Below are 54,699 nucleotides of genomic sequence, written 5' to 3' on the forward strand. Positions count from 1 at the left end.
ATGCTCCTTTTCGGGATTTCCGGGTAGGGGTGGCATGCTTAGGGACACATTGGCACTCGCCACACCTGAGTGCCAATGTATGAAAAATGGCTATCCTGATCGGTCTCTGCAATAGGTTGTTGAACTATATTTAGCTCAAACCTGCTTTTCAGAAATCGCGGCGTAGAAGGCTGTCTTACTTTACCTTTTTCCCACCAATCGCCCGCGCAGGCTTTCCTGCAATGGAGTTGGCTGTGGCGGAGACCTTCGGCTTTTCTTGATTGGGTTTCTTGGGCGCAGGCGAATGATAGAGCTGCCCTTGTGATAGAGCCGTCTGCGTTTTCTGTGACGGTGGGGAAGTTCCCGGCCCTCTTCGCCCCATAAGACATCGGTCGGCGTGATGCGAGCGACGTCTAGACAGGGCGAATTGACGGGTCCGGTACGGTACTGGGAAGACGGCGCGGGCACCGATAGAGATTAGCGGCGGCGAGATGCACCCGGGCTGACGGGCACGGCGTTCCGCCAGGCGTTCAACCCCTTGCAGCGCCGACAGATCCGTTCTCCAAAGCCTTCACTCCAGAAAACAGCATCGCATCTCAGACAAGGACGGTTTCGAGGTACGTCGCCAAAGGCCCTTCCGGGGGCGATGTCCGGAAATGCTACGACGACCGAGGTTTTGTTCGTGATCATATCGAATCCGCGCTGACTTCCGTGCGCATAGCCGACGTCCCTGTCGGTCGTGGAGGCATGCCCTCGTTTTCAGCAGCATGGATTGACACCATGTCACGTGCGCCTTGTCGCGCCGGGTTCTGGTCCAGGACATCCCTGTCAGACTGGGGCGTTCGGTGCCCCGAATAGAGATGCCGCATATGTGCTGCAGAGACCCCGTCGGCCTCCATCACGAGGCGCACCATCGGATCAGCAAGCATTTCCTCAAGGAAGAAGTCGGACAACGCTCTGCCTGTCAGCTTGTCCCTGGCGCGGGCATAGTCCAGATCGGCAAGGGAAACGGTCAGAGACCGTGTAAGCCCCGGATGCGATGTCCGGGGATGAAGTTTAACCAGGACTGAGGCTTTCCAGGCTGCGGGATCCTGTTGACCCGGGGGTGAAACCAATTCCGTTTCGATCTCGTACTCTCCCGCCGGAAGCGTCTCGTTGAAGCCTGGAACGGTGAACGGGCGGGAAAAAACCGCAACGGTCTTGCTCGTCAGATCTTCCATTCGCGCGTTCCTTTCCCATGGTGCTGTGGGCGGTCCGCGCCACTCACGGAAATGAGGCGCGGAACCGGTGTAGGTCTCAAGATGTCTTGGACTTGGCGGGTGCTTCCTTGCCAGCGGCCTTGGGCTCGGTCTCCTTGGCAGGGGCCGTCGCTGTTTTCGCAGGCTTGGGCTTTAACGCAGCCGCAGCCCTGGCTGTCAGGTCCTTGAAGGACATATCATCGATCCTTTGATTGGCCGGTGCCAACTCCTCGTCCATGACGGACCGGGATGCTTGACGCCAGTACATACTATATAGGGATTGGCGACCCGGTTTACGATGGCGCATCGAAAAAGAACCCAAGGTCGGTCAGGCCAATTCATCCGTCCAGACCTTGAATTCCGTCAAAGTGTTCTGCCCGAATGTCTGGGTCAAAGGGACATCAGCGGCATCGCGGCCCCGCGCGATCAGAATTCTGGCAAACCGCGGCTTATTGTTCCGCGGGTCGAACATGTGCCATTCGCCAAAGAGAAAGACCTCCATCCACGCGGCGAAGTCCCCCGGCGGATGAGGGAGAGGTTCACCGATATCGCTCAGATATCCGGTGCAGTAGCGGGCCGGAATGTTCATGCAACGACACAGCGCGATGGCGAGATGGGCAAAGTCTCGGCAGACACCCTGTTGCTCGGCCATTGCCTGCGATGCGGTGCGCGTCGCTTTCGCCTGCATGTAGTCAAAGCGGACATGTCCGTGCACGAAATCGCAGATCGCCTGCACGCGTGACCATCCGGGGTCCGTGGTCTCGAACAGGCGCCACGCTTCCTCCGAAAGAAGATCGGTATCGCAATACCGGCTCCCCTGCAGGAAAATGAGTGTATTGGATGGCAGATCCTGAACCGCGTGCTGTTGCGCGTCGGGAAAGACGGGATTGGGCTGGCCCGTGTCGCGGAAGATGCCATCTGTTGACAGGCAGAAGTCGCCCTCCGGAGCCAGCATGCGCGTACACCAGTTGCCGAAGCCGTCCCGATAGCTTTCGAGCGGCACGCTTGGCGACGTCACGAGGTAATCGGCACGCTCCAGATCGCCAAAGCGCGAGTAGTGGACGTTCAGCATCGCAATCAGTGGCGTCGGCTGCGGGAAGCTGTAGCGCAGACGGCACCCGATGCTGACGCGCATGCCGGACCCGCCACGACGAGAAAAATCCGCATCACCGTGCAAGGACGCACATCCCGTCAGAGAGCCGGAAGCCTCGATTGCAGCTCCAGCGGTTGCCGGATCGGTCGAGATAGGCGTTCTCCGGCAGATTGATGTCGATGCTACCGCCACCATAGCTGGGCGCCTGAGCATTCTGCGGAATCGGCCCCGTGCCATCCTGCGCAAGCGCGGGGAAGGCGAAGGACGCGATCACACCGGTCATGAATGCCGACTTCGCGATCAGCCTCGCGAGGGGATGCCTCATCGCCGCTTGCTCCTTGGCGGACCAGAGTCCGCCGGTTGCCGCGCGAGTCTTCGATAGTCCAAGAGTGAGCGTTCCGGTCAGCCGTCGAATGGGCGCGGGCGGGTAGCCCCAGGAATTCGATCTCGATGGCATGCCTTCGTTCTCGGCCACCTGGATCGAGAAGTCCTGCGAAACTGTCGGATCAGTGCTCCCGGTCATCGGGGCGACAATTTGTGCAAGGCCGCAGCGGCAAGTGCATGTTCCTTCTGGTGGTAGTCGCCGCGGAACTTGCCATCGACCTGCACCTCCCAGATGCCGTTTCTTTCGCGTACCTGAACCCCACCGCGCTGCGTTGGTCGGTTCATGTAAATACCTTGTCCCCCACTGCCATTCGGCGACACGGGTTGCTTGTCAGTCTTTTCCGGCTCCTTCACTTTGGGTGCGCGCGCCTCTCCGAGGAGCATCACCGCGCGAATGAATTCTTCCGCGTAATCATCCGTTTCGCGGTGGTCATGTTCGTGCCGGGACATACTCATCGGCTCGACGAACCGTTCTCTCAAATGATCGACAAATCGCGGTTCAGTGCGCGCCATGAAAGCGATCAGAGCTTGCAGGATCCGTTCATGGGCCAGCACACGCCGTTCGAGGTCGGTAGCCTCGGGGGAAGCTATCGGCATGACGCGGTTCATCCTTCATCGACCGCGCCTTCCGGGCGCACCGGTGATCCATCGACATCAAGGGCTGCCAGACAAGCTTGCGCGATTTCGCGGTCCGGGGCCTCGGTTCCGGGCATCGTCGCCCAGCCGGATGTCATGAGGGCGTCGCGCCGCTGGTAGGTTGAGGCGGCCCGGATCGTTGCAAGCTTGTCCGCCCGCGCCGGATCTGACCGCGCCATATCGAGGCAAACCGGGACCATTGACGCGACAACGTTGTCGCGGGACATCGCCATCGCCCTGTCGTTCGAGGTGCCGCCGGTCACCCAGCCACCCCAGGAAAATCCGACGATGCCGACAAAGGCGGCGCCGATTAGCGCGCCATAGACGCCGGGTTTGAGCCATTCGGGAGTGTTCATGTTCTATCCTCCTGCGGAGAAAGCGCCGCTTCGCTGTGATTGTTCGTTTCGGACGTGTCCGCGTCCCGGCGCAGCGCCTCCTTAAGGTCGCTCTCGGTCGTCAATCGGAGCTCACTTCGCCCCGCGTGAGCACCCTTGCCGCGCACCGTCATATAAGTCGCCGTCCGTCGATAGGCCTCGAAGCTCAACCCCTGGAGAAGCTCCTCTTCGACGAGAACCTCATAGTCGCCCGCGGGCAAATCGCCCGGGTATCCCGGCAAGGTGAACGGGTTTAAAAACGTCACCATCGATCTGGTCGACCGCATGCTCATCTCTGGTCTCCGCGATGTTGGCAGATTTGTCGCCCGCCACTGTTGACGGCCCCTTGGAGTGGGGGACGGACCAGTCGAACGAGTTACTCTCTTATACCCCGGGACCGTCCGACTGGCGCTGACGCATGTTAGTCCCAGGCACCGAACCGGCTGCGACCTTCCGGGGGCAGTCACCCGCACTGACCTGTGTAAGGGCGGCGAGACCGACCTGCGCGTATCCTTTGGGAAACAGGGATGATCTGCATTCCTGCAACCCTTGAAAGGATTGGCAATGGCCGACCCCAGTGTTCTCAACCCACACCCGCCCGAGTTCGATCGGTTTCTCCATGCCTCCGTCGGCGAGGACCGGAACGGCTATGCCGTGACTGTGCTCTCCACGCTCGCTCGGCTTGGCCTCGATCCATGGAAGGAAACCGCTGAACTGGTCATGCTGGGGCACGACGCCGCGCAGGCACGCTTGGGAACGCTGCTTGCCCGATTTCGGGACGTACCCGCGCTCGCAAGCGATCACGGCAAGGTCGCACGAGACCTGAGCCAGCTGCTTCCTGAAGGCCGGGCGTCAGGTAGCTTGAAGCGAGCTGCCTCGACGGTGACCGGCGACCGCCCGGGGACAAGCGGAGCGATCTGGGCGGTGCTCGCGATTATCTTCCTTCTATTTCAGATGTTCATGGTTGGCGGGTCGGGGTCAGGCGAATGACCGTTTCAATCGAGACCGCGAAGAGACCGGCACATGCGGCACACAAGTCCGGCACGCTATCGCCGCGTGAACAGGGCGTTCTGTGGGACATGGAGGAAGACTTCTGGACCAGTGGCGACGACAGTGCGCGGGCGACGACAGCGACCAACGCGGTGATGATTTTTCCCTATCCGCCCGGCATCCTTCAGGGTGGCCAGATCTGGCCCCATCTTCGCGAAAGGAGCGGCTGGCGTTCCGTCGTCATGGCCGAACGGCGCGTGACGCGATGCGGGGACATCGCGATCCTCACTTACCGGGTCTCGGCGGAGAAGGTCGACGTGCCAGTCTACAAAGCCCTCTGCGCCTCGACCTATCTCGACGACGACGACAAATGGCTGAGGATTTCCCACCAGCAAACTGCGGTGACATGAGAAGCGCAGAAGTAATCGACCTGCCGCAGGCACCGGGACTAACCTACGGCAGTGTGGAAGACCTCTGGCAAAGCCAGGTCAGGCATGTCCGCCGAATATTTGGTGGCAGAGAAGATTTCCGAGTACCTGAGTTGCGCGTCGACGTGCCGATCCCAACAGGGCCGGCATGTCGGCACGCTTCTTATTCTCGGAGCGTCCAGGAAAGGACAATTCCAATGACTCCCGAACAGAACAAGACTGCCGAGAAGATGACCTCCGTGAAGGCCGCGTGGGACAAGGCGCCCGTTGGTCCGAAGAAGGACGCGGCGCTCAAGCACTACGAGGCAGCCGAGAAGGCAAACACGGCGAAGAACGACGCCGAGACTAACAAGGAACTCTATGCGGCGACCCACGCCCTCGCTTGAACGCCATCGTCTGATGTGATACCTGGGGTCGCCTGCCGAGCAACGGAGGGCGGCCCTTCTTATTTCAAGAGCGGCCCGGTCTGATCCAGATAGGCTGCATCAAACTCTGCCAGTTCCACCAACCCGGCATGATCTTCAAAGGACACGCGACCGTCTCGAAAGGTCATCAGCCCTCTTTCGCGCAGCTGTCGCAGGACGCGATTCACATGAATGGCACTTAACCCCAGCACATCGGCCATGTGATACTGGGTCAGTGGGCAATCGTATCCTTCCCTGGATCCCATACCCACCAGTGCCAGCCTCGATCCCAGTTCCAACAGAAAATGTGCCATGCGGGCGTCCGCGTCGCGCCTGCCGATCCCTACAAGGTGTTCGACCACCATTGCCTCGTCCCGCGACGCCGCCCAAAGAATGGCTGTCGCAAGCCGCGGAGTATCCGAGAAGGCCGCCAGAAGGTCGCTCTTCAACACTTCGGCGGCCTCAATTTCCACGATGGGTTCGAAACTGTGGTCCGAGGTGCGCAACAGCACGCTGCGCAAGCCGAGGAAATCCCCGGGCACCTGAAAATCGACAATCTGGCGTGTCCCGTCTGGCTGGAGCTTGTAGGAACAGACCCAACCCGCGGACAGGATATAAGCAGCTTGATCCGACTGCCCCTGATGGACCATATCGCGCCCAGCGACGAAGGAGCGGCGGCGCTGGTGCAGGCGCTCGAGCACATCCAACTCCGCCTTTGACAAAGCGACAAAGGCGGAAAGCTTGCGGGTGAGCGGGCTGTGTTCAGCAGATGTCATGGGGCCTCCCGGCGTGTCGCGACCCAAGAGCAGAAATCGGCTCGGGCACTGCTCTGGATCAGTCCATCATAGAGCACTTCCTGCGAGATGTACGGATGCATCTGAGTCTCACCTTTTCTCAGGCTCACGATGCCAAGGAAGGAAACTCAGATGTCCACCGCAAGCGAACATGCAGGCCAGGCCGCCCTATCGATCTGCGAGGCGCTCCTGCTTGCCATGAACGATCGCGGGTTGCTGCCGGAACACGAGATCGTGGGGGTACTTCGTGACGCCGCGGCGACCCATGTGAACGCCCTTGGCACCGAACTCGAAATGGAAAGGCACCGGGCCGTCGCCGAAATGATCAATGCGATCATCGCTGGCGGGAACTCTGTTCGACGCCCGTGAGTCGCTTCGGCGACGGTCGCGATCCGTATTCTTGGAGCAGAAACCAAACAGGCCTGCTGGAATGTCCGAAATCGATGCCATGGGCGGCATGATGAAAACCGGCTCAATGATGCTGTCCAACGACGCACGACAGAGTTTCTGCTGGCAAGAAACGTCGGTATCAGTCCGACCATTTGAAAGCACAACAAACATGACATTGGAGGAAATCAGATGTCCAAAGGCAACAAGAAGCGTGGAAATCGTGAAGTGAAGAAACTGAAAAAAGTAAAGGAGCAGGTCCCGGCGACGGCTGATTTCGCCAAGGAAAAGACGCGGCTCAATATCGGGAATAAACGGAAGTAAACGCTGATATTCGGCGTACAAACGACCAACCTTAATTGCTTGCCGACTCAGCTTCGCAAAGAAGACGATACTGTGCGATAGAAACGTGAACACCTGTTGTGCACGACGCCCCACAAGTATCTGATATTCCGTCGAAATCGCCAACATCCATCATAGTAAAGAGGCAAAGACCGTCATCAAATGACCGTTTCGTTCCGGTTTTCAGACCTTGGTGCATACTGCAGCATCCGGAACTATGGGCTCTCTGCGGCCATCGGATGCGGTGCAGCGTCTCAGCGACTGACACTGCTCCCGACGTCGAGGACGGCCCACAGCCGACTTTGGACGTGTCGTTCAGTTTCTGCGGTCGCAGCCCGCTTTCCTGCCATTCGCTGCAATGCCGAATTTATTGATAAATGAACTCACCAAAAGCGGACAAACTTGTCGTTCACCTGAATCGCTCAACGATCACTCAAGCAGACCTTCGTCAGGAACGAACAGCCGATACGACGACAGACGGAGCTGGAACAAGAAAACCCGGTGCCCCCATGGTCCGTGCTGCTTGAGTCCGCTTCGCCAGATCTTTGCGGATGGCAGTCCGTGTCGCAGCGGGTTGTCGACGGAGCAGCGACGCGGCGCGCACTGCACCAGCGTCAAAGACATCGAAAAACGCGTCGGGGCTGGGAACAGTCAGTTCAGAGGCAACCTCAATGAGCGTGACGTTGGCAAAGCCCGCGTCCTCAACCAATGGCCTCGCGACAGAGATGTCAGCCAGCACATGCGCATCCGGCCCTTCCGGCAGGGTAATCGACGGATCGGCGAGCCGACCGACAGCATCGAATAGCCAGCCGAATGAACCGTCCGAGCCTTTGCCGTGCCAAATAGAGAACCCGATTGCTCCACCCGGTTTCAGAACTCTGGCTGCCTCTTTCAGGCCGCGGACAGGGTCGGGAAAATGGGGCACCCCGAAGCCGATTGTCACGGCGCCGAAGCTAGCGTCGGGAAAACCTATGTCCATGGCGTTGCCTTGAAGGAACCGCGCCCCGCGAACAGCATCGCGGGCGAGCGAGATCATGGCTTCCGAGAAATCCAGCCCGGTTACCGTCGCACCTCTCTCGACGAGCTCTGCTGCAACCACACCGTGGCCAGTGCATACATCGAGAACCTCAGTATTCGGTCCTGCGTTTATAGCATCCGCCAGCTTTCGGGCGACAAGTCGAGTGGCCATGTCGAAACCATCGGCATAGTTCCTTGCAATTGATGGTGTGCCCCATCCATCGCGCTCTATCTTCTCGAAATCACGCGTGTCGACCATCTATCGCTCCCTCCACGCCTCGACGATACACTCGACACCGTCTGGCGCAAAGACGCATGTAAACCGGATTGGGCTCTTAGCAGAACTGCGTCTGAGCAGCGGGAGCACGGCCCATGGTGGTGGGACGCCTTTCAGAATGCACTTTTCCAGAAGCGTAGTTCTAGAAATCATCAGTTTCCGGGACATTCCCGAGCCTGACAAGGAAGCTCGGTGATCCGACTTCGCCACTGTTTGGGTCTTCACTAATCATATAGGCATCGGCACCGGCGCAATCCTCGGACTGGGCTTCCCGTTCCGCTCTATTCTGAGCTTCTGCTGCCGTGGAATACTGAAATTGCTTGCCAATCTTCAGGCTCGCTTGCCCGTCACGCCCGGGCTTCTGTTCCACATATGTCTGACAGATATAGTGAATTTTTATTGTGCTCTTGTCGGCGTCCGTCATGGGAAATTCCTTCAGGTGTGTGCGGTCGTTCCTGCGGATTGAAAGACGTGGACGAAACGTGGGTTGTCGCGATGCGGCCGCCTTGGTTGAACCCGTCCTATGCCCTAGCGCGGCGGCTTTGTCGGAGTGTTGGCTTCTCGCTCGAGGCGGGCCTTGCGGAGACGGTCGTTCTTGGCTTGTCGCTGCTCTGCCTCTTCTTCGACCATCTTTCGAACGACGCGGGTTGTCTTGTCCAACGGTGTTTCGGCATTGGGAGATTGAGCCTTGAACACGCTTGTTTTTGTTAGTTTCGCCAAAAGATAATTTCCTCTTTGGTTTCTCTTTGTTGGGTCGCAGCGCTGTCGGTCAAACCAATGCCAGGTGTTTCTTTGGGCCATGGGCATCGTTTGCCTGTGACCCAGGCCGGTCATTGTGTAGACTCGTTTGAATGTCAGGCGCGGCCATGGCGCGCATCAATGCGCTATAGTTCATCTGAAACCGCATTTCCGATCCAACGCGGAGCTTCTGCTCTGTCGTGCCAATGACAAGATGATCGCTTGTCGCACCGATTAGTGTACTGCCAGCAGGCATCGAAAGCCCAGCCACATCCATGTCTTGGTTTCCAAGGGCAAGAATGATCCGTGTCGTTTCTGAGGTGGTAGGAACGAGCCGAATTATTGTTGGTGCGTGATCCGCGGTGCCTAAGAGTGGGCCCACTGTCTTGGTGTCGGTTTCGATCACTTCGGCGACAAGCGTGAAGGCGTCTCGAAACAAACCACCAATCTGCTCCTGGGTGACCGGATCGACGCCAAGCAGTATTGCTTCCCCAAGGCGCAGATCGTCGATCCGGCCGGTGGCGCGCGCGCTGAACGCCCAAGGCAAATTTGCAGAGTTGCCGCCAGATACCGTCTCAAGGAACGGGCCACACTGCTCCTCGACTTGATTGGCAAGCGCGGTCAGGGCCTGCATTTTTGTCGCGCTAGGGGCCATGCCGCTCAGACAGGCGAAGTTGGCACCGATGCCTTTCAGCGCCACACCGGGCATGTCCACGACTCGCTGTCCTATATATCCAAGGTCTTGTGGCATGATCCCTTCGCGCAGATCACCCATTTCGACCATCAAGATAATGCCGTGAACCGTGTTGAGTCGATGTGCAGCAGCGGCCAATGCTGCGATCACAGACATCTCTGTGTTGTAGCTCGCCTCACAGACCTGCACGATGTCATCGACCTGGCTCAACATTGGTGTTCTGATCAAGGTGATCGGACAAGTCATGCCAGCCTGGCGCAACCGCTTCACATTGCTCAAACGCGCCTCAGCCAAGCCCTCGGCGCCCCCGTCAAGCATGGCCTGTGCAATGGCTGGATGCCCACACACCGCTTTGGTCACCGCAGTCACGCGAATACCACGCCCTTTCAATCGCTCGACAACGGTTCGTGTGTTGTGGCGCAATTTGCGCAGATCAACTTCTATCCGAGGGCAGCTCACATCGCGGCCTTGGGCGTTCCTTGCTGCAGGCCGGGATAGGCAGCAACAATCATGGCCAGCAAGTGTGCGGCTGGTCGGCTCAACGCGTCTGTCACAGGCAGGCCAAGTTTGTCGGATTGTGCAACAATCGTGTTGGTGATCTCGGCTTCCGACATCCCCTCGTGGTTGAGCGTGATGCCGATGACCTTGGTGTCAGAAAAGGCCTCGATCAAAGCAATCTCGCTTGCTGGGGTGGGCATTGGCATATTGGGAAAATCGCAGCGATGGGCGCGTTTCGGTGCGTGCTGAAGTATGACGGCGTCCGGTTGGCTGCCACGCAGAATGAAGGCCGATGTACAGAACGCCGGATGGCTGAGCGCACCCTGGCCCTCGATCAAAATGACATCGGGTTGCTCCGCCACTGAGGCCGCGACAATCGCACCCTCAAGTTCGCCGCAGCAGAATTGGGGCGGGACGGCATCCATGGCCACGCCATATTTTGCGCCTTGCATCAGGCCCGTCTGACCCGTGCCAACCAGTACAGTCTTGATGCCCTTTGAGTTGAGGGCGCGTGCCAAGACCGTCGCAGTGGTCCGTTTTCCTATGGCGCAGTCGGTCCCCAGAACAGCGATGCGTAGCGCATGGACGTTCGAGACACTGCCATCGAACAAGCGCATGTCTTTGCTGGGTTTGGGTTTGCGTATGTCTCGGATGGTGACCTGTTCGTTTGAAGCCGCTCGTGCGATTTCGGTATCATCGCTCAGATATTCATGCAGACCACTGACAATGTTCATACCGCGCGCGATCGCATCAAGCACGACGCCACGATCGACAGTCGAAAGCCGCCCTGTTGAAGGGGCCATGCCATAGATGAAGGTATCAGGCCTAGGCGTTTCGCGGGCGATCGCAGTGTTCAGGCTTTCGAGGATTGGTACATCGTTGATCACGTCATCAAGAACCAGCCCGGCGTTCTCGCCGCTATGGGTGCTGTCGATGACCGATACAATCCTGTAGGCCTCTGAGTGACGTACAAGGCCGTTGGCCGTCTTGCCGTCAATCTGAGCGAAGTTGCCTTCGCAGTAGACAACCGCTGTTGGGATTTGAGTGAGCGAAGATGGTTGTGTTGGTGTGTCACTGGTCAAGGGCAGAGCTTGCGCTCTTCTCACTGGATGACGAATGGTGTTCGCCGTTTGAAGTTCGGATTTCATATTTTTTCCTTTTGAGGGCAGCAAGCCTTCGCCAGAGACTCTGGAGGTCGAGACATTATGTGGTGGGCCTAGTTCTTGAGAACGCAAAGCCCCTTGGACTTCTGGAAATTCTGGTTGCATTCCCAACGATTTCCCGACCTGTCGAGATGGGCGTTTGCAGGTATATCGATGACATCACAGCCAGAATTTGAGACTTCATATCCCCTCTGGCACTTCCAACCCTCGCCGTAGGCTGCATCGTCAAAATACGCAAACTCTGGGATAACTACCGCCTCGCAGCGATCGTCCTTTGCAAAGAAACCACGTTCACATGTCCAGGGTCGACCATATCCCGCCGTGTTCAAATAGCCGTTGATAGGCACCGCAATGGCAGTGCAAAGGTCATCCACCTTCTCAAATCCACGGTTACACTTCCACCCGGAGCCATAGGTCGCGTCCACCAGATAGGCGTTTTCCGGCACGACGATCTCTTGGCAAGTATCATCCACTTTCAGAAATCCGCGCAGGCAGTGCCAGCGTTCGCCAGAAGGGTCGAGAAACCCACCATCGGGGACAACCACGACAACGCAATCGGTTTGATCAGCCTTGCGATAGCCATGATGGCACTCCCACCCGGAACCATAGGTGCGGTTCGTTTCAAATGCATTTTCCGGTGTCACAACGGTTGCGCAAATACCGCCGGCAAGCCGATACCCGACGTTGCACTGCCAACCGTCGCCATAGCTCTTTGCGCTGGCGTTTTCTGGCATGGTCTGGGCCATGGCGGGCATTGCAAGGAGTAGCAGAACAAAGATTGGGCCCATGAGAACGGCCCAAAGTAGCCGAGCGTCCGCCAACATCGATGTCCCGCAAACTGTCTCTGACGATTGCGGCGGTACTTTCAAATTATGATCCATCCAACTCAAGCCCCGCGAGGCAAGCGTCTGCAAGGTCACGGTCTGGCGTATCTGAACCAGGGTGGGTCGCCCAACCGGTTTCCATCATCGCATTACGACGGCCAAAGCCAGAGAGTTCCTGGAGGTTTGCAAGTTTCTCTGCGCGTGTTGGATCAGCCGCTGACATATTGAGGCAGACCGGAACCATCGCCAAAGTCACTTCTTCATTTGCCATGTTCTGTGCCATGGTTTCGGCGCTGCTGCTTGTTGTCCAGCCACCCCATGTGAAGCCGATGATGGAAACCGCAATCGCGCCGCCCAAAGCACCGTAGAGGCCGGGTTTCGTCCATTCTGGAAAAGTCATTTTGATCCTTTGACGGAGAAAGCGCCGCCGCACTGGTTTTTTCCTCCGACAAAACATTTTGTCAGAGCGGCATCGAGGTCGTTTGATCGAAGGTGCGCAGTCAATGCCTGGGCGCAAATCGCTGGTCCGTCAGGCCGCCAAGACGGAAAAACATGACGCATGGGTGATGCGGTCGTGCGCCATCAGTCGGCAACCGTCCCAAGCGTCAAGTCCCTGTAAAGGCACGCGACAGTCGAATTTTAGTGTTAGATAATTGCAGTTGGCTTTGGCAGGGGATGCACCTTTGCCGAAGAAGACCACAACTTTGTATATTCTATGTAGTCGCCCAGAACCCAATTTACAATGCTGGCTGACTTGACCCCTTTTCAAAACAAAGCCCGCGGTTTCTAGCACTTGACCTCTTTGAGCCGCCTTCAGCGAAACGGAGGGCCATGCGCCCAGACGGTCAGCGAACGCCGAATGCCCCGCTTGATCGGCGTCACCTGATGTAGTGCAAAACTCGGAAACACACTTACAGATCCCTGCGCCCGACTGCCCAAGAGGATGTGAGCACTTGGCCTGATTTCCAGGTCGCCCCCGTCGTAGGTGTCAGGATTGCTCAATTGAAGAACAAGTGTGAGCTTTCTTTTACCGGCAGCGGGACCATGACCGATGTCAGAATGCCAGGCAAAATGGCCCCCTTTTGCCGCGTCATAACTGGCTACTTGGGGGCTTTCCGCAAATTCGCGCACATCGAAATCAAATTGTTGGTTGTTGGAATGACTGACAAGCTCAATCAACCGGGTCATCACCCAGCTGAGGTCTCCGACATCGTCCATCCAAACGAGTTCCGCATTACGCAAATTGTAATCCCGATTGCGGCCCACAAGCAGCCCCTCATCGGCGGGCATTTTGGCGATTGCCGCAACAATGCGATCACATTCCCACGTGGTAAACGCATCGGGCACTGAATGCACCGCCATCATTCCGCCCACCATTTACAAATCCTGGTTCGCATATGTGTCGATGCGAGAAGGGGTTGCATTAATGCACAGCCGGTTTCCCGGATCGATCCGATAGGTCTTTGAATACTTTTATAATTTCTGCGGACTCAGCGCGATCAAGTGCGGCGTTTGCGATCTCTTCTTCCGTCCAAATCCAAGTCTTCGCAGGATCATGAAGCATCGCCCAACTTGCAAACAATCGACTTTGTATCTTGAGATTCAGGAGTTCTTTGACCCCGGCATGGCGATCATCGCGACAAATCCTTGCATAGGCCGCGCGCACTGCATCTTCCGGACCTTCCAATAGTTGAAGGTAGATGTCATGTCGACAAACCAGCGCGCCGGTCACGTCATCCCGCTTATTACAGCGTCTGGCATCGAGCAAAATTCCTGCGAGTGTCGGCTCATCGAACCCAAACGGCTGTGACACATAAACGAGCTGAATGAGGTTTGTGATGGTTTGGCTCCCTGCGGGATTAAGCGAACCATGAACATGCTTTGATAGACACACGATCACATCGCTTCAGATGGCGACCGTAAGACTTCGGCGACGCAGAGTCTCGACTAAAGTAAACAAACTGCCAATTTGGAGAATACCGTCTCAACATAGCGGCTCTTGCGCCATGACCGCGCAGGTTCCCTGTTTGAGTAAATACGGCAAGGAAACAAGGCAGTTTTGTCTGGAGCGTGTGAGTCCGCCGCAAGGCAGCACAAATAATCAAAAGCTTGCCGCATTTTTCGCGCTAAGAACGCAGGCCGCGAGAAACTTGAACTCGCAGGATGGGTTCGATCCGGACATAGGGTGCAGCGCAGTAAGACCGTGATACGGTGCCTTGTTAACGTCGGGTTGACGTTGTGGAGGGCGTGGCGGATCGGAGGATCAGTCATGGAGACACCAAACCTACCAGCCATTCGCGTACTTCGCCCAGCTTGGAACAAGGGTCGCATCGTTGGCCAGAAACGACCGCTGAAGCCCAAACACGTTTGGGCGATCCGAGTTCGACTGGAACTGGCCGAGAACCATCGCGACCTCGCGTTGTTTAACATGGCAATCGACAGCAAGCTTCGCGGGTGTGATCTCGTGAAGATGAAGGTGGTTGACGTCATGGCATCCGGCCAAATCAAGGAACGGGCGTCGGTGCTACAGAGCAAGACACAGAAACCTGTACGGTTTGAGATATCGGAAGGGACTAGAGCGTCAGTTGAGAAATGGATGGAAGACGAATTGATGGTCGGGTCAGAATATCTTTGGCCAGGGCGTTTTCACGAACGACTGCACATTTCTACCCGTCAGTACGCGCGGATTGTGCGCGACTGGGTCACTTCGATTGGCCTTGAAGCGACGGCCTATGGCACCCATTCAATGCGTCGCACCAAGGTTACGCAGATCTATAAAAAGACGGGAAATCTCCGAGCCGTGCAGTTACTGCTTGGTCACACCAAGATGGATAGCACGGTCCGGTATCTCGGCGTCGAGCTTGAAGACGCATTGGCTATCGCGGAAGCCATTGAAATCTAAATTTTTGGGCCGCCTGCAGGCGCGACCCATTGCCGACATTGGTGGGCGTTCAGCGGGCTACAGTGCTGCTTCCCCAAACTGGCCATTGGTCGAGTGCGAATGACCCTTGTGATTTGGACGATCGGCTAGCAAACTGCGCTCGTTCAAGCACCATCCCAGCGTTTCAACATCCAGTACCACTGTTCTGGGTTCGCCATGATCCGCGTAGACAAACTGTCGTTGAAAGCACGCGTCATTTCGATGTTGTTGGTATGGGGGATTGGGGCTTCGAACTCGACGCGGAATGTATTTCCATCACCAATGCGAGTGCCAAATGCAGGGATCATGGGCAGATCGTATTTCAATGCGAGCTGAGCCGCCGAGAGTGATGTGAGCGCGTCATGACCAAGAAATGGTATCGCGACACCTTCTGAATATTTTTCATCCAGCAAGATTGAAATAATGCCGCCATTCCGTAAATGACGCACAAGGGCTCTTGTTCCGACGCGGCCGGTCGCCAAAATAGGCTTCCCGCCTGCCTCGATCCCGGCACGAATGCGACGCTCGTAGTGGCGGTTCTTGTTCGGTCGATACACCGCGCCGCTTTCGAGCCCATGCATTTTGATTACGGCGCGAACAGCTTCCCATTGTCCGAAATGGCCAGAAACAACAATGGCTCCCTTGCCAAGCCTTTGAGCCTCTATCAGGGCAACAAGACCCGGACCGGAGGCACTGAACTTGTGGTGTTGGGTCTGAAATTCAGCATCGTGATAGATCTCGAACAGCGTTCTCCCCATATGCCAGCCCATATCTTGGCCGAGTTTGGCGCGGATGAAGGGCTTCATATCGGGAAAAACCCGTTTGGCTTCGCGATCAAATCGGCCCCTGGCCGGAGGGAACCAACGCATGACGGCTCTGAACGTTGTACCCAATCCACCGGAACGAGAGTCAAAGGAGCGCCATCGCACAGCGGTCAGAGCCGACCACAGTGGGAGGTATCTTGCGTGCTGTAAGACTGATTTCAACGATGCAGAGAGCATTGCTCTCTATGGCCGGTCCCAGCGGCAATACCAACCGAAATCGGTAGTGCGCGTCACACCGGTCTGTTCAAGTTGCAGTTTAGCTGGACGAGCTCTTACTCGTCACTTGTCGAGGCAGCGCAACCCAAACATCGCTTCCAGCGCCTCCAATCTCTCCCGGCCCTTTGCTGCCATTCACCCGGGTCACCGTCAGCTGCGGTGCGGCCCGTCGAACCGGCCATTCGCTGCAAGTGCATGATGGAACCGTTGGCGAACGGGTAATGTGTGGGACAAAGCTGCGTTGGCAAAAGCAAGCTCAATGTCTAGCTTGCTCTGGTCTGTTTTCGCCAAGACCGTCTTTCATGAGAGAGTCCAGCATCGGACAAGCCGCAGTCCCTTCGTCACAATTCGAGGACAGGCTTAGAAGTGCTTCGCGGAGGCGTGTCAGGTTTTCGATCTTGGCGTTGATTTCATCCAGATGATTTTCTGCCAACGTCTTCACCTCACCACAACTTCGATCATCTTGTTCAGTCAGCGACAGGAAGGTCTGGATGATTGAGATTGGGAAACCCAGGTCTCGACATCGCCGCACAAACCTCAATTTCGCAATTTCATCGGGTGAATATAGTCTGCGCCCTCCCGCCGACCGCCCCGGCTTTGGAACGACGCCTTCGCGCTCATAATAGCGGATCGTTTCGATGTTCACGCCGCTTTGTTCTGATGCCTTGCCAATGGTGAACATGTGCTTGCTCCTGTAGCCACTACAGGAACTAAAACCGCAGAATGGACCTGAACGCAAATCAACAAATAGAGACTGAACCCGGTTTAGCCGCGCGGCTGGTCATGCCACTCGCTGCAATTGTCGCATTGTTATCGGCATCTTACCGTGTGTTGCCAATCGGGCTGTCAATCATCAGCCGTGGTGGTGCATGGTACAAGTGATATGGCCCGGCGCGTGCGCAAGGCGTAGGCTATCCGCTATCGTCTGGGCATCCCTCGCCACCACTGCCTTCTTGGTTGCGCTGGAATCGCCATATTGAGAAGCCTCAGCACAACGGTTCATGTGGGATTTGTGGAGATCGACGCGATGAAGAACAAATTACTGGCACTTGGAGTGGGCGGAACGATCCTCGCAACCCTTTGCTGTTTCACGCCGTTGTTGCCGATTGTGCTCTCAGCACTTGGTCTGACGGGCCTGCTTGGCGTTCTCTACAAAGACGCTGTTTTACTGCCGATCTTGGCAGGCTTTCTTATACTGACGGGGTATGCGCTATGGCGACAGAAGAAACAAAAGTAGTCTTTGAATCCACGCTGACCTGTCCGTCATGCGGGCATGTCGAGACGGAAACCATGCCTACCGACGCCTGTCAGTGGTTCTATGAATGCAAGTCCTGCCAGACTGTCCTTAAGCCGCTCGAAGGCGATTGCTGCGTGTACTGTTCATACGCAACGGTGCCTTGTCCCCCGATCCAAGAAGGCAAGATCTGTTGCGCATAGCGGACATTCAACGGCTCGCAGAAAATTGGTACGAGCGTGCTGCGAGGCCGCATCGAGGGTGGCGTAGCAAAGATAGTCCGCTGCAAATCGCTTGGATAGGATTGTCCAGACGCGGACTCCCACAATAACGATCAGCTTCAGACGAAAGTCCCTTCCGGTATTGACTACTCAAGTTAGACTATCCGGATGAGCCAAAACTCTGCTTCGCAAGTTTGGAAGCGTTTGTCGTTGCCTGGTCAATTCATATTGGCCGGCGGCGCAGTCATGCTGATCGCAATGGTTGCGGTGGGATCATGGGTGTCGCACAGAATTGAGCAGGCTGCGGTGCAGAACTTTGCGATCACCGCAGCAAACTATGTTGAGAGCTTTATCTCCCCTGTCACGCAAGATCTGGCAGACGGGACCGAACTCTCAGATCCCGCACAGCAGGCGATGATAGAGATCTTCTCCAGTACAGCCTTAAGCGATCGAATTGTATCCTACAAAATCTGGAAAAAGGGCGGTTTGATTGTTCACGCTTCTGATCCCTCGCTTGCAGGGCAAAAATTTGAACCCTCTGATGATCTCCGCGCGGCCTGGCAGGGGGAGGTCTCAGCGTCTTTTGAGGATCTGAATGATCCCGAAGACGCGTCGGAAGCTTCGCTTGGTGTACCTTTGCTGGAAGTTTATAGTCCAATCCACGAGGTCTTTAGCGGCGAGATCATCGCTGTTGCCGAATTCTACGAACGCGCTGACGCCCTGCAGATCGAATTGTCAAATGCGCAACGCACGACATGGATGGTGGTTGGTTCAGCATTTGCGCTAAGTGGTTTGCTCCTTATTGGCATCGTAAAGGCAGGCGGGCGTACGATTGAAGTGCAACGTGCTGAACTTAAGGCGCAGTTGGCGGCCTCGGAGCAGCTTGCGATCCAAAATGACACTCTTAGAAAGCGTGCCATCACGGCCAACCAGCGCGCAACAGCGCAAACCGAGCAGACGATAAGGCGCGTTGGATCTGACCTGCACGATGGACCTGCGCAGCACCTTTCCTTTGCGGCTTTGCGGCTGGATTCTGGCTTTGGCAAAGGCGGAGCAACCGACATTCGCAATGAAATCCGTTCCTCACTGGACAAGGCCTTGGAAGAAATCCGCGCGATATCACGTGGTCTGGCCCTACCCGAGCTTGAAGAGCTTGATGTAGCAGGGCTCGTCCGTCGAGCTGTGACAGAGCGGGAAACGCAATCAGGGCTTAGCGTCGACCTGAGGTTTGAAGGATCAGAACCCAAGACGCTGAGCTATGCTGAAAAACTCTGCATATACCGTTTTCTTCAGGAAGGACTGTCCAACGCGTTCAGACATGGGAAAATCGATGCCGCTGTCGTCACGGTGATCGGTGCGCCTGAATGTGTCAGGATCGTCATCGAAGACGCTGGCGAGGGGTTTGACTTCGATAATCCAGTCCCACTCGACGAAAGTGGCGGGCAGGGTTTGATTGGTCTCAAGGACCGAGCTGAGAGTATTGGCGGAACATTGAACATCAAAAGCAGCATCGGCAAAGGCACCGTCCTTGCCCTTGAGATAGCAACCAAGGAACTAACATGACCATCACAATGATCGTAGCGGATGACCATCCAATTTTCAGGGATGGGTTGGTTCAAAGCCTGTCTGAAACCGGAGAGTTTGATGTTGTTGGCACCGGAGCGACGGCACAGGAAGCAATCGCTATGGCACGGAAGCACAAGCCGGACCTGGCTCTCTTGGATTTGTCGATGCCGGGAAATGGGATAACGGCCGCCAAAGAGATCGTCGCTGAAAAGCTCGCAGGTCACGTGGCGATGTTGACAGTGTCAGAAGACGACACCGATGTGACCAATGCCCTGCAGGTGGGCGCAATTGGGTATGTTCTCAAAGGTGTTTCCGCAGAAGAGTTACGGCGGGTTCTGAAAGGGATCGCAATGGGCGAAGCACATGTGTCCCCCGGTCTTGCAGCGCAGGTTCTGAAGATCATGCAGGCACCAAAGGCGAACATGCACAATCCAATAGACGATCTCACCAAACGGGAAGAAGAAATCCTGCGTTTGGTCGCAACAGGTCAAAGCAACCGAGAGGTAGCGGATGCGCTCGAGCTTCAGGAAAAGACGGTGAAACATTACATGACCGTCATTCTGAGCAAACTTCACGCCCGCAACAGAGTAGAGGCCGCATTGATCGCCCATGACGCCTGGAACAAATGATTTGTTCGACTCCTTCGACCTATTTGTTGCGAAAGCGATTTAGCCGATTTCGGTCCTTTTGCGTCGCGCGGCGCGAGGAGACAGTTCTGCCATACTGATCCATCAGGCTGTATCGTCCTGAGGATATCTCTTCGCGCCAACCATTCGCATACAATATCTCAGCGTTGTTTCCACGATATGTGGCCCGGACTGCACGAGATTTCACTCCAGATGGTGCGGCTTCAACTATTTTTCCTTGTCCGCCAGTCAACGCGCGGACCCGTGCTAGGTCACTGCTCCGCGCGCGCCTTCTTTCGAGAACGCGTCCGTTGCGGTCTAAACGAACATACCTGCCGTTTCGGATCTCCTCACGACTCCCGTCGCTGAAGAAAATGCGGGCGCCATTCCCGAGCTTCTGAACTTTGACCGCTCGCGGCGCTTTGCGGTCTCCTTCGCCGCCATCGTCTCCACCTTCGCCGCCGTCATCTCCTCCTTCGCCACCATCGTCACCGCCTTCGCCGCCGTCATCTCCTCCTTCGCCACCATCGTCACCACCTTCGCCGCCATCGTCTCCACCTTCGCCGCCGTCATCTCCACCTTCGCCACCATCGTCTCCACCTTCGCCGCCATCGTCTCCACCTTCGCCGCCATCGCCACCGTTACCATCACTCCCAGAACCGCTCTCAGCATGTGCAAGGGATGCAACGAGCGTGAGCTTCCCTGCAAGATCCGTTTCTAAACGGTATGGAACGACCGCAAAGACCGAGGTCATCAGTAGGATTTTTGTCGTCTCTAGCGGCTTCATCGCCTCACATCACTCAATTCAATTGGCATCGATTATAAGGCGGTGAAAATGTATTCCAATGGACTTTGGTCCCTGCAAGATCACGATCAGTTGCAGGTCAGCATCCGTCTGTCAAAGGCGCTGAAAGACCCTTTATTTTCGGAAGGTTGCATTGAACGCGACCGTTACGCGATCTTCATCCATTTCGTTGGGATACACCCAATGCAAAAGGTAAGATGGAAACAGGATAATCTCACCTGCCGCAGGCCTGATCCGTCGCTTTAGGCGAAACGCGCTGGTCTGCAGTATTTCCCAATGAGGCAGATCAACGCGCGGGGCGACAAATTCGATCATGCCAGAGTCCCCTTCATCCGTGTCTGGCTGGGAAACATAGTAGACCCCCGACCAATGCGCGCCCGGGTGCGTATGCGGGGCGTTGTAGCCATTCAGGGGATTGACGTTCATCCATCCGAACAACTTCAGCTTTAGTTCTCCTGGGTCAACCTTCTTGGTCATTCTCCGTGTCGCACTAATCACAGCCATTTCAGCGGCCACGCGCAACTCAACAATGCAATCAGCTTTCCGCGAAAACAGGTTACCAGCGGAATGCCAACCACGCCTATTTGACTTCGTGACACCCTCATCCTCGCGCCGCATGGCTGCCCCTTCTTTCAGGAGTTCCGCGCTGAGCGCCTCGTGATTGGCCACGTCATATCGAAAAAGCGGCGATGAGAAGAGTTTTTCAAACTTGGTTTCTGAAATCATGGTGCATCTGGAGTTACTTGGATTTGGTTCAAAGTTGAGGCAAAAGTTCGAGCGAAAGCAAGGGTGATCCGGCTGGCATCCTGGTGAAGCCAGCCAGACTTTTCGTCTCCTCGCTCAGACGCTATTGGGCAGGCATTTAGTCGTCACTTTCTCCGCCATCGTCACCTTCGCCGCCTTCTCCACCATCGTCACTCTCTCCGCCATCATCACTTTCACCTGAGTCGTCGCTTTCGCCGCTGTCATCACTTTCGTTGTGACCGCCACTGTTGCTCTCGCCGTCGTCACCTTCTTCGTCGTCGCTCTCGTTATGACCCCCACTATTGGTTTCGCCATCATCGCTTTCTTCGTCGTCGTCCTCCTCGTCATCGCTTTCGTTGCCATCCCGGGATGATCGTGCTTCGGCGAGGCTCACCCGGCCGTCGTTGTTCCGGTCAGAACGGCCCAGAACGCGATCTGCACCACTTGCGCCGAACGCAGATGCGAGTTCATCGCGGCTCAGCGAGCCATCGTTGTTGACATCAATCTGCCCAAAGCTCTGGCTTGCACCAAACGCCGGAGCAGAAAACACGAGGCAGAGAGACGTTGAGAGTAGTAGTTTTGAGCGTGCCATGTTCATTCTCCTGAGTTGATTGGTGGTGCAACTATCGCGCGCAATCGCGCGTGTCACATCAGCTGATCGTCTAGGAGTTTTGGCTCAATGGTCTGACGGGATTTCAGACTAAGGTCTGAGGTCTTTGGCCGTCCGCAGGTCCCTAAAAGGCAAGGGGATGGACGTGAGGAGGATGTTGGATTGGCAACCCTAACTGCCAATCCACAAGTTGAGCCAACTATTCACCTGCAAAGCAGTAAAACAGTCCCGCACCGCCCGTCCCCGTCAGCGCGTCCTGACTGCACCCTCGGGAACCATGTGCCGAGTTCCAAGACGTGTTACCGCCGCCATGACGGTCATGATGGCCGACCTGCGCGCTTCCCTCGCCGGAACTGGTCCAATTGCTGCAGGTGTGATCACCCTCGGCCCAGGGAAAGTAAGCCATCCCATCCGCCATGGATCCCGTTAGTATGTCATGTTCGTTCGGGCTATCACCGACGCCATTGATTTTGGCCCCATTTTCATCAACGGCCGTCCGCTTGATAATATTCGGGTTCAAGTGCAATTCATCAAGATCGCTGGCACCAGCTCTCCGTTTGCATTGTACCAAGGGCCCTTGCCAATGCGGTATCGGGCGGACACACCACGCTTTCCCTCCTCTTGTGTGCTGAGATAGGCGCGCCAAGTCCGACCCGCGCTGCCAGCTGCGGTCGCGAGCGCATCACAATGCGCATCAGCCCCCTCTAGCCCCCCTAAGTCTGCACCGTTGCCCAACCCCACGCTGGTCACAAAAAATCCCATCGCGTGGTCCTGGGCCTGCACCATGCCAATGTGACTGGCGATAGCAAAGGGTATTAATACTGCAGTTCTAAATCCGATCATTGAGTCATCCTTTCGGTTGTATGGCTCGACGCCGCCATTAGAGAACATTCAAGAAACCTCATCGAAAAGCATGGTGCGCCGATTGAATCAGCATAACCGCGCGATCCTGTCGGAATTACCGACTTTGGTCTTACAAAGCTGCGCATCCCCCAAGTATGGTGAGTGGTCCGTGTTGGTTTATGCTGAACTCAGGTCGCAATTTTTCGCTTCAATAGCTTGGCCTCAATGTCAGTGCCCTCGACCATATGAAGTGAGCGGATGCTTGGCACAAACCTGTTCCAGCGACTTGCCGCTTCAACCTCTGCCATACCTACACTGTATCTGGATCACCTCTTGGTCGGGCGAGCGTGCATATTTGAAATATCCAAAGAAGCAAAACCGGAGGGCCAACTCACAGTTCCTGCTCCTCCTGAATTTCGCCAGACGGTAGTGCGCTCAACCTGGCGCTTTCAACTCCGTGCTGATCTCAATGACCAGCTTGCCAACGGGAATGGTCATGCCCACACCGAATTCAGCTGGATCTATTTCCATCGTCGCTGCAAATGCAGCCCAGTCGCCTTTGTAATAGTCAAGGAAAGCGCCCAATGGATGATCGCCAAGGTGCGTCATCGTCGCGGCCATCGTGACCGGCTTGGTGGTACCGTGCAATGTCAGATCGCCGGTAATGTCTGCGGTCGTATCCCCCGTCCGGCTGATTGCGCTGCTCTGAAAGGTGATCGTTGGGTAGGTTTCGACCTCCAGAAAATCAGCGGTGCGGATGTGCTCATCCAGTGGTCCAAATCCGGTTGAGATGCTGGCCGCCTGAATCGTGGCTGTAAGACTGGACGCTTCGACATTGTCTTGGTCGAGCATCAGCGTGCCTTCTGCGTTGGTGAACTCACCATGCTGCATGGAAACACCTGCGTGGCTCCACGCAATGCGAACTTCGGTGTGACCTTGGTCGGTCTTGTAAAGGTCTGCAGCATAGGCCGGGGCCGCGCAGGCCAGAACGAATGCCCCCGTTGCCAGGATTTTTGCAAAACTCATCCATTGTTCCTTTGGTCTGAAATACAACAATCGGTCTGCCTTTGGACTACCCTTTTGGTTTGCGGTAATCCTCGTGGCAGCTGCCACAGCTTTTGCCCACCGCGCCCATCGCTGCCTGCAATGCGCCAAGGTCTGTGCCTGCAGCGGCTTGCATCGCAATCACTGCGTCATAGAAGGCTTTGCCTTTTTCACCCACTTTACTATCGGCCGCCCAGATCGCCGGAAGAGCGCGGCTACCTTCGACGCTGTTGCTGTCAGAACCGGGCAACCAGTAGCCCGCCTGGCTCAGTGACGCGAGTGCGGCGAGGTTATTTGCAGCACTGCCTGCCGCGTCAGCATCATAGGGGACGTCCCCTTTGGCCATCGCCCCCAACGCACCAAGGTTGAAGGCGTAAAGCTGCATTTGAGATTGGCGTGCTTTAATGCCTGCGGAGATCTGTTTGTCGCTGATATGGCCGTCCGCATAGGCAAGTACAGCGACAGAACCGACAATCGCAGATAGGATTGTGAGATTGAACTTCCGCATTTTGGCACCCCTTTCAGTATGGTTTCCAGCTTTCAATTGCCCCTAGGGTAGATGTTCACTAATTTAGAAACAGTCACAATATTTGCGGAGTGGGTACTCAATTTATGCACAACGAAAATTGGGACGATCTGCGATATGTTCTGGCCGTGGCAGAAACAGGATCGGTCTTACAGGCCGCCAAACATCTTGGCGTAAACCACGCAACCGTCCTGCGTAGGGTAAGTGCATTTGAAGACCGGTACGGGACCGTCCTGTTTGAGCGGACATCGCAAGGGTATCAACTGCTTGCCGACTGTGCACATATCATTCGCGCGGCCCATTCTGCAGCGGTTGCGATGCAAGAGGTGCACCGATTGGCCAGCGGTGGGCGGCTAACACTGCGGGGGACCGTCCGCGTGACGTCCACGGACACCCTGTGTCGTGCGGTCTTGCCCGCCTTTGTCGATGCATTGCAGGTTGAAGAGCAGGATCTTGCCATCACGCTGTTGAGCAGCAACACCCATTTGGATCTTTCACGTGAGCAAGCAAGCATTGCGGTGCGCCCCTCGGTTCGATTGCCAGAGGATATGGTTGGCGAGGTTGCTGCAGAATTGGCTTTTGCGGCCTATGCCGTCAATGATGCACAGACCAAATGGCTCGGATTGACCGGCCCCTTGGCGAGGTCAATTGCAGGGGCTTGGATGGATGCCAATGTTGCTAGTGATCAGATAACGATCGCTGCGGACAGTTTTCTGACCTTGCAGGAAATGGCAGCGGTTGGGGGCGGAATAGCTGTTCTGCCATGTTTTGTCGGTGACAGGGACCATCGGCTGCTGAGGCTTCCCGACCTCATGCCGCCAATGTCAGTTCCACTGTGGGTTGCTCAACATGTAGATGCCATTGAAACGCAACAAATGCTTGCGGTTAAGATGCGATTGATCAGATTTCTGGCAGAGCAACAAGAACTGGCAGGATAGGGAAGGGTATCCAGACCATCCCCAGATGAACGAAAGGACTATCAATCGTCGGCGAGCAATAGACAGTCATTCGTTCGAGGCGTTGCAGCTGTCGTCAATCGGCTGTTTTTTTGGAATTTGGAAGGCCTTCTACCTTTTCGCAAAGCAAGACCAAAAGTTCAAAGAGTTATATGAGGTGATACCGGCCTGCTGTGGGCGGGCGTGTATCAGAGGCCAGACCCTTCCCAATTTCTTAAAGTGTTTGACCGACTATCTGCTCGATCCGCTTCGTCGCAATTGCCTAAAGTCTCTCCCCCAACGCGCGCATCGATGGAACATCCAGTTCCCCTTGGGCTCCGGATATATTTCCACCAACTGCATTGAGCATTCACGGGTGCTTTTGCTTTCCTCAAATCGGTTTTGGAGCGCGACACAGCGTGGATATCGAAAAAGTGAATTTCGAATGTCAGCTTTGAAACCTTGAGCATGCAGCCTTGAACGCGCAGCGAATGACGGCTTTCCGCCATCTCTTCGGGCTGATCCAAATTTCGGTGTCGGTAACGCCGAAGCAGGATGTATTTCAAAGACGCGACGCGCAGGCGTATTTGAGCGTTTTTCGGATCTGCCTGGGTTACATGGCCAACCAGTATCGTGTGTATCGGCGTTCGCCCGTGCGCGTGAGGGCTCCGATCTCAACAAGTTCCTGTAGATCCCTGGTCGCAGTTGCACGCGATGTCCCGGAGATCGAAATATAGTTCTCCGCACTCAGGCCACCTTTGAACCCGTCGGGCCCCTCCCGAAACATGCGCTCCATCACCTTAGCCTGTCTTTCGTTGAGTGCGTCGCGATGTCGGTCGTAGAAATGGGCCTTGGCAATGAAGAAGCCCACGCGGTCGAGGGTGACCTGTTGCGCTTCCAGAACGCTCTCTGCAAACCATATCAGCCAAGGCGTGACATCTAGCGTCTGCTGATGCCGCTCAAGCTGATCGTAGTAGTCCTTGCGTTTTCGCTCGATGGTGAAGGCGAGCGCGATCAGGCTCGGCTGCCCAATGTTCTGAGCTAGCGATTTTTCGGCGAGGGCCCGACCCAGGCGACCATTGCCGTCCTCAAACGGGTGGATACTTTCGAAGTAGAGATGACTCAGGCCCGCGCGCGTCAGTGCCAGCAAAGGCTTTTCCGCATCGGGCCCTGTCCGGTTGAACCAGTCGATATACCGTTCCATCTCATCCGGAACCTGCGCAGATGCAGGGGCCTCAAAATGCACGACCGGGCGGTCAAGACGACCCGAGACGATCTGCATGGCATCTTCGTGCTGCCGATAGGACCCGATGGCCTCCAACCTTTTGTCAAAAGACAAAAGCATCTCGTGCCACCGAAACAGGGTGTCGTGCGTGAGGGGCTCCGCATAGGTCGAGTAAACGTCAACCATCATCTCAGCAATACCTTGCTCGCGGGGTTTGTTCGGATAGTTGTCTGGTTCCAATCCGAGGTGTCGGCGAAGCGAGGATTGCACACTGCGTCGGTCCAGCATCTCACCTTCAATGGCGCTGGTTTTCATGGCCTCATCACTCAGCAGGTCGATGCGGAGTTGATCACGCTCTGCCGAATTGACATGCTGAACGGCACCCAGGACCTCGCCTGACGACAGCAGGAACCGCTGCTCGAGTGGCGCAATCTGTGCATCGTCATACCGGAAATCCGGCCAACCGGGTACCTGCCAGTTCCATGCCATGAGGTATAGAACCCCTTTCTATAACTCACAGAATGAGCATTTTTGAGCTATAGAAGTCAATCCTATAACTCAGAGAAGTGCAATCACACGTAAACTCTGCTGTGCATTTGCACGTAAAGCCTGCCTTTACCTCCGACTGATTGAAAGTCAAAGCCCGACCAATTGAAAGCAGACGGCTTTGCGTGTCAGAAGAATAACACATATTTCGGACATCAAGAGTCTGACAGCTCCAGCTCCGGAAGATCCCGCAAACTCTGGAGATCGAAGGTCACGAGGAAGGTCTCCGTCGTCACGAAGGTATGCGGTGCACCGGGCCGGGGTGACCGCGGTCCACTTGCAATCAGATCCTTGAACCGCAAACGGGCGAGCAGATCGCGGCTGACCTCCTTGCCGAAAATGTCCTTGAGACCGGCACGGTCGATCGGCTGATGATAGGCGATGGCGCAAAGCACGCCCATCTCCATCTCGGTGAAAGCGAGCGACTGTTCGCCGAGATCGGCCGCGGCCTTGATCGCGTCTGCGAACTGGGTCTTCGTGCGGAACATCCAGCCGCCGGCGACTTGAGCCAACTCGTACGGACGGCCGGCCAACTCGGCCTGGATGTCGTCGATCAGCATGTCGACCGAGGCCCCCTGCCCCACGACGCGGGCCAGGTCGTCGCGGCCAACAGGCGAGGCACTGGCAAAGAGCACCGCTTCAATCCGCCCCATCCATTCTCGCCACCGGAGCTCTTGCGGCAACTCGTCGAGCTCCCGGTCAAAGACGGCCCCACCGTCGTCCGCCGGTTTCCGTTTTCTGGTCGCGACCGTCATGCCGCGATCCCGTAGAGCCGGAAGGTCGACCGCCCGGTCAGTTCCCGCGCCACGCCCAGCTCGACCAGGCGGTCGCAGAACCGCCGCGCGGCGCGGGAGGTCATGGGAATCGAGGTGCCACGAACGAATGGCGACAACATCGAGGCCGGTGCTAAAGCATCTTCGGTCAGGAACAGCGCGACCGCCGCGTCTGATCCCTTTGCCCGGAGCTTCGGCGCAACGGTGCGAAGCGCTTCCGCGCGGTGGGCAAGATCCCGTGCCAACCGGATTGTCTCCTCGATGCTGTCCAAAATCCGCACCTGAACTGCCAACTCGGCCCCCTGCCCGTTCGTGGTCAAGTCACGCAGCATCCCCTTGATGAGGCGCTGCGCAGTCACCGGTAGTACTGCCTGCCAGTTCTGTGCCCGCGCCAGGACAATATCCGAGAGCAGGCACGCGACCCGTTCCGCCCGGTCGTCGACCTCGAGCACGGCGCGCAGGACAGCGACACAGCCCGACAGCGGCCCATGGGTCTGGGCCCGCTCCAATCCCGCGTCAAGCCAGATGCCCACCAAGCCTGTGAAGTCTGGACCAACCAGGGCCGCGACCTCGTCAGTGCCGCCTACACGCAAGCGCGCCACGTCACGCCAGAATGCCAGAAGATCTCCGTCTGGGCCTCGCGCCTCGCCCGGCGGCGTCAGATGATAGGCATCGCGGATATCCGCCTCCCTTGACAGCCGGCCTTCCAGTTTCGAGGAGGCTGTGGCCGCTGTCAGCGCCAACTTGTTGGCCAGCAGTTTGACCGGCACACCATGTCGTTGATCACTAACCAGCTGATCCAGCACTGTGAGGACCGCTCCGGACCGAAAGGCCACAGTTTCAAGGGTTTCCGCACGTCCGGAGGTGACCCAGCCCGGCAGTTTCGGTAGGGTGATAAGGTCGTCAGAGATGGCCGCTGTCTGGTATGTCATGCCACAACACTATATCGTCACGGCGCTTTTATCCACAATATAGTGTGCTAACCGCCCCACATTGCGGGTTACAGATATGTCCAATAAGTTTGCATTATCGGTCATAACCAATCCCACCTCCAAAACATAGAGCACCCCCCGAAGACAAGCGCCCAGGAGCCGAGGAATCGCACTCATCAGCCAAAGACGCGATGAACAATGTCGAGCGCGACGGAAGAACTCCTTAGGACAGCGACGCCATCGTCCTGCGCTCCCCACGTCGCTGGTTCCCGCTCGCTGGATCGGTTGATCGACGCGGCCCGCGACTTTGCTAATGGAGCCAAAAGGTTGGCTTCACGACTCCGGCCGCCCTGATCTACGAACTTATGAAACTGCCAACGAATGGCGCTTACAGCGCCGCCAAAAGCTGCTGGTCAGCCACGCCCTATTGATCATCGACGAACTGGGCTTCGCGCTGCTCTCCAAGACCGGGGCCAGGGTGCTCTACGAGATCATCTCTCAGCGCTATGAGCGCGGCTCCATCGTTATCACCTCCAAGCTGTCATTCGACGACGGGACCGAGGTCTTCGGTTCGAAACGTCTCACAAGTGCCATTCTGGATAGCCTGACCCATAACGTCCACATTCTCGAAAATGAACGGCGAAAGCTTCAGGCTACGCCAAAGCCGCAAAGCCAAAACCTGACCTCAGCAAACATCAGGACAACAAAGACTAGGCTGCGGCCAACGCACCTTGGCACGCGTCAACCCACTTGATATTGCTGGTGTCGGCGTAGTCACCAGACCGAGTATCAGCCCTACCAACGGCAATGAGCCTGTCGTGTATCTGGCCGGGGTCGTAGTGGATGTGAACCGTCCCGCCATCAGTGAGAGTGCAGTCCGGTCGTTTGACCCTGCACCGTCTCTTCTCCCGCCAACAACGCCATCACCTCCGCCAGCGGCATCGCGCGCACGCCGCCCTGCCCCGGCACCTCGCGATCTCCGGCATAAACCAGAATACGTTTGGCCACGCCCAGTTCCTCAGTCGCGATGTGGAACCCCCGGGTGACTTTGGGCGCGGTGCTTCGTTTGACCTCAATGGCCCAGAGCGCGCCACCGGGCAGCCTCAGCAGCAGATCTATTTCGGCCCCTGCGGAAGACCTGTAAAAGCTGGCCTCCGTTCCCCGCGGCGCGGCCGCGATCAGGTTCTCGATGCAAAACCCCTCCCAAGACCCGCCCACTACCGGGTGGCCCAAAAGATTCTCGACCGTGCCGAGCCCGAGCAGCGCATGCGCCAGACCGGCGTCGCGAATGTACACCTTGGGCGATTTCACTAGACGTTTGCCAGCGTTCACATGCCAAGGAGGCAACCGGCGCACCAGCATCAGATCGACCAAAAGATCGAGATAACGCGCAATGCTCTGCCCCGACACGCCCAGGCCCGCCGCCAGTTTGGCCGCGTTCAGCAAACCACCCTGCTCATGGGCCAGCATAGTCCAGAACCGCCGGAGGGTCTCCGCCGGGATGCGCAACCCGAACGCCGGGATATCACGTTCCAGATAGGTCCGGATAAAATCCTCGCGCCATGTCTGGCTCACACGGTCAGAGGTGGCCAGAAAACTTTCCGGGAATCCGCCTCTTAGCCAAAGCGATTGCAAGGACCCCTGCCCGGTTTCTGCGGGCGTAAACGGCGACAGTTCGTGATAGCTCACACGCCCCGCCAGCGATTCTGCGCTTTGATGGAGCAATGTGTTTGACGCGGATCCCAACAGCAGAAACTGCCCGGTCCGATGCCCGGTCCGGCGCCGCCGGTCGATCTGACCACGCAGGGCACCGAAGAGACCCGGCATCAGCTGCACCTCGTCGATGATCACCAGCCGTCCGGCCTGCTCATCCAGATAGAGATCAGGCTCTTCAAGAATACGGCGATCCGCGGCGCGTTCCATATCGAGATAGACCGCGTCACGGGTCTGGCTGAGGTCCTGCGCCAGCGTAGTCTTGCCGACCTGGCGCGGGCCTAAAAGTACAACACCGGCCTGCTCGGACAGAGCTTGCGTGATTTGATGTTCGTGACTTCGGGCAATCATACCTTGCATTTATGCTGTGCGATAGTAGAAATGCAAGGTTAATTGCAAACTCTTGTGTCGATTTTGCGTCCTGCCCTACCCTTTTTCAAAGAGGTTTTGCAGGTGCTCCATGGCGCGTTCGATCAGCACAGAGTTGACCGGATCCCCCTTGATACGGATTATATGCCCCTGGCTGTCCTGGCCCGACTGCAGCGTCACTCCGCTTGAAAGGTGCACAGTACTCGTACCGACCCACCCGGTTTTCGGGGTTGATTTTTTGGGCCTGCCACCCCGGTCAGACGGCTTTATACTCAAATTGAACCTGTCGATCACGGCTTCCAAGGCCAGCCATTCTTCGTCCGGCGTCGCCGCTTGCGCATGAACCAACGCGTCCCGCAACTGGCTTTCCGCCCCGTTGCGCAGCGCCGCGGACAAGCGCAGCCCGTCGCGTTCCTTGAGGTTCTCAGGAAACTCCAGCATGTCACCAAGTTCCTCGAAGATAAGGGAGAACGATCGGATTTTTGACCGCTTTGCCTTGCTCGCCATGCTGAACAGTGACGCCACGGCCTCCTCGACGGTTGCAAATGCGCCATGCTGTGCGGCCACCACGGCAATCCGTCCTCGCTCAAAATGCGAAAGTTGCGCGCGGATTTCGTTTTCCTCGACCATGGCCGCGAAACTACCACCCATGACCTCTGGATCGCGGATCAATGTCTTGATGGTTTTGTACTGCGCCTGACCGGTCAGCGTCAGCAGCTCGCGCACCGCCCAGAGCCGCCTGTAACCCGACAGCAGGCCGTAGGGTTGATCCGCCTCGCCTACGCGTTCAAAGACCTCCACCGGCAGCCTGAGACCGTGTGCCGCAATCGAGGATTTCAATTCCTCCATTTCTGCAGGATCAATCACCGTGCGGTCGCGCACGATGGCATCCGCCAGAATCTGGTCAATCGGAATGTCGTGGATCACCCGGCCCTCGGCCTCCGCAGACCGCAACGCCTCGGCATCCTTGCGGTCTTTTTCCTGCGTGACACGTGTCTCAGCTGGCAAGATAGGGGTCGCCCGCGCCGCATCAGCCGAAACCTGTGAAATTGGCGCTAATGCACCGGGCGTTGTGGTAAGGGTTTCGCTGCGAAACTCTGCATCAATCCGGTTCAGATCCTCCGCGCTGGGGGCGGACACCTTTCTACGCTTTGCCACTTTTTGTCTCCTGCTCATCTTTCCACCAAGCGCCGATGATCAGTTCCTTGATCTCCGCCCAGGTCTGGTCGAATGTTTCTCTGCCCCTGACATAGGTGTCACGGTTGAAGTCCCGGTAGTCCGCCTCGTAAATCCCATTCACCTGCTCTCCGGCTTGCCCGACCATCGCTGTCATGTCCTGACGGAAGGTCGTCATCAGATCCCCGAAATAGGCCTGGATCACATTGGCGAGGTCCGTTTGCTGGCTAGCGTCGAAGCGCGTGATCAGGGTCCGAACGGCGTCCCATTCAAACCGCACATCCTCGAGCCCCAGCTTGCGGCGTTGGCTGTTTTCACCATCCTCGATGCTGGCAAATGTCGAGTAGAGCATATCGAAAAAACGACCGGTGGAATCGAACTCCAGAAAGGACGCGCCAAGTGGGACAATTAGGATATCAGCGGCCGAAAGAGCATTTATCGTAAGATATCCGAGGGCAGGGGGCGTATCGAGAAAAACGAGATCGTAATCCTTCAAAATCCCGTCGCTCTCAAGCCCGTTGAGCAAGGCATCCCAGAGAGGCCAGCTGCGATTTTGCATCCGCCAGACTGGCACCTGGAACTCTGCCCAGTAGAGGTTCAGCTGGGCTCCGATGAGGTCAATGTTGGGCCAGTGGGTCGTCTGGATGAGGTTTCGCGGCGAAACCGTCAGGGCTTCGGTCAGGGTCTCGTCAAGAGGCAGGGGTGCTTCACCTCGCGCGGCCCGAACAGTGTTTTCACTCTCCAAATGCTGAGCGAAATCCCGCGCCAGAATCGGAAATGCTGTCTGCCATTCGTCCTCGACCTCACCTCCCATAATGGACGTCAGCGACCCCTGACTGTCGAGATCAACAACAAGCACCTTATAACCATCAAGTGCAGCGCTCATCGCCAGGTGCGCACAGGTGGAGGTCTTTCCCACGCCACCTTTAAAATTAGCAATCGCCATCACCTTGGCATTCAGCCCCTCAGGGCGATAGGGCCGGTATTCACGATGCGCCGCCCCTTCGGTCGCGAAATGATTGCGCAAGACCATCACGTCTTCCAACGAAAACCACTTTGAATTTCCTTCACCAACGCCCTGTGGCAGATCTGGCTGGGCCTTCAACACACGGCGGAAATGAGCGGGGGCTACTGGGATGAGATAGCGGCAGATTTCCCAAGTGGAGAACTTGCGCAAACGCTTGCGACCGTCCGGGGCATGTCCCGCCTTTGCCAACTCTTCGCGGCCCCGTGAGGCGAAGGCTGCGGCTTTCGCGAATCGAGCCGTTCGGATAGGGTCAGGCAAGCGTGAGGCGGCCTGATCGGGTTCGATTCCGATATATGGGGGTAGGGGAGGTTTTCCGATTGATGTCATATTGAACTGCCGATGTTATGCTGTTTATAACTCTTTGCTCAAGCTATGTCACATTACGGGTTGTAAGTGAATCCTTTCAAAGGAAAATATCAGAAACGGCACGGCAGCTGTTTAAGAAAATATAGAATCTTTAAGAACTTTAAGATCAAAAATATAATGTTTTACAATGTCTTGCGTATATTTAGATGCCAGAATACAGGACGAAAGGTACCACAATACAGGATTGAAGGGACCACAATTCGGGTTGATAGGTACCGATTCGCGGTGCGTAGAGCTTAAATACCACGTTAGAGCCTGCTAAAGCCTCTCGTACCAACATACCTTCCTGTAAACGGGTTCCTTTGGACCGAAGGCGACGTACTGATAAAAGTATCCGTCGTGCGATTGAGGCCGGGTGCCTAATGCTGTAGAATCGAGAGAAAGAACCCACAGAGGTTCAGGCATGAGAGGCAAAATGGCGAAGAACGATATTCCCAAAGACAGGCTGACAGGGTCCCTGCGGCGCGAGGCGGTGAAAAAACACGTGGCCGCCATCCATGTGTCCGGGAAGCTGACGCTGCTGCAACGCAAGCTGAGCAATGTGCTGCTGCTCAATGCCTATGATACACTGACACAGGCACAGAGTTTCCAGATGGATGCGCGCACGCTGTGTCTGATGGTCGGCTACAATTCAAATGATTTTGAAACGCTGAAACAGTCGCTACGAGGTCTGGCGGAAACGGTGGCAGAATGGGACATGTTGGACGGGGCAGGGCAGCAGGAATGGGGTGTATCCAGCCTGCTGAGCTACGCCAAACTAAAAGGGGGTGTTTGCGAATATGCCTATTCCCCGGCTTTGGCGGAAAAGCTGGCGGATCCCAAGGTCTTTGCGTTGATCAATCTCAACATCCAACGCAAATTCACCTCGGGCCACGCGCTGGCGCTTTATGAGAACTGCTACCGGTTTCACCGCACGGGTAGCACGGGTTGGTGGCCGCTGGAGACCTTCCGCAGACTCATGGGCGTCGATGACAGCGCCTATTACGAAGTCTACAAACATCTCAACGCCAAGATTATCAAGCCGGCGGTCGCGGAGGTGAACCGGTCCAGCAACATCATTGTGACGCCTGAAGTGCGCAAGCGGGGCAGGGCGGTCGTGGATATTCGTTTTGCGATCAGCCAGAACCCGCAATTGGCCATTCTGGATCTGGACGACGGGGCAGGGCACAGACGTGCACCGGTTTATGAGCGGTTACGTGAGATGGGCGTCAGCGATCGGCTGGCGCGGCAATGGATGCAGCACCACGGCGAAGATACAGTGCGCGCGAAGTTGGATTACATGGCGTCGCAGGAGGGGGTCAAGAGCCCTGCCAAATACCTCGCGGCGGCGCTGCGGGATGACTACGGTGGGAAGACCCCCGCCGTACCTGCGGCCTTCAACAGTGCGCGCGCACTGCGTCTGAGGGTAATCCGCGACCTGGCGGCCGGGCGCTCGCCCACACAACGCGACGCAGACAAACGCCTGTTCTTATCGCAAGTCGAAGACCCGGCCGCGCGGGCTGATTTCGAAAACCACGGCTGGATGTCGGCGCTGAATGCGGAGGCGATTGCCGCGTTTTGGCAGGACCTTTTCCCGGCGGCGTTTGAAACTGGTTGATTGGTTTTCGTACGCGGGACAGTTGCATTGTTAGAACTATCTCAGATGAATTATATGATTTTCATTAAAATTAGGTAGCCAGATCAAATAGCTTGGTGAGAAGACGGATTTCGCCCTAGGCATTTGTCGGCGGGTCACAAACATGGCCGCGCTTGATCATGCCTACGGCGTCGATGCCTTTCAACGTTGCTTTGTCCGTTCGCAGCGATTGGAAGCCTCGACCCGGATCGGTGATGCGCTTCAACGCCGCGTGGTCGCTTTCGATGCGATTGTTTCGCCACTTTCTATCCACGTGGATGATTTCTTCTCCCGGAAAGCAAAAGGTGTTCATTTCGCCGATGACACGCGAATAGGTTGGAGCTTTATCCGTGGTGATTGACATCGGTCCGTAGATTCGCGCTGTCAGGCGAAAATCAATGACTTTACCGCTCTGATCGACGGCCTTCCAGAGGTATCGCCACTTTCCCCCAACACGAACATAGGTTTCATCTACGTGCCAACCAAAGCCGCGCGGGCCGCGCCTTGAAAATGATCGCCTGGCTATTTCTGGTCTAAACTTGATGACCCGTCGGTTGATCGTTGCGGGATCGACGGAGATACCGCGTTCAGCTAACAGGTCGCGGACGTCTTAATAGGAGAGTGGGTATCGGCAGTACCATCGCACTGCCAGAAGAATGATCTCGGCTGGGAAGCGGTGTTCCTTGAATGGATTCTTGCGCATCGTAACCCCTTCTATTCGGGTTCAATTGCATGATCGCCGGAGGCGCGAGAACGACGCAACGGCCGCCCCCGGAAGAGCTTTTCATTGACAGAATTGCGGGATTTAGCGACGCTTCCGGCACGATCCTGGAGTGCATTTTAATGACGTTTATTCGCTTTGTCCTGATTGTTGGATTCTTTTGTGTTGCCGGAAATGCTTCGGCAAAAAACTGGCAATTCGCGGAGCCGGCGGGCCCGGAAGGTGTTATAGAGTTTGCTGACGACCGCATCGCGATGAGTTTCGCATGTCGAACACGCGCCGATGCAGGGTATGATCCGGACAATCTGACCTGGCGAATTGCGGGTGCCCTTGTCGATGAACAAGTTTCGGCGGCGGTAGGCGACGTGGTGCGCATCGGTTTGTCGCTGGATGGGCAGGCCCGGGGAGAAGGACCTTTTTTGATGTCTGACGCTGGAGAGCTGGCAACCAGCATGCCGCGCAAATTACCGTTTCTTGCAGCGATGCGTCAGGCCAAAGAAGTGGCAATGGGTTTGGGGAATGACCGGACGGTGTCAATTCCGCTAGAGAATCTGGACTCGGCTCTCGATCAGCTGGTGACATGGTGTGACCGGGACGTGGCCTCAGAACCTGAACCTGATCTGGCGATCGACTTTTGCGATGCTCCGGAAGGTGGGACAGCCGTGGCGATTTGTTCTGCGCCGGAACTGCGCGCTTTAGAGACGGAGATGAACGCAGTTTACCGTACCCGACTGGCGACATTGGATGAGCGAGCGCGGGCGCAATTGGAGAAAGAGCAGACATCCTGGACAGACTTTCGCAAGAATTGCGCCGAGAGCACCGACTGTATTTCCAAGGCGACACGCGCGCGGATTTCCAAGCTGACCGTGGTCAAGGCCGACAAGCCGGTTCCGGTGGCGGTGCAGACACGGCCCAAACCACCGCAAGCCTTGTCCGTGCCATTGACACCCTTGCAGCCGGCAGAGTTGGGGCAGGTCATCTGGGACCCCAAACAAGTTCAGGTTAAACTGATCATCGAAGTGGTCCGGGCGCGGCCGGAAATGTTGCAGAACGAGAGTGTTCTGCGCGCCTGGGCGCGGCTCGTTTTTGAAGGGCAGTCGCAGGGTCAGGATGGACAATTGGCCGTTGCGCGCGATCATCTGACCCGCAGCATTTCCGCCAATCCACCGGGTCCGTTCCTGATTGGCCGGGTCGAGGGCAACCCTTTGCAGAGTGCCCAATACGAAGGTGGAAAATTGAAGGTGCAGGGCGGGGGGCAAAGTCAGGCATTAGGAGCGGCGAACCTGATGATCAGTGGCGTCGCGACAATTGAGCAACGGGCTATCTCGCAGTTCGATGTGTCGGAATTGGCGATGAACAACGAGCAGGCCGCTTACATTCAACAGAAATCGCCGCAGCTTTCCCTTGGTATCGTCACACAGATTGACGGGATTGAAGTACATGGTTCATCGCAGACAAACGCGCGGGCAGTGGCGCGCGGGCAGGTGCGGTTTGCCGGGCTATTTGACAAGCCGCAAGCGCGCGGCCAGACCATAGATCACACCAGGCTGGTCGCGGTCTTTCCAGCGCAGCTCGCCACGACACCGGAAAACGGTATCGCCGGCGTGGCAAAGCTTTTGGGAATTGGCATGCATCAAGGCGCCGTTATTGAGGGGCAGTCCTATGACCCTAGCGGTCGGTCTGCGAATGCTGCCGCCCAGCTCATGCGATTGGCGAACCTCAAAGCCAACGCACCGGCTCAGTTGGAAGATCAACTTCGTGCGGAGGTCTTCTTCCAACTTGCAACCCAACAGGAGCGGGATGCCGTCATCCCGCCGCATTATTTTGGTCAATACGGGCGGAACAACAGCTTTGCGTTTGATCAATCCGTCGATGAGTTCGAGCGTGCGGAGCTTCTGGCACGGGTGAACAAAATGCTCTGGCCGGTCGTCAGGGCGCGGCTACCCAATTTTCCCATTGATGTCATCGCCCGTATTCCCGTCAACCTTGGGGAATATGATCACTCCAGTGGCGGGTTCACGATCAATTCCAGTGGGGTCGGCGCCTTGGGTATTGCCGCTCAGGGGCAGTATCCGGCATTTGGCGGTTTGCCCGATTTCCTGCCTAGTCCACTTGAGCCTGCGCGCCAACTTGTTGCTTATCTGGAAAACAAATTCGGGCCCGGCAATCGGCAGATGACGCTTGTCGCGCGATACCGCGTCACCGGCGCGCGCATTCAGCAGCAGCAAAACCGGAATACTGAGGTGCTTCTGCCGATCATCGAGCCACAATCGATTTCTCTGCACGCCTATAACCAACGCACGCCGGATCCCGACCCCATGGGGCAGAAAGTCAAAGAGTTTGACCTGGCCGCATATCGAGGACCAGAACGCCCGGTCGCGGACCCCGAGCGTGTGAAATTCTGGGCCGATGTCCGGGGTGGCAGCTACAGCACTTCCGACGAGGTTGTTGCCGCTACTCTGAAATTGATGGCGACGCCCGACTACCTTGCGCATCTTGTGCAGAATTCAAGCGAGGTACGTTCTGCCGGGCAATTTGACCGGCTGCAGGTCGAGCAGGATATGCGGGCACGGCTTGCCTCATTGCCGATGCCTGAAGTGCTCAAACTCACCGGTCAGGTATCACTTGGCGAATACGATGTGCCCAATCAGGTGTTTCCGGTCGAGGGGCTGGATTTCAGATACCAGCGCGGTGAGATCGGTATTCAGAGTCCCGCTGTGCAGTTGGTCACGCCAGAGCTGTTCGGACGACTACAGGTTGATGTGGAGACCGCAAAGAGCCTGCTTTTGCAGGATCGGAACCGAGGCAATTCGGTGCCGTTCGTTGTCTGGGCCAAACCAAGCATTGCCAACTTCGACGGTCGGCGCGGCACACTCTACATCGAGCCGGAGCGCATTGTGTTTTATTCTGCCGCAGAAGATGGCACCGGATATCCTGCGGCCTATGTCGAGATCACACCCGAAGCCGGGCAGGATGGCGCTGTCGCAGCCACGGATTTGGCCAGCGTCGCGTTACAGGCACCCAGCCAGATTGCACTCGATTCCGACTACCTTGATCTGCTCATGATCCGTGAGGCGAGCGATGAAATTTCAGAGGCGACATGGACGCGCATGATGTACGATCGGATGCTGCGTGAACAGGTGGCACGTGGCAGTGGCTATCCGCTCGCATGGGGCTGGTTCTTCCCGCCCGGTGTCAGCCAGATCGACCCGGTACGTGTGCAGGCAATGCTTGAGCGTTTTCGTGACTGGAGTATCGCACGGGCTGCGGCATTGCCTGACGAGGTCTTTGTGCAGCAACACTCCGGCTACATTGACGGCGGCTTTCAGTGCTGGTCATCCTTCACACCACCCGTCCGCGATTTTGAGAGAACCGTGCCACCAGAGTTGGTAATGCAACTTAAGAAAAACGAGCACAGCGCATATATGCAGATGTTGCAGATATACCAGCAACGTACGGGTGGAGGAAGTGTGCGTCAGATGCCCGACTTACGCTACGCCGTGTTTGGCTCACCCGCGCTGGCGTCCTCGAACCGGGTGGGCAGCGTGAATTGCAATATCTCATCCCGGAACCGATTGAAGATTGCGCCTGAACAGATGAGCGGGATGCAGACAGATACCGCCATGATCACCGTTCGGGGCGCGATCCGCAAACCGCTTGTGCAAACGCAGGAAGCCCGGGTGGTCCGTGATGTCGGCATGGCGGCGATTGAGCGTGGCACCGACGGGGTTTTGCAGGTTTTTGTCGATGTGACACGTTCGGAGGTCTACACGTTGGGCGAAGATCCACAGACTGGGCGCATTGCCCTGGAAATTGTGGATACGCTGGTGGCAGAAGATTTACCCGCACCGCCGCTCAGTTCAGATATCTTTGAGATCACACCCGGGATGGATTGGCAACAGGCGCTGCAATCAGCTCAGCGCCGTTTGCCCGAGGCCATGGTCGTCGAGAATGTCGGCGCACCTGCAAATTTTCAGATGACCAGCAACAATGCGCTGTTGGGACCGATGGCCCAGTTCCAAGCCTATCACAACGGTCACTTCCTGTTCAGCAGAAACGGAAATGAAGCTCTGGCCGTCATGCGTGAACCAGATCGCGACCCTGATCGAGTTCTTTCTGTGGGCAGCCACCGGGTTTTTGAGCCGGACACGGTGACGACGGATGCTTTGGTGGGCGCGCTCTTGCGCAAATATGGTGCCAGCCCTGAGACTGTAGAAGACGGCGGGCTTTACGGCCCACGTCCTGCACAGGTGTTGACATGGGGCGCACGCGCCGGATGTATGCCACAGATGCGCGACCAGCTGAGGGCGGATTTGACGGCCTTTAATCAGGATCCGAATTTCCAGCTCCTCAGCCGCATGGCCAAGGCATTCCGGTCACCTCAAATGCAATATAATGGGGCCGAGCAATTGATCTACGAGACCTGCGCGCCGGCTGTGTGGGCCTTGGTCGGGGAAGACCAGCAGCGCCGGGTACATCTGGTGGTCTGGTCCCTCGACCTTGCGTTATTGCACGAAGTAGCCGGGCTGGAGGATACCAGACCAAAGATTGACGGTTCCGAAGGATCACAAAGCCTGATCGAGAAAGCCGCTGATATCGACCTCTAAGTGTCGGTTAGCGCGGCTAAGATCAATGGCAAATAAGAAGGCCGCTAGATGTCGGCAATGAGCTTCAACGGCTTTTTCAGTTTGTTGAGCAACTGGCGAAACGCGTGTCTTGAACTGAAATCATACAGTCACTTCGAGTGTATACTTTGCCAAAGTTCGAAAGCATCGGCGCGGGCGTGGCGATAGGACGTTGCAGAAAGGCGATGGCATTTCGGGTGGAACAGAGCAGTGGTTTGATCATGGGCTAAAAAGGAACCGTTGCGCATGGCGTGGTGATTTGTAGCGCCCCATGATCTTCTCTCGTCGGCGTGTGTGCCGATGCGAGGCTTCAGCTCAATTACTTAAGCCCTTGTGCTGGCGATGTTCAATCCCGGGGGCGACTTCGGCTTTGGCAGCGGCTTAGGAGCGAAGCTTGTCTGTGACCAGTACACAGGGCCTGCCCCAACGCCGAAACAGCTTGCGGAAGAAGCGCTCGGCTGCGCTCTTATTCCGGGGCGGATGAACCAGAATATCGAGTACATCGCCATTTGAATCTACTGCGCGCCAGAGCCAGTGTTTCTCGCCCTTGATCAAGATCACCACCTCGTCAAGGTGCCACTCGCCCGCCAGTTGGGGCGGTGTAAACCTAGGCTGACCCGTGGAGCACTTATCTCGTTTCTGCAGCTTGTCTCTGAGAGCTTCGTAAGGGGTCTGGCCTTTGTGCGCGCCGTGTGGCCTTGCGAAGTTGTAAAACCGCTCCCATTCGTCGAGCTTGGCTTCGAGATCGACGTCTTCTTTGTAACTGAGATGCTGATAGAATTCCTGCTGATCAGATCGGTGAGAGCGCTCCACCTTCCCGTTGAGCTCTGGCGTGCCGCGCTTGATGTAGGCGTGTCGAATGCCTTTGTCTTCAACATGCCAATGGAATTTAGCTTGGAATTCGTGGCCATTGTCAGTCCGAACTTCGCGAATGCGGATCGGGAACTTCTCAATGATATGATCAATGAAGTCGATGGCATTTGCCTGCGTGTGCTTGTTGTAGATCTTAAGCGCCCTGAAACGTGTGACATCGTCAATTGCGATGTATTGGAACCGACGCACCTTTTCGCTGCGTTTTCCCCTTAAACGTCATGAGCTTGACGTCTACTTGGATGTGATGATCAGGAACTTGTTTCTGGTAGCGCTTGTACCACCGGCAAAACTGCCCGATTTTTCGCGAGCAAAATGAGCACCCAGAGTGCTTGAATTGTTCTCAGTAACTTCATTTGATGAACTACACTGGCTCGGAATTGTATGGCGTATACAACCCAAGAGAGAGCCTCAAAATAGAACTATCCCCAAGGTTTAAAACCGCATAAATTGATCACATTAGTGATTTCACGGGACAACACCATGTTGAAGCCGGTACCATCAAGCCTGAACAGAAGCAGCCGAGCCAGCGAGGCGCAGATGCTTCGGACGCTCAACACCTTCGCGGTTGATCTGATGTCAATTCCGTGTGTCGAAGATTTGTTCTGGTACGTTGCGCAAAATGTTGTTGGCAAGCTAGGCTTTGTGGACTGCGTGATTTATCAGGCTAATGAGGCGCAATCGGAGTTGACTCAGGTTTCAGCCTGGGGCGAAAAAAACCCCTACGGACGGGATATTATCAACCCGCTGGTCATTCCTTTCGGGCGCGGCATTACGGGTCAGGTGGCACAGAGCCGCAAACCAATTATTGTGGACGATCTCGTCAAGGATGAGAATTACATCACCGACACGCAGCCCGCACGGTCAGAGATTTGTGTGCCCCTTATCTCGTCGGGCCGGATCGTGGGCGTCATCGACAGCGAGCACCCCGAGGTCGCCGCGTTTGGTGAACCTGAGCTTGAGATTTTGAGCACCGTTGCAGCGATGACGAGAGCAAAGCTGGAGTTACTGGAGGAAACCGATCGCTCCCAAGATCGCTACAAAGAGCTGGTCGCTGCACATACTCGGCTGACCCAAGAGACAAGCAACAGAAAAGCCTTGGAAGCAAAGCTCTTTGAAGCGCGCAAGCTTGAAGCGGTCGGGCGGCTGACCGGTCGGTTCGCACATGAATTCAACAATCTGCTAACGGTGATCTCTGGGAACCTGGAGCTGCTCGAACTTGAAGGGCCCGACGCAGGGTCTCAAGAGACGCTGCAAGGCGCGAGAACAGCGTCAACCCGGGGTGCGGCGCTGATCCGCGACATGCTTGCTTTCGCGCAGCGAACACGCCTTGCGCCCGAAACCATCGATCTGAACGCATATGTCTCGGCGTTTTGCGAAAACTCCGAGCGATCTCTGGCACAGAGGGTTGAGCGAAGTCTGGCGAATGACCTCTGGATGGTGTCGGTTGACCCCATAGCAATTGAGAATATGCTTCTCAATCTCACGCTTAATGGCATTGACGCGATGCCGAAGGGTGGCAGCATCAAGATCACGACAGAGAACATCTTCCATATGCTGTCGGAGGAGCGGCCCTTCCTCTCGGAACTGCTGCCGGGACGATATGTACGAGTTAGCGTCTCTGATCACGGCACCGGAATTGCAGCGGAACGCTTGTCGCAGATCTTCGACCCATTTTTCACGACCAAAAGGCCGGGCGAGGGTACAGGGTTGGGCCTATCGATGGTTCTGGGAGTTATGCGCCAGTCGGGAGGCACCGTCGCCGTGCAGAGCGAAATCGGACAGGGGTCGACGTTCGAGCTTTATTTTCCGGCTGTCACGAGCGGTGAAAACGATTCCTTAACCATAAACCGGTAGCAGGGAGGCTGTCATTTCGTGATGGCTTTGGTGACTGACCCGATGGTAAATCGTGAAGAAGCACACGTCAGCGTGCCGCTAATCGATGTGCGTGGCTTGCGAGGGGGCAGCGCCTCTGAGGTCAGGAGGATCGCCGACGAAATCGGTAATTCAGCGCGCGAAATTGGCTTCTTCAGAATCACTGGCCACGGCATCGATCTCGCGCTGGTTGAGAGCACCTACCGGATGGCGGAACGGTTCTTTGACCTGCCGGATGGTGTTAAGCGTCGCTACTACATCGGCCTCAGCAGCAACCACCGTGGCTATGTGCCGTTCACGGAGAAAGGTGACTACCCCGACGAGGTGGACCGCAGCTATGAAGCCTTCGACCTTGGATTGGATCTGCCGCACGATGATCCGGACTATCTGGCAGGCAACAGGGTTCTCGGCCCCAATGTATGGCCCGATCTTGCCGGGTTCAGACAGACGGTATCAGCATACTACAGTCAGATTTCTGCGCTCGGGCGGCTGGTATGTTCGGCCCTTGAGCTCCATCTGGGACTGCCATCCGGTACGATGACCACCAACATGACAAAGCCTGTTTCCCAGCTTCGGCTGTTGCACTACGTCCGCAAAAAGGCGTTGACCGACGTCAATTCAGTCAACATGGGGGCTCATACGGATTATGAGTGCCTGACACTTCTGCACACCCGAAATCCCGGCCTTCAGGTCATGACCACTGGGGATCAATGGATTGACGTTCCGGTAGATCCGCACGTCTTCGTGGTCAACATCGGCGACATGCTGGAAGCCTGGACCAACGGGTTGCTGCGCTCGACCCCGCATCGCGTTCTGAATCTAAGTCCTGAAAGGTTCTCGATGCCATATTTCGTCGCGGCCAACCATGACACATTGATACGCCCCTTTCCCGAATTGGTGGGTAGGGACGAAATGCCCAAATACGAGCCGTTCAAGGCTGGCGCTCATCTGGAGAGCATGCTGGTACGGGACTTTCCGTACTTGAAAAACCTCTGTCTACGCGATCCTTCTACAGCCAGCGTCAGAGAAACAATTACGATCACGAACCCATTTGAAAAACGTATGAACCGGAGTTCGAGTTAAGCTATGCCATCTCTCGATGCGATGATTTCCGTTGCGCTAGCCGGATTGGCGCTAAGCGCGACACCGGGTCCTTCAATGCTTTATGTGCTGTCACGAAGTGTCGGGCACAGCCGCGCTGCCGGTCTTGCCTCGGCGCTCGGTCTTTGTCTTGGAGGCGTGCTTCTGGCGATCGCTACCGCAATGGGGTTGGCCACGATTTTCGAAAACTCAGGCTGGCTTGTAGTTGCCCTGCGCTATGTCGGATCGGCGTATCTGGTCTGGCTCGGAGTGGACATGATCCGTAACGCGCAGGCCGCTGCGCAAGCCACACTGAGTGTAGAAAACGTGCAGCACAAGCCGCTTACATCGGTCGTTTGGCAAGGCGTATTGGTCGAGTTACTCAATCCGAAAACGGTCTTATTCTTCGCGCTTTTTCTGCCACCCTTCATTAACGCTGGTGTCGGACAATCAGCCGAAAGTAGCGTACAGATGCAACTTTTGGTTTTGGGTGTGTTGGTTCCGCTGACGGCAATTCCCTCGGATTTGGTGGTGGCCTGCATGGGCGGCACGATGGCCAGAGTCATCAACAACAAAAGGGTGGTGCGCGAGCGATTGGCATGGGCGGGCGGGACAATACTGATTGGGATTGCAGCAAATTTGCATCTGCAAATTCTCTGACTCCGTTCAGGTTTAATAGCTAAAAACCTATGGGCATTCCACTTGTTACCTCTGGTATAGTCGTATGCTGCAAAGTAAAAATGTCAACGAAACAAACCGGTCTTTTTGGGGCTGTCGCACTGTTATCGGCATCTTACTGTGTGTTGCCAACCGGGCTGTCAATCATCAGCCGTGGTGGCGCATGGTACAAGTGATATGGCCCGACGCGTGCGCAAGGCGTAGGCGATCCGCTATCGTCTGGGCATCCCTCGCCATATTGGGAAGCCTCAGCACAACGGTTCATGTGGGATTTGTGGAGATCGACGCGATGAAGAACAAATTACTGGCACTTGGTCTGGGCGGCACGATCTTTGCGATCCTTTGCTGTTTCACGCCGTTGTTGCCGATTGTGCTCACTGCACTTGGTCTGACTGGCCTGCTCGGCATTCTCTACAACGATGCTGTTTTGCTGCCGATCTTGGCAGGTTTTCTTATACTGACGGGGTATGCGCTATGGCGACAGAAGAAACAAAAGTAGTCCTAGAATCGAGGCTGACCTGTCCGTCATGCGGGCATGTCGAAACGGAAACCATGCCTACCGACGCCTGTCAGTGGTTCTATGAATGCAAGTCCTGCCAGACTGTCCTTAAGCCGCTCGAAGGCGATTGCTGCGTGTACTGTTCATACGCAACGGTGCCTTGTCCCCCGATCCAGGAAGGCAAGATCTGTTGCGCATAGCGGACTTTGGATCCATATGCGGAGCCGAGGTAGCGCGGAGGACTAGATGTACTTTGAACTTTCTTGGATTTGGCGCTTCTGGTTTGTGTCGCTTGATTCCCATATCTGATCCTCCGTTTCCTAACTATAGGCGCAGACCAGTTGGGGGAGGATCACAAGGTGCCAGACAGGAAATATCCGTCAGCAGCTAAAAAACTGAATTTGTAGCATGTTCCATAACCCACGCCATATATCATCCCACCGTTTGAAAGCGATGGGGCGCTGCCTGACAGCACCGCCCCTCTGATGCTAAAGCCCGGTGCGTTTGGGCAGCGGCGCGTAGAGCTGCACGTGGCTGACCGACCCGAAATCGCCCGGAACATGACCATACGTCTTCCCGTCGCTGTGATAGGCGATTGCAAGTTCCGAGATCAGCTGCTCACCCGAAAGCTGCAGGCAGGGTGTCATTTTCCGTTGAAAGACCGCATAGCCATTGGCGTCCGCGACAAAGGTGTTTTCGGACCCATCGCGTGCGCCAAACGGAAGGTCATAGAAGCCCAGGAAGGGTTCCGTCGGAGGCCAGACCGCAAAATCATGCCACATGGTGTAGTTACCGTTCGGCACCAGGTTATTGAATACGATGTCGACCTCGCCCTCGCCGTTTTCGCAGACATAGGTTCCTGATCCCTTCGCCGAGAACCACTCACCAAGCGTGATCCCCAAGGGCTCTCCCTTTTTCCATGGGCCGGTGTTTTCGGTTTGAAGCGGTGTATGTTTGACCGGATCCGCTGACGCGTAAAGCGGGACATCCATGTCGCGTGTCGCGCCCGTGGGGCGCCAGACTTCACCGGATTCGGGGACTTTTTCATAAAAAACGTCCTGCTCGGTGAGATCTTCATCAATGTGGAAGATAAAGGTCAGAGCCATTTCTTCCCGAGCGTCAAGTTGCGGATCAGGTTCGCCGCCTTGAGCTACATCGATCGGCCCAACGGGAAAGCCGGAATCCCATTGAGTGTGTTCAGTTTCCAGATTTAACTGGTCCGCTAATGCAGTGCCCACAGTTAAGATGAGAGCACATGTCGTCGTCAAAAGCTTCTGTTTCATAGTCTTCTTCCCTTCATGAGGTCGGTTTCCAAGTGTTGTGTTGATGGGCAAAAAAAACTCTGCCTAGCTTCCGGGTTCAGCCCGATGTCCGCCAAAATGTGATCGGAAAGTGCTTGAACTTGTGGTGAAGTTACATTGAGGCAGCAGTAGTTCTTCTGGATATTCCGGTAAATTTTGCACCATCTGCGAATTAGCCTAAGGCCGATATTGCGATTCATTGCGCATCTCCTTTTCGATCTCGAGACGGCTGCGGCATCAATCCTGACGGGACGACATCCGGAATAAGGTATCCGCGATCAACGGCGCTCGGGTCGGTCAATGTGTCGAGGAATGCCAGAATCTGGTTCACCTCGGTATCGGTCAGCGCGACAGGCGTGATTTCGACTTCATCGGAAATCCGTGCCGTCAGCTCTTTTGATGTCTGTACCCATCCATCACGCAGATCGAACGCCCCTCGTCGGGCCGGGTTCAACGGTCTGAAGATAAGTTGAGAGCCTTGCCCCGTCCGCTCGATCACCTGATCCAGCGCAGGAAGATGGGTCGTGTCCAGGTCATAGGCTGCGAGCGACATTAGCGGATCAAGATGGTGCCGCACAACGTCTTCGAGCTTGTCGAAAGCGCCATCATGCCCCCACGGCCCGGTCAAAGCCACGTTGCGCAGGGACGGCGTACGGAATGCGAACATGTCCTCGGGGTCGAACGTCACCCGATAGCGGCCTTCATCCTCGAGCCGGTCCATGAACCCGGATGCACGCCAGTACCCGCTGTCCGATCCGTGGCCCTTTCCAGGACCGATCTGTGGCATTCCGATTGCGTGAAATTCATGATCGGTCAGAAGAGGGCCAGAGTGGCAAGTGACGCACCCGGCCTTGCCATAGAACAGCCGGAACCCCTCTTGTGCCGTTTCGGACATATGCGAGATGTCGCCGGTCTGAAGTGCCAAATCGAACGGGCTCTCATCGGACCGAAAAGCGACGGTCTGAAACGCGGCCAGCGCGTTGGCGGCGTGCACAAAGGATATATCCCCGGGCGCTTCAATTTCTGTAAAGGCCGATGCGAATTGCGCGGCATAGTCCTGATTGCTTGCAAGACGCTTTGCCAGAATGTCCCAGGCATCGCCAAGCCGATCTTCGGCAACCGCCGTGGCGACGGCGTTCTCGCCCTTCTGGCCAGCCATTTCCGTAGGCGACGTGACCGGAAACATGGCCTGCGCTGCCAAGAGGCTGTCCAGCCCCGGTGGCAGGTCTTCTCGCGCAGGGCTCCAGAAGCCGCTTGGGAACGTTTCGCGCGGATCCGGCTCCAGCCTGCCATCGTGGAACATCGAAACATATTCGGTCGCTCCGATATTCCACAGCGGTTGCGCATTGCGCGGCACTCGCTCGATCACGCCATCTTGCGTCCGACGCCTCTCCGGCCCGACACCTGTGCCACCTTCACCGATCCCCAGTGCAAGACCATCACCGGACCCGAGTGCTGGATGATGACATGTCCCGCAAGAGATGTTCCGATTGCCCGAGAGAATAGGATCGAAAAACAGGGTCCGACCCAATTCAACCAGCGCCTCAGGTGGAGTTCCATCGTAAATGAACTTGATCTCAGCAATTTGAGCCGCTCTTTGGTCGGACTGGGCCACCGCGACGGAACTCAGGACAAAGACGGCTGGAATGACCACAGCCCGGCCGAAACCGATCACCGCAGCAATACTCTCATGGTTGCTGTTGATGCGAGATTTTGAGTTCTCTGGCTGCGGCATTTTTGACTCCGTGTATCTTCCAGAGCCAAGTACAGGAGGGTCGCCAATCCCTGAATGATTGCCTGGCCGAAACGCATGACAGTTCGTCCGATTGCATCGCTTTCGAAATTAGCGTCAGATATTTTTGGCACTGTTTTAAGCAGGATCGGAAGATCTGAAACTCTGTATTGTCTTCGGTTCGACCTATTGCCCCATTAGTTGGTTGAGCAGCATCCGGCAGTTCGGGCTCATCGCCAGCCATTGGAGGCCCTGCGGCGTTGCTGCTGCAAAAAACTTATCTGACCAGAAAGGACGGCCAAATCAGACGTCGTGACCTTCAAAAATCTACCTAGCGGTTTGCCGAAGTATGTCGTTCATGCGCCGCCAGCGTCTTTTAAACTTCTTTGCGAAAACCACAGACAGTGCGTCGATCAGGTCAGGATCCGTCCTGTCTGGATGCCTTCAGCGCCGTCGGCAAGGCAGTCCCACGCTGATAGCGAGCATATCGCCCATGCTCTTACAGCTTTGGCATGCGCCGCCGGGTCGGTCGCCATCACGTCAGCATGGGTAACGTCAAACGATTTTGGCCTCGCAGGGATCACCGGGAACGGGCGTCGCGCCAGGATTCTCATCCGGGCAAGTATCTCTTCATCGCCGCAATGGTCTCGTAGTTTCAGGGTCAGTGCCAGGTAATGCACCCAGACAGACCGTCGCGCCCGGGCATCCGATGGATCTCCGGGGTGTTGCAAGGCATAGCTGTCGACGGTCAGTCGATGCACGCGCTGAAACAGATCGTGATCTGAATATTCGCGCGCGAGCAAATCGCCATAGGTTGCCCAGCATCCCGGCGTCGATGACATATACGCATGTGTCGGGCCGTCGGTTTGACGGAACCGACCGCCGCAGGAAAAGCATCTTTCTTGGATCGCTTTCATGACCGTTTTAGCTCCATTCACTCCTTGGCTGCGCGGTTGGTCCGGCGGCATAGCCGCGAATTTGAGCAAGTATTTAGATTTCGCTTATCGGGTCGCCTTAGCACTTTGGCGTTTCGCGGAATCCAAAATACGTTTTTCGACGGCGTAATTGTGTATTGCGATCCCGTCGATCTCGAAATTCTGACGCTGCAGACTCAGAAACCCCGCCCGTTCGAACACCGGGAGCGCGACCTCGCTGGCTTCCGCGAATATACGGGACAGGCCAAGTGCCCGAGCCTGATCCTTAAGCGTTACCAGCAGCTTGCGTGCAATCCCACGTCCCGCCATATGCGGGCTGACATAAAGATATCGAATGTGACCGTTTTGTTCGAGATCAGAGAATCCCGACACCTGCCCATACTCATTTACCGCCACAAATGCTCGCCGTCCGTCTAGGTAGGCGTCCCGGATTGCCTCCGCCGAAGGAGACCGCGCCCGCCAGACCCGCAGTTGAGCAGGTGTATAGTGACCACGGCCAAGTTGCGCCACGGCCGCAACGTAGATGTTCGCAAGCGCGTCGGCGTCAGACGTTCTGAAAAGGCGAATTTCAACCTCTCGAGTTCTCATACCGGGCGCGTGGCTGTAGATGTCTCGACGTGGTCGGGATCGCGATTTACACGCTCCGGCGTAAAGGCAGGTGTGCAGACCGCAAGATACTCGGCCGGTTCATCTGGGGTGCTGTACCTGACCCAGTCGCCGGGCTCGGCGATGATGGCCTCACCGGCGCGCAGCACCTCGACACCCCGCTCGGTTTCAGCGCGCAGCGCGCCGGAGACGACAAGCGTCACTTCGCGAAATGCGGGCCGCTGTCCCGGCTCGGACCACCCGGCGGGGCTTTCCATCCGGGCGACGGACATCCCGTCTTCGCCGCCCATGCGACCGAGGTATTCGAAGATTGATTTCTCAACCTCGCCGGCAGCGCGCAAGCGCGTAGGCGTTCTGATGATTGTTGGCATTGTTTGGTCCTTTCCATGCATGTCACAACGGTGACGTCTCTGTGATGCCCGTGCTCCGCCCGAGCAGAAGCGCGAACCCATCCTGATAGCGCAGCGACGGGTGCGGGATCACCGCCCGGCGGTCGATTTCGGCAAACCCCAGGTCAGCGTAGAGGCTCAGCGCGTAGAGGTTTCGATTGAAGCAGATCAACGATTGTCGCGCCAAACCGCGTGTCTGCGCGTGCGTGTCGGCCAGCGCCATCAGGCCGCGCGCCAGCCCTTTACGACGATATTCGGGAAACACCGCGAGCCCCGCAATATAGAGCGACCCAGGGTCCTCAAGCTCTGCGTAGGGCCGCAAGACTGGGTCGGTCTCGACAGCGGCACTTGCCGTCATTTCAAATGCGTGCAGCATCCCCGCGACCTTCCCATCGACCTCTGCCAGATGGCAGTTCTGATAGGAAAAAGCGGTGTTTTCGCGGGCATAGCGGGCACCGCCGGTTGCAACCAGATCCGCGCCCGGTTCTGCCAGGCGCGACCAGATGTAAGCGGCAAGCCCGTCCGAGGACATCAGAAAAAGCCGGGCAATCGCCTGGGTATCCTCACGCCGCGCAGGACGCAGTCGTACTGCGGGTTCGGTGCCTACACCCTGAACTGTCATGCGCATTTTGAATGCTCCTTACCTGACATATTAGACTTGCACTGATGCCGAGACCCGCCATCGGGGCCGCGGCATCATGTGGGGAGGTCAACGCCTGGGCTTCATCACGCGGCGGGTGCATGAATGCACGCTTCACCAATCGAATGGACATGCCGGTGATCGGTGCCACAACAGCCGCCGAAGACACGGAGGTTTGGCAGGACCCGCAGCAGGTTCGCATAGTCCTGCCCAAGCTCGGCCGGATTGCCATCATCCAGCACGTCGGCCTCGTCCAGTTCTGCATGGCTCATGCGCGATGCGTTGGCCCGAATGCCGCGGATACGCAGCGTCCAGTCCTCACCTTTGTCGAGGATGTCGCGGAAATGATCCGGATGGGCGCAGTTGATCATATAATAGCTGGGTCGATGGGCCGCATCGGCGTCGACCTCGCGGATCGCATCCCCAAGCGGTTGCCCTGACGGAAGATGCCCGTCGGTCTCGACGGTAAAGGACAGCGCCAGCGGAACGTCACATTTGGCGCAGGCCCTTGCGATGCCGGCCGCTTCGCCGGCATGGGTCATGGTGATAGCGCTGATCATGTCGACGCCGGCCTCGTCGAGTGCCGCAACCTGCCTGGCGTGGTAATTTTCTGATTCCGCGGCCGTCATCATCATCTCCGGTGCATATCCATCCCCTCGCGGCCCCATGTTGCCACTGATGACGAAAGGCTGATCTGCCTCGAATTCGCGCCGCAGGTCGAAAAGCATTGCAACGGCCTTGTGGTTGGCAGCAGCAAGGTCTCTCGCCGAATAGCCTAGCTGGTCGCCCCAATCCCGGCTGGCGCGCCAGGTTGCGCTGTCCAGAATGAAGCCGGTTTTCTGCGCCAGCGCGATCCGGGCATAACGTTCATAGTAGCGCCAAAGTGCGCGCTGCTCCTCGACAGAGCGGAACACATGGAACGACGCGAAAAGCGGCAGGTCGATGCCGTCGTGAAAAATCAGCGTGGTCTCCAACCCACCGTCAGTCAGAAGACGGGTGTCACCCAGTTGCGGAAGCGCGGCGCGGTATTTCTTGGTGGTCATAACAGATCCTTTTTTTTTGGTCAGGATCGTCCTATCCCTGGCATCGCAACGCGCGAATGACTGCTGATCCGAACAGCATGATCGTTCGTCCGAAGACCTTTGAAGGCCTGTCTCATTCCGGTGCCTCGGAAGCATCCGCTCGCCATTCCGCCGGCGCAACCCCGAAGCAACGTTTGAATGCCCGCGAAAAGGCTTCCGGCGCATCATAACCCACGCGGTAGGCAATTTCCGACATGGGCAGGGGTGTATCCCGTAACAGGCTGCGCGCGGTCTGCATGCGTTGCGTCAGGACATATCCTCCCGGCGCGACACCCATGATCTCGGTGAAACGGTCCACGAAGGTACTGCGTGACATGCCCGTCTCGCGCGCCAAGGCCTCGATACCATGCGGGTTGGCAAGGTTACGGTGAACGCGTGCCAGAACAGTGGCAATCTGCGGATCGGCCATTCCGGCCAGCCACCCGGATGGACGGTCCGCTGTTTCAAGATAGGCCCGCAGTGCCTCGACCAGCAACAGCTCCGACAATTGCGCCATCACGGTGTTGGAGGACACGCGACCGGCGGTCAGTTCACGGGCGGCCATCGCAATCGACGCCTCGAGCCAGCGGCGCGTGGCCACGTCTTCGATGCGAATGACAAGCGTCTCGGGAAGGGTCTCCAACAACGGGCTGGGACCGGAACTGCTGGCAATGAACCCGCACAGAATCCGGGTTCTGGCACCGCCACCGCCGAAACGGATGGAGGCAAGCCCATCCTCGGCCGCCGGCAGGACAAGATCATCGCCAAGTGCAGGAGACAGACCCGGGTCGCTTGAAAGAACATGCCACGCGTTCGATGGAAGAAACACGACATCCCCAAACTGGGCCATCTGCTCGGTCCGGTCATCAAGCGCAACCATCATCTGCCCTTCAGTGACGACATGATAAGCAATTACCTGTTTCGGGACCGGCAGGAACGGCTGACAATCCTCTTCCGAGACTTTGGACGCTATCGCCCAGGGCGCTGAAAATTCCGCATCCAGAAACACGCCGCCTGTCAGATCCAGCGCTCGCACGATATCGGACAGGGGGTCATTGGGCATCTTGGTGCCTCGTTCCTTTCAGATGTATTTGACCAATGCCCAATGGCCGTTCCACCGCGGCTCCCGCGCGTGCGGTGTCCCGGGCATTTGGGCTGGCTCTGGCTGTATAGCATTCGTTGGCATGTATCCGGACCTGTCCAGACGGTCATCTTGGTCAACGATCCGCACTCTGGTTCTCACTTTATCAGGGCTCATAATTCGGTTCATTTTGCCAATCCGTTGCTGTCAGTCTTGACTTAAAGGGGGGATTAATGAATTTGAAATTCAAATCTCAAAGTGTCAGTATTGGTTTTTCAAATGTCCTTCACGATGAAACAGCTGCGATACTTCCTGGCGGTAGCCGAAGCGGGTCAGATTTCAGCCGCCGCCAATAACGTCAACGTGTCGCAATCGGCAATGACACTTGCCATTCAGGATCTGGAGGCGGGTCTTGGTGTTCAGTTGTTCGACCGCAAATCCACCGGACTCGAGTTGACCCGCGAAGGCATCGCCTTTTTGAACCACGCCGCCACGATCCAGGAGCAGGTTGCCCGCGCAACGCAAAGCGTGCACCGGCTCGATGATCCACTGACCGGCACGCTACGCGTTGGCGTGACCGAAACGCTCGCCAGCTATTTTCTGTTTCCGAAACTGGCGCGTTTCAGGCGTGAGCACCCGGACTTAATTGTTGAACTGAGGGAGGCCACCCGCGCCCAGTTGGAGGCCATGCTGCTTGCCGGCACAATCGATGTTGCATTGCTCCTGACGTCAAATATTGAAGAAAAAAGAAAACTGACCTTCAGGACCTTTCACAGATCCCGGCGACGGCTTTGGGCTGCTGCCGGTCACCCGATCATGGAACGATCATCTGTCTCCCTCACCGATTTGTCGTCCTATCCATTCGTCCTGCTGAAATCAGACGAGGCCGAGCGCCAGGCGCGTTCTTTCTGGTCCACGTCGCGAATTGAACCGCAGGTCATCTTTGAGACGGCCTCGATCGAAGCCGTGCGAACGATGGTAGCGCATGGTCTTGCCATCACCGTGCTCAGCGATGTCGTGTTTCGTAGCTGGACGATAGATGGGCTGAGAGTCCTGAAGCGGGATCTGAACGATGACCTTCCAACAATGGATGTCGGCATGGCCTGGCGAAAATCCAGATCTCCAACGCCTATCATGAATGCGTTCATCGAGGAATTTGAACCTGTGAACTAAACCAATTGACGCAAGGTCTTAGTTTCGAGTCTTATTGCTCACCTAGCCACGAAGTAAGACTGGCTTTCTGGTATTTAATGCTGTGGCCTTTACCTCGATCAAGATCGCGACCAGCTCCGAACGATCCCGCGATGAACTTGTGCGGTCATTGACGTTCGTGGATTACATGCGCCGGTCATTGGCTAAGTTAAGGACGCTGAATTCCTGAAACGGACATTGGCGCATCCGCAGCGAAGGGGCGATTTAGTCCGCACTGCAGCCGTTCAATTGTCCCGACCGAAGGACTTGTGTGCGGACTTTCCAGCCGTTCGTTTTTC

Annotated in this window: 60 protein-coding genes and 3 pseudogenes; 20 read left to right on the forward strand and 43 right to left on the reverse strand. The window is 56.6% G+C overall.

The window, feature by feature from the left end; all coding sequences use genetic code 11:
• Window positions 1-665: 665 nt before the first annotated feature.
• The 7 genes from Q0802_RS18020 to Q0802_RS18050 all read right to left on the reverse strand — a co-directional run bounded on the left by Q0802_RS18020 (window position 666) and on the right by Q0802_RS18050 (window position 3,997).
• A complete protein-coding gene (locus tag Q0802_RS18020; RefSeq protein WP_298920856.1) occupies window positions 666-1,199 on the reverse strand; it encodes a hypothetical protein in 534 nt (177 codons plus the stop codon).
• A 76-nt stretch (window positions 1,200-1,275) separates the two neighbouring features.
• Window positions 1,276-1,413 (reverse strand): hypothetical protein, encoded by a 138-nt coding sequence (locus tag Q0802_RS18025; RefSeq protein ID WP_298920857.1) that lies wholly within the window; start codon window positions 1,411-1,413, stop codon window positions 1,276-1,278.
• 132 nt (window positions 1,414-1,545) lie between these two features.
• Window positions 1,546-2,352, reverse strand: a complete 807-nt coding sequence (locus tag Q0802_RS18030) for a transglutaminase family protein (protein WP_298920858.1) — start codon at window positions 2,350-2,352, stop codon at window positions 1,546-1,548.
• Window positions 2,353-2,383: 31 nt separating this feature from the next.
• Window positions 2,384-2,635, reverse strand: a complete 252-nt coding sequence (locus tag Q0802_RS18035; protein ID WP_298920861.1) for a hypothetical protein — start codon at window positions 2,633-2,635, stop codon at window positions 2,384-2,386.
• Between the two features lie 194 nt (window positions 2,636-2,829).
• The gene (locus Q0802_RS18040) at window positions 2,830-3,291 is read right to left on the reverse strand and encodes a hypothetical protein (RefSeq protein WP_298920863.1); all 462 of its coding nucleotides are present in this window, start codon (window positions 3,289-3,291) and stop codon (window positions 2,830-2,832) included.
• Window positions 3,292-3,299: 8 nt separating this feature from the next.
• Window positions 3,300-3,686: a hypothetical protein gene (locus tag Q0802_RS18045; RefSeq protein ID WP_298920865.1), complete on the reverse strand. Its 387-nt coding sequence runs from the start codon at window positions 3,684-3,686 to the stop codon at window positions 3,300-3,302.
• Window positions 3,683-3,997 carry a hypothetical protein gene (locus Q0802_RS18050; RefSeq protein ID WP_298920868.1) on the reverse strand — a complete coding sequence of 105 codons (315 nt, stop codon included), beginning with the start codon at window positions 3,995-3,997 and terminating at the stop codon, window positions 3,683-3,685. The genes Q0802_RS18045 and Q0802_RS18050 overlap by 4 nt, the downstream gene beginning before the upstream one ends.
• Window positions 3,998-4,268: 271 nt before the next feature.
• Here Q0802_RS18050 and Q0802_RS18055 point away from each other — a divergent pair, with 271 nt between their 5' ends.
• The 3 genes from Q0802_RS18055 to Q0802_RS18065 all read left to right on the forward strand — a co-directional run bounded on the left by Q0802_RS18055 (window position 4,269) and on the right by Q0802_RS18065 (window position 5,508).
• Entirely contained in the window at window positions 4,269-4,694 is a 426-nt protein-coding gene (locus Q0802_RS18055) for a hypothetical protein (protein ID WP_298920870.1), read from the forward strand.
• Window positions 4,691-5,104 (forward strand): hypothetical protein, encoded by a 414-nt coding sequence (locus Q0802_RS18060; protein ID WP_298920872.1) that lies wholly within the window; start codon window positions 4,691-4,693, stop codon window positions 5,102-5,104. The genes Q0802_RS18055 and Q0802_RS18060 overlap by 4 nt, the downstream gene beginning before the upstream one ends.
• 215 nt (window positions 5,105-5,319) lie before the next feature.
• Complete coding sequence (locus tag Q0802_RS18065) at window positions 5,320-5,508, forward strand: hypothetical protein (protein ID WP_298920873.1); 189 nt, start codon at window positions 5,320-5,322, stop codon at window positions 5,506-5,508.
• 59 nt (window positions 5,509-5,567) lie between these two features.
• On the opposite strand, the gene Q0802_RS18070 is transcribed toward Q0802_RS18065, so the two are convergent.
• On the reverse strand, window positions 5,568-6,302 hold the full coding sequence (locus tag Q0802_RS18070) for a Crp/Fnr family transcriptional regulator (RefSeq protein WP_298920875.1): 735 nt from the start codon (window positions 6,300-6,302) through the stop codon (window positions 5,568-5,570).
• A 150-nt stretch (window positions 6,303-6,452) separates the two neighbouring features.
• On the opposite strand from Q0802_RS18070, the gene Q0802_RS18075 reads away from it, so the two are divergent.
• Window positions 6,453-6,689 (forward strand): hypothetical protein, encoded by a 237-nt coding sequence (locus tag Q0802_RS18075; RefSeq protein ID WP_298920877.1) that lies wholly within the window; start codon window positions 6,453-6,455, stop codon window positions 6,687-6,689.
• Between the two features lie 210 nt (window positions 6,690-6,899).
• Window positions 6,900-7,031, forward strand: coding sequence for a hypothetical protein (locus Q0802_RS18080; protein ID WP_298920879.1), 132 nt, complete (start codon window positions 6,900-6,902; stop codon window positions 7,029-7,031).
• Window positions 7,032-7,497: 466 nt separating this feature from the next.
• Here the strand turns inward: Q0802_RS18080 and Q0802_RS18085 are convergent, their stop codons facing one another.
• The 9 genes from Q0802_RS18085 to Q0802_RS18125 all read right to left on the reverse strand — a co-directional run bounded on the left by Q0802_RS18085 (window position 7,498) and on the right by Q0802_RS18125 (window position 14,160).
• The gene (locus tag Q0802_RS18085; RefSeq protein ID WP_298920881.1) at window positions 7,498-8,325 is read right to left on the reverse strand and encodes a methyltransferase domain-containing protein; all 828 of its coding nucleotides are present in this window, start codon (window positions 8,323-8,325) and stop codon (window positions 7,498-7,500) included.
• 160 nt (window positions 8,326-8,485) lie between these two features.
• Entirely contained in the window at window positions 8,486-8,767 is a 282-nt protein-coding gene (locus Q0802_RS18090; RefSeq protein ID WP_298920884.1) for a hypothetical protein, read from the reverse strand.
• A gap of 104 nt (window positions 8,768-8,871) precedes the next feature.
• Window positions 8,872-9,063: a hypothetical protein gene (locus Q0802_RS18095; protein ID WP_298920886.1), complete on the reverse strand. Its 192-nt coding sequence runs from the start codon at window positions 9,061-9,063 to the stop codon at window positions 8,872-8,874.
• 49 nt (window positions 9,064-9,112) lie between these two features.
• The gene (locus tag Q0802_RS18100; RefSeq protein ID WP_298920888.1) at window positions 9,113-10,234 is read right to left on the reverse strand and encodes an alanine/ornithine racemase family PLP-dependent enzyme; all 1,122 of its coding nucleotides are present in this window, start codon (window positions 10,232-10,234) and stop codon (window positions 9,113-9,115) included.
• On the reverse strand, window positions 10,231-11,421 hold the full coding sequence (locus Q0802_RS18105; RefSeq protein ID WP_298920891.1) for a DUF1611 domain-containing protein: 1,191 nt from the start codon (window positions 11,419-11,421) through the stop codon (window positions 10,231-10,233). Before Q0802_RS18105 ends, Q0802_RS18100 begins: the two co-directional genes overlap by 4 nt.
• Window positions 11,422-11,489: 68 nt before the next feature.
• Entirely contained in the window at window positions 11,490-12,224 is a 735-nt protein-coding gene (locus Q0802_RS18110) for a hypothetical protein (RefSeq protein WP_298920893.1), read from the reverse strand.
• Between the two features lie 82 nt (window positions 12,225-12,306).
• Entirely contained in the window at window positions 12,307-12,660 is a 354-nt protein-coding gene (locus tag Q0802_RS18115) for a hypothetical protein (RefSeq protein ID WP_298920895.1), read from the reverse strand.
• A gap of 413 nt (window positions 12,661-13,073) precedes the next feature.
• The gene (locus Q0802_RS18120) at window positions 13,074-13,625 is read right to left on the reverse strand and encodes a 2OG-Fe(II) oxygenase (RefSeq protein WP_298921159.1); all 552 of its coding nucleotides are present in this window, start codon (window positions 13,623-13,625) and stop codon (window positions 13,074-13,076) included.
• 58 nt (window positions 13,626-13,683) lie between these two features.
• Window positions 13,684-14,160 carry a BLUF domain-containing protein gene (locus tag Q0802_RS18125; RefSeq protein WP_366523334.1) on the reverse strand — a complete coding sequence of 159 codons (477 nt, stop codon included), beginning with the start codon at window positions 14,158-14,160 and terminating at the stop codon, window positions 13,684-13,686.
• A 369-nt stretch (window positions 14,161-14,529) separates the two neighbouring features.
• Between Q0802_RS18125 and Q0802_RS18130 the strand changes: the two genes are divergently transcribed.
• The gene (locus Q0802_RS18130) at window positions 14,530-15,162 is read left to right on the forward strand and encodes a tyrosine-type recombinase/integrase (protein ID WP_298920897.1); all 633 of its coding nucleotides are present in this window, start codon (window positions 14,530-14,532) and stop codon (window positions 15,160-15,162) included.
• A 143-nt stretch (window positions 15,163-15,305) separates the two neighbouring features.
• Here the strand turns inward: Q0802_RS18130 and Q0802_RS18135 are convergent, their stop codons facing one another.
• Both Q0802_RS18135 and Q0802_RS18140 read right to left on the reverse strand, forming a co-directional pair.
• Window positions 15,306-16,181, reverse strand: a complete 876-nt coding sequence (locus tag Q0802_RS18135; protein ID WP_298920901.1) for a lysophospholipid acyltransferase family protein — start codon at window positions 16,179-16,181, stop codon at window positions 15,306-15,308.
• Window positions 16,182-16,476: 295 nt separating this feature from the next.
• Window positions 16,477-16,902, reverse strand: coding sequence for a helix-turn-helix domain-containing protein (locus tag Q0802_RS18140; RefSeq protein WP_298920902.1), 426 nt, complete (start codon window positions 16,900-16,902; stop codon window positions 16,477-16,479).
• 345 nt (window positions 16,903-17,247) lie between these two features.
• Here Q0802_RS18140 and merF (Q0802_RS18145) point away from each other — a divergent pair, with 345 nt between their 5' ends.
• The 4 genes from merF (Q0802_RS18145) (at window position 17,248) to Q0802_RS18160 (ending at window position 19,870) form a co-directional block, all read left to right on the forward strand.
• Window positions 17,248-17,457, forward strand: coding sequence for a mercury resistance system transport protein MerF (merF, locus tag Q0802_RS18145; RefSeq protein WP_298920904.1), 210 nt, complete (start codon window positions 17,248-17,250; stop codon window positions 17,455-17,457).
• A complete protein-coding gene (locus Q0802_RS18150; protein WP_298920906.1) occupies window positions 17,433-17,657 on the forward strand; it encodes a GDCCVxC domain-containing (seleno)protein in 225 nt (74 codons plus the stop codon). Before merF (Q0802_RS18145) ends, Q0802_RS18150 begins: the two co-directional genes overlap by 25 nt.
• Window positions 17,658-17,921: 264 nt before the next feature.
• Window positions 17,922-19,238, forward strand: coding sequence for an ATP-binding protein (locus tag Q0802_RS18155; RefSeq protein WP_298920908.1), 1,317 nt, complete (start codon window positions 17,922-17,924; stop codon window positions 19,236-19,238).
• The gene (locus tag Q0802_RS18160; protein WP_298920910.1) at window positions 19,235-19,870 is read left to right on the forward strand and encodes a response regulator transcription factor; all 636 of its coding nucleotides are present in this window, start codon (window positions 19,235-19,237) and stop codon (window positions 19,868-19,870) included. The genes Q0802_RS18155 and Q0802_RS18160 overlap by 4 nt, the downstream gene beginning before the upstream one ends.
• Window positions 19,871-20,185: 315 nt before the next feature.
• Here the strand turns inward: Q0802_RS18160 and Q0802_RS18165 are convergent, their stop codons facing one another.
• From Q0802_RS18165 to Q0802_RS18195, 7 genes are all read right to left on the reverse strand, one after another.
• A complete protein-coding gene (locus Q0802_RS18165) occupies window positions 20,186-20,539 on the reverse strand; it encodes a hypothetical protein (protein ID WP_298920912.1) in 354 nt (117 codons plus the stop codon).
• 247 nt (window positions 20,540-20,786) lie between these two features.
• Window positions 20,787-21,398: a TIGR02466 family protein gene (locus Q0802_RS18170; protein WP_298920913.1), complete on the reverse strand. Its 612-nt coding sequence runs from the start codon at window positions 21,396-21,398 to the stop codon at window positions 20,787-20,789.
• A gap of 136 nt (window positions 21,399-21,534) precedes the next feature.
• Window positions 21,535-22,008 carry a hypothetical protein gene (locus Q0802_RS18175; protein ID WP_298920915.1) on the reverse strand — a complete coding sequence of 158 codons (474 nt, stop codon included), beginning with the start codon at window positions 22,006-22,008 and terminating at the stop codon, window positions 21,535-21,537.
• A 217-nt stretch (window positions 22,009-22,225) separates the two neighbouring features.
• On the reverse strand, window positions 22,226-22,546 hold the full coding sequence (locus tag Q0802_RS18180; RefSeq protein ID WP_298920917.1) for a hypothetical protein: 321 nt from the start codon (window positions 22,544-22,546) through the stop codon (window positions 22,226-22,228).
• Window positions 22,543-22,869 carry a hypothetical protein gene (locus Q0802_RS18185; RefSeq protein ID WP_298920918.1) on the reverse strand — a complete coding sequence of 109 codons (327 nt, stop codon included), beginning with the start codon at window positions 22,867-22,869 and terminating at the stop codon, window positions 22,543-22,545. Before Q0802_RS18185 ends, Q0802_RS18180 begins: the two co-directional genes overlap by 4 nt.
• 435 nt (window positions 22,870-23,304) lie before the next feature.
• Window positions 23,305-23,895: a YceI family protein gene (locus Q0802_RS18190; RefSeq protein ID WP_298920921.1), complete on the reverse strand. Its 591-nt coding sequence runs from the start codon at window positions 23,893-23,895 to the stop codon at window positions 23,305-23,307.
• Between the two features lie 46 nt (window positions 23,896-23,941).
• Window positions 23,942-24,421, reverse strand: a complete 480-nt coding sequence (locus tag Q0802_RS18195; protein WP_298920923.1) for a cytochrome c — start codon at window positions 24,419-24,421, stop codon at window positions 23,942-23,944.
• A gap of 104 nt (window positions 24,422-24,525) precedes the next feature.
• Between Q0802_RS18195 and Q0802_RS18200 the strand changes: the two genes are divergently transcribed.
• Window positions 24,526-25,377 carry a LysR family transcriptional regulator gene (locus Q0802_RS18200; RefSeq protein ID WP_298920926.1) on the forward strand — a complete coding sequence of 284 codons (852 nt, stop codon included), beginning with the start codon at window positions 24,526-24,528 and terminating at the stop codon, window positions 25,375-25,377.
• A gap of 610 nt (window positions 25,378-25,987) precedes the next feature.
• Here the strand turns inward: Q0802_RS18200 and Q0802_RS18205 are convergent.
• The 3 genes from Q0802_RS18205 to Q0802_RS18215 all read right to left on the reverse strand — a co-directional run bounded on the left by Q0802_RS18205 (window position 25,988) and on the right by Q0802_RS18215 (window position 28,850).
• Entirely contained in the window at window positions 25,988-27,088 is a 1,101-nt protein-coding gene (locus Q0802_RS18205) for a Fic family protein (RefSeq protein ID WP_298920928.1), read from the reverse strand.
• 212 nt (window positions 27,089-27,300) lie between these two features.
• Entirely contained in the window at window positions 27,301-27,900 is a 600-nt protein-coding gene (locus Q0802_RS18210) for an SMC-Scp complex subunit ScpB (protein ID WP_298920930.1), read from the reverse strand.
• Window positions 27,897-28,850, reverse strand: coding sequence for a DUF1403 family protein (locus tag Q0802_RS18215; protein ID WP_298920931.1), 954 nt, complete (start codon window positions 28,848-28,850; stop codon window positions 27,897-27,899). Before Q0802_RS18215 ends, Q0802_RS18210 begins: the two co-directional genes overlap by 4 nt.
• A 326-nt stretch (window positions 28,851-29,176) precedes the next feature.
• On the opposite strand from Q0802_RS18215, the pseudogene Q0802_RS18220 reads away from it, so the two are divergent.
• A pseudogene (locus tag Q0802_RS18220) lies at window positions 29,177-29,533 on the forward strand (ATP-binding protein); the annotation flags it as partial.
• Between the two features lie 178 nt (window positions 29,534-29,711).
• Here Q0802_RS18220 and Q0802_RS18225 read toward each other — a convergent pair.
• The 3 genes from Q0802_RS18225 to Q0802_RS18235 all read right to left on the reverse strand — a co-directional run bounded on the left by Q0802_RS18225 (window position 29,712) and on the right by Q0802_RS18235 (window position 33,462).
• Window positions 29,712-30,923, reverse strand: a complete 1,212-nt coding sequence (locus Q0802_RS18225; RefSeq protein WP_298920932.1) for an ATP-binding protein — start codon at window positions 30,921-30,923, stop codon at window positions 29,712-29,714.
• A 66-nt stretch (window positions 30,924-30,989) separates the two neighbouring features.
• Window positions 30,990-32,090: a ParB/RepB/Spo0J family partition protein gene (locus tag Q0802_RS18230; RefSeq protein ID WP_298920934.1), complete on the reverse strand. Its 1,101-nt coding sequence runs from the start codon at window positions 32,088-32,090 to the stop codon at window positions 30,990-30,992.
• Complete coding sequence (locus tag Q0802_RS18235; RefSeq protein WP_298920936.1) at window positions 32,077-33,462, reverse strand: AAA family ATPase; 1,386 nt, start codon at window positions 33,460-33,462, stop codon at window positions 32,077-32,079. The genes Q0802_RS18230 and Q0802_RS18235 overlap by 14 nt, the downstream gene beginning before the upstream one ends.
• Window positions 33,463-33,916: 454 nt before the next feature.
• On the opposite strand from Q0802_RS18235, the gene Q0802_RS18240 reads away from it, so the two are divergent.
• Window positions 33,917-35,098 carry a replication initiation protein gene (locus tag Q0802_RS18240; RefSeq protein WP_298920937.1) on the forward strand — a complete coding sequence of 394 codons (1,182 nt, stop codon included), beginning with the start codon at window positions 33,917-33,919 and terminating at the stop codon, window positions 35,096-35,098.
• Between the two features lie 115 nt (window positions 35,099-35,213).
• Here the strand turns inward: Q0802_RS18240 and Q0802_RS18245 are convergent, their stop codons facing one another.
• On the reverse strand, window positions 35,214-35,714 hold the full coding sequence (locus Q0802_RS18245; RefSeq protein ID WP_366523337.1) for a DDE-type integrase/transposase/recombinase: 501 nt from the start codon (window positions 35,712-35,714) through the stop codon (window positions 35,214-35,216).
• Window positions 35,715-35,959: 245 nt separating this feature from the next.
• On the opposite strand from Q0802_RS18245, the gene Q0802_RS18250 reads away from it, so the two are divergent.
• The gene (locus tag Q0802_RS18250) at window positions 35,960-40,444 is read left to right on the forward strand and encodes a lysozyme inhibitor LprI family protein (protein ID WP_298920938.1); all 4,485 of its coding nucleotides are present in this window, start codon (window positions 35,960-35,962) and stop codon (window positions 40,442-40,444) included.
• 128 nt (window positions 40,445-40,572) lie between these two features.
• Here the strand turns inward: Q0802_RS18250 and Q0802_RS18255 are convergent.
• Both Q0802_RS18255 and Q0802_RS18260 read right to left on the reverse strand, forming a co-directional pair.
• Window positions 40,573-41,050: pseudogene (locus Q0802_RS18255) on the reverse strand (IS6 family transposase); the annotation flags it as partial.
• Window positions 41,051-41,101: 51 nt separating this feature from the next.
• Window positions 41,102-41,609: pseudogene (locus Q0802_RS18260) on the reverse strand (integrase core domain-containing protein); the annotation flags it as partial.
• A 206-nt stretch (window positions 41,610-41,815) separates the two neighbouring features.
• Between Q0802_RS18260 and Q0802_RS18265 the strand changes: the two are divergent.
• The 5 genes from Q0802_RS18265 (at window position 41,816) to Q0802_RS18285 (ending at window position 45,664) form a co-directional block, all read left to right on the forward strand.
• Window positions 41,816-43,189 (forward strand): ATP-binding protein, encoded by a 1,374-nt coding sequence (locus Q0802_RS18265; protein ID WP_298920941.1) that lies wholly within the window; start codon window positions 41,816-41,818, stop codon window positions 43,187-43,189.
• Window positions 43,190-43,210: 21 nt separating this feature from the next.
• Window positions 43,211-44,290, forward strand: a complete 1,080-nt coding sequence (locus Q0802_RS18270) for a 2-oxoglutarate and iron-dependent oxygenase domain-containing protein (RefSeq protein WP_298921162.1) — start codon at window positions 43,211-43,213, stop codon at window positions 44,288-44,290.
• A gap of 21 nt (window positions 44,291-44,311) precedes the next feature.
• Window positions 44,312-44,947 carry a LysE family translocator gene (locus Q0802_RS18275; RefSeq protein WP_298921164.1) on the forward strand — a complete coding sequence of 212 codons (636 nt, stop codon included), beginning with the start codon at window positions 44,312-44,314 and terminating at the stop codon, window positions 44,945-44,947.
• A 307-nt stretch (window positions 44,948-45,254) separates the two neighbouring features.
• On the forward strand, window positions 45,255-45,464 hold the full coding sequence (gene merF / locus Q0802_RS18280) for a mercury resistance system transport protein MerF (protein ID WP_298920943.1): 210 nt from the start codon (window positions 45,255-45,257) through the stop codon (window positions 45,462-45,464).
• A complete protein-coding gene (locus Q0802_RS18285) occupies window positions 45,440-45,664 on the forward strand; it encodes a GDCCVxC domain-containing (seleno)protein (RefSeq protein WP_298920945.1) in 225 nt (74 codons plus the stop codon). Before merF (Q0802_RS18280) ends, Q0802_RS18285 begins: the two co-directional genes overlap by 25 nt.
• A gap of 288 nt (window positions 45,665-45,952) precedes the next feature.
• On the opposite strand, the gene Q0802_RS18290 is transcribed toward Q0802_RS18285, so the two are convergent.
• From Q0802_RS18290 to Q0802_RS18325, 8 genes are all read right to left on the reverse strand, one after another.
• On the reverse strand, window positions 45,953-46,747 hold the full coding sequence (locus Q0802_RS18290) for a hypothetical protein (RefSeq protein ID WP_298920947.1): 795 nt from the start codon (window positions 46,745-46,747) through the stop codon (window positions 45,953-45,955).
• Window positions 46,748-46,961: 214 nt separating this feature from the next.
• The gene (locus Q0802_RS18295) at window positions 46,962-48,500 is read right to left on the reverse strand and encodes a cytochrome c peroxidase (protein WP_298920948.1); all 1,539 of its coding nucleotides are present in this window, start codon (window positions 48,498-48,500) and stop codon (window positions 46,962-46,964) included.
• Window positions 48,501-48,910: 410 nt separating this feature from the next.
• Entirely contained in the window at window positions 48,911-49,414 is a 504-nt protein-coding gene (locus Q0802_RS18300; RefSeq protein WP_298920950.1) for a DUF5946 family protein, read from the reverse strand.
• A gap of 84 nt (window positions 49,415-49,498) precedes the next feature.
• Window positions 49,499-50,020: a GNAT family N-acetyltransferase gene (locus Q0802_RS18305; protein ID WP_298920952.1), complete on the reverse strand. Its 522-nt coding sequence runs from the start codon at window positions 50,018-50,020 to the stop codon at window positions 49,499-49,501.
• A complete protein-coding gene (locus tag Q0802_RS18310) occupies window positions 50,017-50,409 on the reverse strand; it encodes a hypothetical protein (RefSeq protein ID WP_298920954.1) in 393 nt (130 codons plus the stop codon). Before Q0802_RS18310 ends, Q0802_RS18305 begins: the two co-directional genes overlap by 4 nt.
• 22 nt (window positions 50,410-50,431) lie before the next feature.
• Window positions 50,432-51,055, reverse strand: a complete 624-nt coding sequence (locus tag Q0802_RS18315; protein WP_298920956.1) for a GNAT family N-acetyltransferase — start codon at window positions 51,053-51,055, stop codon at window positions 50,432-50,434.
• 98 nt (window positions 51,056-51,153) lie between these two features.
• A complete protein-coding gene (locus Q0802_RS18320; protein WP_298920960.1) occupies window positions 51,154-52,110 on the reverse strand; it encodes a homocysteine S-methyltransferase family protein in 957 nt (318 codons plus the stop codon).
• 112 nt (window positions 52,111-52,222) lie between these two features.
• Entirely contained in the window at window positions 52,223-53,191 is a 969-nt protein-coding gene (locus Q0802_RS18325) for an AraC family transcriptional regulator (RefSeq protein WP_298920962.1), read from the reverse strand.
• A gap of 309 nt (window positions 53,192-53,500) precedes the next feature.
• On the opposite strand from Q0802_RS18325, the gene Q0802_RS18330 reads away from it, so the two are divergent.
• Window positions 53,501-54,382 (forward strand): LysR substrate-binding domain-containing protein, encoded by an 882-nt coding sequence (locus Q0802_RS18330; protein ID WP_298920964.1) that lies wholly within the window; start codon window positions 53,501-53,503, stop codon window positions 54,380-54,382.
• The last annotated feature ends 317 nt before the right edge of the window (window positions 54,383-54,699 follow it).

Source organism: uncultured Roseobacter sp., assembly GCF_947495275.1.
Taxonomy (GTDB): Bacteria; Pseudomonadota; Alphaproteobacteria; order Rhodobacterales; family Rhodobacteraceae; genus Roseobacter.

Coding starts and splice junctions, on each gene's coding strand:
- Q0802_RS18135 (WP_298920901.1), bottom strand. CDS start 16,181: ATGCTCTCTGCATCGTTGAAATCAGTCTTACAGCACGCAAGATACCTC.
- Q0802_RS18315 (WP_298920956.1), bottom strand. CDS start 51,055: ATGCGCATGACAGTTCAGGGTGTAGGCACCGAACCCGCAGTACGACTG.
- Q0802_RS18020 (WP_298920856.1), bottom strand. CDS start 1,199: ATGGAAGATCTGACGAGCAAGACCGTTGCGGTTTTTTCCCGCCCGTTC.
- Q0802_RS18250 (WP_298920938.1), top strand. CDS start 35,960: ATGACGTTTATTCGCTTTGTCCTGATTGTTGGATTCTTTTGTGTTGCC.
- Q0802_RS18175 (WP_298920915.1), bottom strand. CDS start 22,008: ATGGCACGCTCAAAACTACTACTCTCAACGTCTCTCTGCCTCGTGTTT.
- Q0802_RS18110 (WP_298920893.1), bottom strand. CDS start 12,224: ATGGGCCCAATCTTTGTTCTGCTACTCCTTGCAATGCCCGCCATGGCC.
- Q0802_RS18035 (WP_298920861.1), bottom strand. CDS start 2,635: ATGAGGCATCCCCTCGCGAGGCTGATCGCGAAGTCGGCATTCATGACC.
- Q0802_RS18155 (WP_298920908.1), top strand. CDS start 17,922: ATGCTGATCGCAATGGTTGCGGTGGGATCATGGGTGTCGCACAGAATT.
- Q0802_RS18050 (WP_298920868.1), bottom strand. CDS start 3,997: ATGAGCATGCGGTCGACCAGATCGATGGTGACGTTTTTAAACCCGTTC.
- Q0802_RS18185 (WP_298920918.1), bottom strand. CDS start 22,869: ATGATCGGATTTAGAACTGCAGTATTAATACCCTTTGCTATCGCCAGT.
- Q0802_RS18140 (WP_298920902.1), bottom strand. CDS start 16,902: ATGTTCACCATTGGCAAGGCATCAGAACAAAGCGGCGTGAACATCGAA.
- Q0802_RS18285 (WP_298920945.1), top strand. CDS start 45,440: ATGGCGACAGAAGAAACAAAAGTAGTCCTAGAATCGAGGCTGACCTGT.
- Q0802_RS18120 (WP_298921159.1), bottom strand. CDS start 13,625: ATGATGGCGGTGCATTCAGTGCCCGATGCGTTTACCACGTGGGAATGT.
- Q0802_RS18055 (WP_298920870.1), top strand. CDS start 4,269: ATGGCCGACCCCAGTGTTCTCAACCCACACCCGCCCGAGTTCGATCGG.
- Q0802_RS18165 (WP_298920912.1), bottom strand. CDS start 20,539: ATGCTGAGAGCGGTTCTGGGAGTGATGGTAACGGTGGCGATGGCGGCG.
- Q0802_RS18330 (WP_298920964.1), top strand. CDS start 53,501: ATGAAACAGCTGCGATACTTCCTGGCGGTAGCCGAAGCGGGTCAGATT.
- Q0802_RS18065 (WP_298920873.1), top strand. CDS start 5,320: ATGACTCCCGAACAGAACAAGACTGCCGAGAAGATGACCTCCGTGAAG.
- Q0802_RS18310 (WP_298920954.1), bottom strand. CDS start 50,409: ATGCCAACAATCATCAGAACGCCTACGCGCTTGCGCGCTGCCGGCGAG.
- Q0802_RS18305 (WP_298920952.1), bottom strand. CDS start 50,020: ATGAGAACTCGAGAGGTTGAAATTCGCCTTTTCAGAACGTCTGACGCC.
- Q0802_RS18225 (WP_298920932.1), bottom strand. CDS start 30,923: ATGCAAGGTATGATTGCCCGAAGTCACGAACATCAAATCACGCAAGCT.
- Q0802_RS18325 (WP_298920962.1), bottom strand. CDS start 53,191: ATGCCCAATGACCCCCTGTCCGATATCGTGCGAGCGCTGGATCTGACA.
- Q0802_RS18025 (WP_298920857.1), bottom strand. CDS start 1,413: ATGTCCTTCAAGGACCTGACAGCCAGGGCTGCGGCTGCGTTAAAGCCC.
- Q0802_RS18030 (WP_298920858.1), bottom strand. CDS start 2,352: ATGCGCGTCAGCATCGGGTGCCGTCTGCGCTACAGCTTCCCGCAGCCG.
- Q0802_RS18080 (WP_298920879.1), top strand. CDS start 6,900: ATGTCCAAAGGCAACAAGAAGCGTGGAAATCGTGAAGTGAAGAAACTG.
- Q0802_RS18215 (WP_298920931.1), bottom strand. CDS start 28,850: ATGACATACCAGACAGCGGCCATCTCTGACGACCTTATCACCCTACCG.
- Q0802_RS18105 (WP_298920891.1), bottom strand. CDS start 11,421: ATGAAATCCGAACTTCAAACGGCGAACACCATTCGTCATCCAGTGAGA.
- Q0802_RS18115 (WP_298920895.1), bottom strand. CDS start 12,660: ATGACTTTTCCAGAATGGACGAAACCCGGCCTCTACGGTGCTTTGGGC.
- Q0802_RS18290 (WP_298920947.1), bottom strand. CDS start 46,747: ATGAAACAGAAGCTTTTGACGACGACATGTGCTCTCATCTTAACTGTG.
- Q0802_RS18170 (WP_298920913.1), bottom strand. CDS start 21,398: ATGATTTCAGAAACCAAGTTTGAAAAACTCTTCTCATCGCCGCTTTTT.
- Q0802_RS18240 (WP_298920937.1), top strand. CDS start 33,917: ATGGCGAAGAACGATATTCCCAAAGACAGGCTGACAGGGTCCCTGCGG.
- Q0802_RS18070 (WP_298920875.1), bottom strand. CDS start 6,302: ATGACATCTGCTGAACACAGCCCGCTCACCCGCAAGCTTTCCGCCTTT.
- Q0802_RS18200 (WP_298920926.1), top strand. CDS start 24,526: ATGCACAACGAAAATTGGGACGATCTGCGATATGTTCTGGCCGTGGCA.
- Q0802_RS18265 (WP_298920941.1), top strand. CDS start 41,816: ATGTTGAAGCCGGTACCATCAAGCCTGAACAGAAGCAGCCGAGCCAGC.
- Q0802_RS18275 (WP_298921164.1), top strand. CDS start 44,312: ATGATTTCCGTTGCGCTAGCCGGATTGGCGCTAAGCGCGACACCGGGT.
- Q0802_RS18210 (WP_298920930.1), bottom strand. CDS start 27,900: ATGACGGTCGCGACCAGAAAACGGAAACCGGCGGACGACGGTGGGGCC.
- merF (WP_298920943.1), top strand. CDS start 45,255: ATGAAGAACAAATTACTGGCACTTGGTCTGGGCGGCACGATCTTTGCG.
- Q0802_RS18040 (WP_298920863.1), bottom strand. CDS start 3,291: ATGCCGATAGCTTCCCCCGAGGCTACCGACCTCGAACGGCGTGTGCTG.
- Q0802_RS18045 (WP_298920865.1), bottom strand. CDS start 3,686: ATGAACACTCCCGAATGGCTCAAACCCGGCGTCTATGGCGCGCTAATC.
- Q0802_RS18150 (WP_298920906.1), top strand. CDS start 17,433: ATGGCGACAGAAGAAACAAAAGTAGTCTTTGAATCCACGCTGACCTGT.
- Q0802_RS18160 (WP_298920910.1), top strand. CDS start 19,235: ATGACCATCACAATGATCGTAGCGGATGACCATCCAATTTTCAGGGAT.
- Q0802_RS18075 (WP_298920877.1), top strand. CDS start 6,453: ATGTCCACCGCAAGCGAACATGCAGGCCAGGCCGCCCTATCGATCTGC.
- Q0802_RS18130 (WP_298920897.1), top strand. CDS start 14,530: ATGGAGACACCAAACCTACCAGCCATTCGCGTACTTCGCCCAGCTTGG.
- Q0802_RS18270 (WP_298921162.1), top strand. CDS start 43,211: ATGGCTTTGGTGACTGACCCGATGGTAAATCGTGAAGAAGCACACGTC.
- merF (WP_298920904.1), top strand. CDS start 17,248: ATGAAGAACAAATTACTGGCACTTGGAGTGGGCGGAACGATCCTCGCA.
- Q0802_RS18205 (WP_298920928.1), bottom strand. CDS start 27,088: ATGGCATGGAACTGGCAGGTACCCGGTTGGCCGGATTTCCGGTATGAC.
- Q0802_RS18190 (WP_298920921.1), bottom strand. CDS start 23,895: ATGAGTTTTGCAAAAATCCTGGCAACGGGGGCATTCGTTCTGGCCTGC.
- Q0802_RS18235 (WP_298920936.1), bottom strand. CDS start 33,462: ATGACATCAATCGGAAAACCTCCCCTACCCCCATATATCGGAATCGAA.
- Q0802_RS18085 (WP_298920881.1), bottom strand. CDS start 8,325: ATGGTCGACACGCGTGATTTCGAGAAGATAGAGCGCGATGGATGGGGC.
- Q0802_RS18195 (WP_298920923.1), bottom strand. CDS start 24,421: ATGCGGAAGTTCAATCTCACAATCCTATCTGCGATTGTCGGTTCTGTC.
- Q0802_RS18090 (WP_298920884.1), bottom strand. CDS start 8,767: ATGACGGACGCCGACAAGAGCACAATAAAAATTCACTATATCTGTCAG.
- Q0802_RS18320 (WP_298920960.1), bottom strand. CDS start 52,110: ATGACCACCAAGAAATACCGCGCCGCGCTTCCGCAACTGGGTGACACC.
- Q0802_RS18295 (WP_298920948.1), bottom strand. CDS start 48,500: ATGCCGCAGCCAGAGAACTCAAAATCTCGCATCAACAGCAACCATGAG.
- Q0802_RS18300 (WP_298920950.1), bottom strand. CDS start 49,414: ATGAAAGCGATCCAAGAAAGATGCTTTTCCTGCGGCGGTCGGTTCCGT.
- Q0802_RS18060 (WP_298920872.1), top strand. CDS start 4,691: ATGACCGTTTCAATCGAGACCGCGAAGAGACCGGCACATGCGGCACAC.